The sequence below is a fragment of the Musicola paradisiaca NCPPB 2511 genome, assembly GCF_000400505.1.
In the GTDB taxonomy this organism is placed as follows: Bacteria; Pseudomonadota; Gammaproteobacteria; order Enterobacterales; family Enterobacteriaceae; genus Musicola; species Musicola paradisiaca.
Genome location: NZ_CM001857.1, coordinates 118,320 through 175,990, shown reverse-complemented (window position 1 = coordinate 175,990; position 57,671 = coordinate 118,320). Strand labels below are relative to the sequence as shown.

Here is a 57,671-nt window from a genome sequence, read left to right as displayed (position 1 = left end):
AAAAGAACCGCCGAGAGGAAATTTTGCAGGCGCTGGCGCAAATGCTGGAATCCAGCGACGGCAGCCAACGCATTACCACCGCAAAACTGGCCGCCAGCGTCGGCGTCTCCGAAGCCGCGCTTTACCGCCACTTTCCCAGCAAAACCCGCATGTTCGATAGCTTGATCGAGTTTATCGAAGACAGCCTGACGACACGTATCAATCTGATTTTGCAGGACGAAAAAGACACATTTAATCGACTACGGTTGATCCTGCTGCTGATTTTGGGGTTTGCGGAAAAAAACCCCGGTTTAACACGCATCCTCACCGGCCATGCATTGATGTTTGAACAAGACCGGCTGCAAGGACGCATCAATCAATTATTTGAGCGGATTGAATCCCAGCTTCGGCAAGTATTGCGCGAGCACAAGCTACGCAGCGGCCAAGCGTTCCAACACGATGAAACCCTGCTGGCAAGCCAGTTGCTGGCCTTCTGTGAAGGCATGCTCTCTCGCTTTACCCGTTCCGAGTTTCGCTACCTGCCGACGCAGGACTTCGATACCCGCTGGCCGCTGCTGGCCGCGCAAATCCAGTAAAGGCACGGGCCGCCACACCGACGTGGCGTGCCGTACTGCCCTCAGACTCCGTACTGCCGACGGTACGCCTGAACCGCCGCCAGATGACTAGCCATCTCCGGTTTTTCAGCCAGATAGCCAATCAACTCATTGAGAGTGATGATGGACGTCACCCGGCAATGATAATCACGCTCAACTTCCTGAATCGCGGACAATTCGCCACGGCCCCGTTCCTGACGATCAAGCGCAATCAACACGCCCGCCAGCGTTGCCCCTTGCGCGGCGATAATCTCCATCGATTCACGGATCGCGGTTCCCGCGGTAATCACATCATCCACCAGCATAATCCGCCCTGTTAGCGGGCTACCGACCAGGTTGCCGCCTTCACCATGATCTTTGGCTTCCTTGCGATTGAAACAGTAAGGCACATCCTGATCGTGGTGCTCCGCTAACGCCACGGCGGTGGTAGTGGCGATCGGAATCCCCTTGTAAGCCGGCCCGAACAACACGTCGAACTCAATACCGGCGTCCACCAGCGCAGCGGCATAGAAACGCCCCAGCAAGGCCAGATCACGCCCGGTATTGAACAATCCGGCGTTAAAGAAATAGGGGCTGGTGCGCCCGGATTTCAGGGTAAACTCACCGAATTTCAATACCTGCTTGCTGAGCGCGAACTCAATAAACTGGCGCTGATAGGCTTTCATTGACGACCTCTCTATTGTGGTGACAAGGCTGCCGAAAGCAGCCCGTGAAAATATCTGGCGCGTACCGTCTGACCGTCGCGCACCATAAAATATCCGGAGCAGGGGTTGGGTGGATGGCAAAACCGTGGCTAGACACGCCGCCTCCAGCCGATATAAAAAAGCGACCGCCTGGGTCGCTTAAAAAATCAGTTTGCCAGCGCAGCCTTCTGCGCTCTGATGATGTCCTCAATGCCTCCCCGAGCCAGCGCCAGCAGTTCCAGCAATTGCTCATGGCTGAAAGGCTCGCCCTCGGCGGTGCCCTGCACTTCGATCATGCGGCCGTCCTCGGTCATCACCACGTTCATATCGGTTTCGGCGGCGGAGTCTTCCACATACTCCAGATCACACACCGCTTCACCATTGACGATACCAACGGAAACCGCGGCCACCATGCCCTTCATCGGGTTTTTCGCCAATTTGCCGCTGGCTACCAAGCCGGCAATGGCATCTGCCAGCGCGACGCAGGCGCCGGTGATGGACGCAGTACGAGTGCCGCCGTCCGCCTGTAGCACATCACAATCGAGCGTAATGGTGTATTCGCCCAGCTTCGCCAAATCAACCGCCGCCCGCAACGAACGGGCAATCAGGCGCTGAATTTCCAGAGTACGACCACCCTGCTTGCCTCTGGCTGCTTCACGGGCATTGCGGCTGTGGGTCGCACGCGGCAGCATACCGTACTCTGCGGTTATCCAGCCTTGTCCCTGCCCTTTCAGAAAACGCGGCACGCCCTCTTCCACCGTGGCGGTACACAGCACTTTGGTATCGCCAAACTCCACCAGCACCGCCCCTTCGGCATGCTTGGTGTAATGACGGGTTAGGGTGATAGGGCGAGTTTGCTGTGCGCTACGGCCTGTTGGACGCATGGATCATCTCCGGCAGGTTCATTTGATTGGCGCGCATTATACGGCCTTCACCCTGCCCTGCCTACCGATAATCACGGCGTACCAGATACGGAAGCAGCGCGGATGCAAGAAATGAAACCGCTCGAATAGTAAAAGACACACCTCCGCCTTTGGTGCAGCGACCACCAATACTTTAATTCAGGTATTTTTCACAGAGTCCGTGACGACAAGAATTCAATATTGTTATATCCATCCTGTCTATACGGCACAGACTGATTTAACTCAGAAGTAGAGTCAGGAATTAAAAATGACAGCGCTTATTGATGCAAATTATAGCATCGTCATTGAAAATAAATTACCCGTTCGTTTTTTACTTAGAAATAAGTCTTCAAAGACAGATTAAATAGGTCAGAAAAATGCCTTTTGATACGTAATCCATGAATATCATATAGGATAGCGTTACTTATACCCCAAATAATTCGAGTTGCAGGACAACACGCTCGCGTGTTGAACAACGCCACGCGTTGGCCCTTTAGGACAAGGCTCGTAAGAGCCTTGTAACGCGGCAAGAGAGCGAATCCCGATGCGCTTACTCAGGTAAGTGATTCGGGTGAGCAAACGCCGCCAACACACCTGCAACGTGAAGTATGTCGGGTATATATTCTGGGAGACACTGACAGGCGCCTATTCCAGCATTCGTTTTACAGAAAAAGATCATTAATCTGGCAACAAATAAACTTACAAGACATTCCTATAAAACAGGTGTAACTCAGCAGCCAGTTTGATGGCATGCTTGGCGTTTGAAACACCAAGTTTGCTTACCACATTACGCATATGATACTTGACGGTACTGATACCAATATCAAGAATCATGGCGATTTCCTGATAGGTTTTTCCCATACTCGCCCAGTGAAGAATCTCATTTTCCCGCGGAGAGAGCAGTATCTTTCTACCATGAGGCGTTACGCCTTCCAATTCTTTATATAAAGAAAGCATTTTCTGATGCGTTAAGATCACAGTTTTTCTTTGCGCTCGTTGATGTATTCACGAAAATCAGCCTCGCAAAAATCACTCTGAAAAATGGAAAGCACCGCCAGATTATTTTTATTATCATGCAATACAAAGGTGTGCCCGGTACTGATATTATGATTACGTCCCACGTTGAAAATATTTGATGAATTCAAATCAGAAAAAAGCATTATTTTCTCATCCCAGGGAAAATCCTCCACCCCGTCCAATGCTCTAAAAATAATTGGATCAATCATCTGATAACTGCCTTCAAGATAAAGCGTAAACCAGGATGCATGATTATTAATAATCACCATATCATTCGGGTCTCGCTTATTCATGATGGCGTAAGCATACCTGACATCGCCATGCGGAAGTATTTCACTATCGAGATGGTTCTTTATCATTGTATTTATATGAGTATTATCAAAGTATCCACGCATTCATGATCGTCCATTTTCATAAGAATCATAATATTTATGCACCATCCAAACAGGTAAATAGAATAACCCGTCAGGCCAGGCTCATATTTATCGACACAACAACACCGATTATCGCCAGGGCAATAGAATAAATGGCGTTGAGAACCATTGGAATGAAAACGCATGACGACAATATAACCAATTGTTATTTTTGTATTTTTCCCTTATCACACCTTGCGATGGAACATTCTGCAAGGGCGGCCATAACCAGGGTGTGGTCTGAGACCGCATCGCGGTATTCATCCGCTGTCGGCATGGTATAAGATGGCGGTCTTCATATTTACAGCGGGCGAACAGGCCATGCTACCGGGTTGGCTTTCCGTGGAAACCCTATACCCTTAGGCGGCGCCGCATATTTCCGTTTGCCCAATGGATGCATTTATCAGCCGGGACCACCTCATGAACACAACGCCGCCCGCCGACAAAAAACGCCCCTGGTATCAGCAAGGTACGCCACCGGACTACCGCTTTTCTCTGGCTAATGAGCGCACGTTCCTCGCCTGGCTGCGCACTGCGTTGGCTTTTCTGGCGGGCGCCATCGCCATTGACCAGTTCGCTCCTACGTTAGCGCCGCCGGCTATTCGCGCCAGCATCGCCGTATTCCTGACGCTGACGTCAGCGCTGCTGGCGTGGATGGCTTACCGTCGCTGGGTTGCTAACGAACTGGCGATGCGTACCGGCCAGGCGCTCCCTTATACCCGGTTATTGCTGGTGGTGGCGTGCTGCGTCGGCGCTATCTCCATAGCACTGACGCTGATGATTCTCTGGCTGTAGGAATAAGGGAATGACACCGCCACCTTCGCCGCCACGCGACCCGGGTCTGCAACCGGAACGAACCCGGCTCGCTTGGTCGCGCACCGCTTTTATTATGTTAATCAACAGCGTACTGTTGCTCAGAGCGGGTTCGACACCGTCCCATCCGCCGCTCATGGCCATCGGCGTCTTTCTGCTGCTGGCGACGCTAATGATGTATCTCTGGTCGCGGCTAAGGCTACGCCATGCCTGCGCCAGTTCGCCTCTTTCGGCCCGCATGATGCTGCTGTTCACGATGGCGGTGGTGGGTGCCAACTTTGCGCTACTCATCACGCTATTACAGGCCTGATTTTCCTTTCCCAGAAGATTTTGCTATGCCTATCAGCCATAACATACAGGCATACCCATTTTGACCATCTTCACAAAAACTATTAATTAACATGAAGTTAAAAATAAAAACGCTATAACCTAAAGCTATGCCCCCCTAATAAACAAGCATTCGTCAGCCTAAAAGCATCGTGGAATAGTTTTTCCATCACCCTTTTTTCAATCACGGATAAGACATCATGCTGATTCCACAACCTTACCTGCTTTTTCTTGGCGATGTGACCGATCCCCTGGCGGTGAAAACGGCGCGCGGGATCCACACCTGGCGTCCCGAACAGTGCGTGGGTCAGCTACGCCTACCGGGCAGCGCCGTCTCACTGGGGCTGGACGATCTGGATATCGCCGACGCGGCGGCGCGCGGCGCCAAAACGCTGGTGCTGGGCACCGCCAATGCCGGGGGATTCCTGCCGGCGCACTGGCTGGATACCGTCCGCGCCGCGATCGAGGCCGGCATGAATGTCGCCAACGGCCTGCATCAACGCCTGACCGACGTCCCCGGTTTGCAGGAACTGGCCGACAAGCACCAGGTTCAGCTGTTCGATATCCGCCATATGCGCCCGGAACTGACCGTCGGCAGCGGAAAAACCCGCAGCGGCAAACGTGTCCTGACCGTCGGCACCGATTGCTCGGTGGGCAAAATGTACACCTCGCTGGCGTTGGAAGCGGCGATGCGCAAGCGGGGCATGAAAGCGGACTTCCGCGCCACCGGCCAGACCGGCGTACTGGTCGCGGGTGACGGCATCGCCATTGACGCCGTGATCGCCGATTTCATCGCCGGCGCGGCCGAAGCACTTTCTCCCGCCAATGACGACGACCACTGGGATATCGTCGAAGGCCAGGGATCGCTGTTCCATCCGTCCTATGCCGGCGTCACCACCGGCCTTATCCACGGTGCACAGCCGCACTGGCTGGTGATGTGCCATGAAATGGGCCGTCCGCACATGCGCCACCTGCCCCACCAGCCGATGGTGGAACTGGATGAATGCGTGGAAGCCTGTCTGCGCGCCGCCCGCGTCACCAATACCGCGGTGCAATTGGCCGGTTTCGCCATCAACACCTCCAACCACAGCGAGCAGGAAGCGCGGGACTATTGCCGTGAACTGAGCGAACGCTTCGGCGTCCCGGCAACCGACCCGATTCGTTTCGGTATCGACGATATCGCACAGCTGCTGAACACCCGGGGATAACCCTATGCGACAAATGCAAATCGAAACGCTGGAACTGCCGCTGGCGCGACCGTTCGCCATCTCCCGCGGCACCCGAACCGCCGTCACCGTGGTGCGGGTGACGCTGGAAGAGCGCGGGTTTATCGGACGCGGCGAGTGCACGCCCACCGCTCACTATCAGGAAACGGCGCAGAGCGTCGCTGCACAACTGGAATCGGTGCGTCACGCGGTGGAAAACGGCATGACGCTGGACGAACTGCAACGCCTGCTGCCGCCGGGCTCGGCCCGCAATGCGCTCGATTGCGCACTGTGGCGCCTGAACGCCGCCCTGAGCAAGCAGACGCTGTGGCAATACCTCGCCATTACGCCGCCGCAGTCGATCATCACCGCCGAGACCCTGAGTCTGGATAGCGTGGAAAAGATGACGCATGCCGCCAAAGACGCGGTATCTCGCGGCGCGCTGCTGCTGAAAATCAAACTCAACGGCGAACAGATTCTGGAAAAAGTGGCCGCGATTCGCCAGGCGGCGCCGAACGTCACCCTGATCGTCGACGCCAACGAAGCCTGGGGCGGGCAGGATCTGGAGCCATTATTACGCCAGCTGGCCGCCTACCGTATTGCCATGGTGGAACAGCCGCTGCCCGCCGGGCAGGACGCGGCGCTGGCCGACTTCACCCACGCCATTCCGGTGTGCGCGGACGAAAGCTGTCACCATTGCGGCGACATCGCCGCGTTGCGTGATCGTTACGAGATGATCAACATCAAGCTGGACAAATGCGGCGGTCTGACCGAAGCGCGAGCCATGGTAGCGCTGGCCCGCGAACAGGGCATGCGTATTATGGTGGGCTGTATGCTCGGCTCATCGCTGGCGATGGAAGCCGCACTGCCGGTCGCGCTGAGCGCCGAGCATGTCGATCTGGACGGCCCCATCTGGCTGGCGGCGGACAGTTCGCCCTACCTGACCTATAACCTTGGCCGCATCTGGCTATAAGCAACCACACCGGAGTGACGATGACGGACACCACCATAATTGAATCGACCGCCACAGCATCCGGTCAGGCACCGCGGCCGGTGCTGGAAATCAACGATCTGAGCGTCAGCTTCAGCGGACGATCCGGCACCAGCGAAGCGCTGAAAGGCGTGTCCTTCAGCCTGAACAAGGGTGAAGTGGTGGCGGTGGTGGGTGAAAGCGGCTCCGGCAAATCGGTCACGTCGCTGACCGTCATGGGGCTGCTGGCGGATTCCGCCACCATCAATCGCGGCAGCATCCGTTTCACTACCCGTTCCGGTCAGGCGCATTCGTTGCTGGAGATGAAAGACGACGCGCGTCGGGCGCTGCGTGGGCGCGAAATGTCGATGATTTTTCAGGAACCGATGACCTCGCTCAACCCGGTGCTGAAAGTCAGCGACCAGCTCACCGAAGCGCTGATAGACCACCAAATGTGCGACGCCGCCAGCGCCAGCGCCCAGGCGCGCGAGCTGCTGCGCAAAGTCCGCATCGCCGACGTCGATCGGGTGATGAACAGTTACCCCCACGCCCTGTCCGGCGGCATGCGCCAGCGCGTGATGATTGCCCAGGCGCTGGCCTGCAATCCGCAATTACTGATCGCCGACGAACCCACCACCGCCCTGGACGTCACCGTGCAGGCGCGCATTCTGCAAATCCTGCGCGATTTACAGCGCCAGAGCGACATGGCGGTACTGTTCATCACCCACGACATGGGCGTGGTGGCGGAAATCGCCGATCGCGTGGTGGTGATGTACCGCGGCGAAGTGGTGGAACAGGGGCGCGTGGACGATATTTTCAACCGCCCGCAGCACGACTACACCAAAGCGCTGCTGGCGGCGGTGCCGAAGCTCGGCGACATGCGCGACAGCGCCTGGCCCCGACGCTTCCCGCTGTTAGGGCAACAGAGTGAAGAAACCGCGCAAGACCACATGACCGCGCAGTATGACGCCTTGCCGCTGCTGGATGTTCGCGGCCTGAAAGTCTACTACCCGGTACGCAGCGGGCTGTTGTCCGCCGTCACCCACCGGGTGCACGCGGTGGAGCAGATCGATTTTGCCGTCTGGCCGGGTGAAACGCTGGCGATTGTCGGCGAATCCGGCTGCGGCAAGTCCACCACCGGTCGGGCGCTGCTGCGGCTGGTGGAAAGCGAGTCGGAAAGTCTGCTGTTTGAAGGGCACGAAATCGCCGTCATGCGGGATCGGGACTTTCTGCCGCTGCGCCGCAAAATGCAGATGGTGTTTCAGGATCCCTATGCCTCCCTCAATCCACGGCTGACGGTCGGTTTCACCATTGCCGAGCCGCTGCTGCTGCACGGTCTGGTGAAATCGCTGGAAGAAGCCACGCCGCAGGTGCAGACGCTGCTGAAAAGCGTCGGTCTGCCGCCGGAATATGCCCGCCGTTATCCGCACGAATTTTCCGGCGGTCAGCGCCAGCGCATCGCCATCGCCCGCGCCATGGCGCTCAAACCGCAGGTGATCATCGCCGACGAGGCGGTCTCCGCGCTGGACGTATCGATTCAGGCGCAGGTGGTCAACCTGATGATGGACTTGCAACAAAAAACCGGCGTGTCGTGGATCTTCATTTCCCACGATATGGCGGTGGTGGAACGCATCGCCAACCGCGTCGCGGTCATGTACCTCGGGCAGATTGTCGAGATCGGCCCGCGCCAGTCGGTGTTCAATAATCCGCAGCACCCCTATACCCGTCGGCTGCTGGCCTCCGTGCCGATTGCCGACCCCAACCGACGCTATGCGCGCCAGCTGGACGACAGCGAGATCCCGTCGCCGTTACGCAAGGCCAATGAGCAGGTCGCCAAGGCACAGTACCGTCAGGTCGGCCCGCACCACTGGGTCAGCGATGCCGAGATCGGGCGCTGACAGATAACACAACAACCACAACATCCCATACACCACCACACAGCATCACAGGAGAGCACCATGAAACCGTTACTACGTCGTTCCGCCCTCGCCCTCGGGCTGTCGCTCTGTCTGGCCGCTGCGGCTCAGGCTCAGGATCTGCGCATTTCCATGTATGCCGACATCACCGGGTTCGACCCGCACGATACCTCGGATACACTGAGCTACTCGATCCAGAGCGGGGTATTCGAGCGTCTGTTCCAGTTCGACAATCAGATGAAACTGGTGCCGCGCCTGGCCACCAGCTACACCGGCAATGCCGATGCCACCGAATACACCATCACGCTGCGCGAAGGCGTCACCTTCCAGGACGGTACGCCGTTCAACGCCGACGCGGTGAAAGCCAACCTTGACCGTCTGGCCGACCAAACCAAGGGCCTGAAACGCAACAGCCTGTTCAACATGATCAAGAGCGTCACCGTGCTGTCTCCGACGCAGGTGAAGATCGAACTGAACAAATCCTTCGGCGCCTTTATCAACACCCTGGCCCACCCGTCGGCGGTGATGCACAGCCCAGCAGCGCTGAAACAGTATCCCGATGAAACCCAACTGCGCGTACACCCGGTCGGCACCGGCCCGTTCAAGTTTGTCGAATGGCAACAGGGTAAAGACGTGAAGCTGGTAAAAAACGACAGCTACTGGCAGAAAGGCTGGCCGAAAGTCGACAGCGTGACCTTCTACCCGTCGCCGGAAGACGCCACCCGCGTCGCGGCGCTGAAAGCCAACCAGTCGGACGCTATCTATCCGCTGCCGTCCGATTTGGTGAAAACCGTTGAAGATGACGCAAAACTGGCTATCCAGCGCGATCCCAGCATCTATTTGTTCTATATGGCGATCAACACCCAACACGGGCCGCTGAGTGATGTGCGGGTGCGTCAGGCGCTGAACTACGCCATCAACCGTAACCTGTGGCTGAAAGTCGGCTTTGCCGGCATGGGTCTGCCGGCCTCTTCGGCGATGGCGCCGCGCGTGCAGTTCTTCGCCAGCCAGAGCGAACCGAACTACACCTACAGCCCGGCCAAAGCCAAAGAACTGCTGAAGGAAGCCGGTTACGAAAAAGGCCTGGAGCTGAAACTGTGGACGACCAACCGTACCGACTATGTACGTAGCGCCCAGTTCTTCAAACAGCAGTTGGAGCAGGTCGGTATCAAAGTCACCGTCACCCCGATGGACTCCGGTACCCGTAACGAAAAACTGTTCGGCGTGAAAGACCCGACACAGGCTGAATTCGACCTGTACTACGGCGGCTGGTCGCCCTCCACCGGCGATGCCGACTGGGCGCTGCGTCCGCTGTTCGCCACCGAATCCTGGGTACCGAAGGCCTACAACGTTTCCTACTACAGCAATGCTGACGTCGATAAAGCGATCGTGGCCGGCCTGGCAACCGCCGACAACACCAAGCGCGCCGCCGCCTACGCCGAAGCGCAGAAGCTGATCTGGAAAGACGCGCCGGTGGTGTTCCTGGGCGTACCGGACAACCTGGTGGGTAAAGTGAAGAATCTGTCCGGCGTTTACATGCTGGCGGACGGTTCGCTGATTTTCGATCAGGCTGAGTTCAAGTAATCACACGGGGGATCACCATGTTTGCCTATATCGTCCGACGTTTGCTGGAAATGATCCCGGTTCTGCTGGTGATCTCCCTGTTGGTGTTCGGTTTTATCAAGCTGTTGCCGGGCGACCCGGCACGGATCTACGCCGGCTCCGATGCCACGATTGAAGCGGTGGAAGCCGCCCGCGAGCATCTGGGCCTCAACAACCCGCTGCCGCAGCAGTACCTCGACTGGCTGAGCGGGATGATGCACGGTGACTTCGGCATCACCTACCGCACCCAGCAGCCGGTGTTAAAGGTTATCCAGAAAAGTTTTATGCCGACGCTGTGGCTGGCGTTGGCCGGTTTTATCTGGTCGGTAGTGCTCGGCCTGCTGATCGGCGTATTCGCCGCGCTCAAGCGCGGTAAATGGCAAGACTGGACGCTGATGAGCGCCGCCGTCGGCGGCATTTCGATGCCGACCTTCTGGCTCGGCCTGTTGCTGATCCAGTTCGTCGCCATGCCGTTCGGCATTTTTTCCGTCAGCGGTTTCAATAAACCGCTGGATATCGTGCTGCCGGCGCTGACGCTGGGCGCGTCGGTCGCGGCGGTAATGGCGCGCTTCACCCGCTCCGCCTTTCTGGAAGTGATGCAGGAAGACTACGTGCGCACCGCCCGCGCCAAAGGGCTGCGTCAGCGGTTGATCGTCTGGAAGCATGTGATGCGCAACGCGCTGATCCCGGTGATTACCATGCTCGGCCTGCAATTCGGTTTCCTGCTCGGCGGCTCGATCGTGGTGGAAAGCGTGTTCAACTGGCCGGGGCTCGGCTGGTTGCTGATCGAATCCATCAAAACACAAGACCAGCCGGTGATTCAGGCGCTGGTCATGCTGTTCGTCATTGAATTTATCCTGATTAACCTGCTGGTCGACCTGCTGTACGCGGTGGTGAATCCGGCCATTCGTTTACGTTAGGAGCGACGATGAATCCTGCACAAGATCCTGTTGCGGCCCCCACCGCCTTCGATGACACCATTCGCTCGCCCTGGCGCGACTTTCTGCACGCTTTCGTGCGTAACCCGATGGCGCTGTTTGCCGGCGGCTTCGTGCTACTGCTGGTGATGGTGGCGGTGTTCGCCCCCTGGCTGGCGCCGTGGAACCCGATGGAGCCGGACTGGATGGCGCTCAGCGCGCCGCCTTCCGCCGAGCACTGGATGGGCACCGACGATCTGGGCCGCGACGTGATGAGCCGCATCATTTACGGCGCACGTATCTCGCTGTACGTCGGCTTCTTCTCGGTCACGCTCGGCATGCTGGCGGGTATCGTGCTCGGCCTGTTGGCGGGCTACTATGGCCGCTGGATAGACATGCTGATCATGCGCGGATGCGACGTGCTGTTTGCCTTCCCCGGTATGCTGCTGGCGATCGCGGTGGTCGCCATCCTCGGCCCCGGCCTGAATAACGTGATTATCGCGGTAGCGGTATTCAGCGTGCCGGTGTTCGCCCGTATCGTGCGCGCCTCTACGCTGTCGCTGAAACAAGCCGCTTACGTGGAAGCCGTGCGCTGCGCCGGCGCGCCGGACCGCATCATCCTGATGCGCCATATTCTGCCAGGCACGCTATCGAACGTGATCGTCTATTTCACCATGCGTATCGGCACCAGCATTCTGACCGCCGCTGGGCTGAGTTTTATCGGACTCGGCCCAGAGCCGGATGTGCCGGAGTGGGGCAATATTCTGGCCATGAGCCGCAGCATGATGATGGCCGGCCAATGGCATGTCAGCGTGTTCCCCGGTCTGGCCATCTTCTGTACCGTGCTGGCGTTCAACCTGCTGGGCGACGCGCTGCGCGATACGCTGGATCCGAAACTGAAACGCTGACCCCGAACCGCTCATGCCGATGGGCGGAACGCCGGAGCGGGCCAACGACAAGCGCGTCGCTCCGGCGGCGCCCGCTCACACCGGCTTAACGGCGCAAGAGCGCCCCAACGCGGAATGAGGACATCATGACCCTTTATCAACAGGCGCGGCTGCAACCGCTGTTGCAGCGCTGGCGCGAAGAACGTCGGCTGGGAACCCCGCGTCTGCCAGCCGGCGAGCACAATCGTCTGAGCGACGTACCCGGCGTGCGCGTCGGTCACTCTACGCTGGCCGACGGCGACATCCAGACCGGCGTCACCGCCATCGTGCCGCCCGGCGCTAACCTGTTCGTCCAGCCGTTACCCTGTGGCGCGGCGGTACTCAACGGCTTCGCCAAACCGGTCGGGCTGGTGCAGATTGACGAGTTGGGACGGCTGCAAACCCCGATACTGCTCAGCAATACCCTGTCGGTCGGCACGCTATTCACGGCGCTGGTACGCGACGCCATCGGTAAAAATCCCGAACTGGGCCGATCGCTGCCCACCATCAACCCGCTGGCGCTGGAGTGCAACGACGGCTGGCTCAACGACATTCAGGCGCTGGCCGTCACCGAGCCGATGGCGCTGGCCGCGCTGGACGACGCCCGCGTCGATTTCGCCCGCGGCAGCGTGGGCGCCGGGCGCGGTATGAGCTGCTTCGGCCTGAAAGGCGGCATCGGCACCGCCTCCCGGCTGATCCCGGAACTGAACGCCACCCTCGGGGTGTTGGTGCTGGCGAATTTCGGCACGCTGTCGGCGCTCACGCTGGACGGCGTACAAGCCGGCGAGGCCATCGCCCCGCTGCTGCCGGAGTTGGCGCCGCAGCGCGACGCCGGCTCCATCATTATCATCATGGCGACGGACGCCCCGCTGGACGCCCGTCAACTGACGCGCATCGCCCGACGCGCCGGCGCCGGTCTGGGGCGGCTCGGCAGCTATTGGGGACACGGCTCCGGCGATATCGCCGTGGCGTTTTCCACCTGCCCGACGCCGCAGCCGCCGGAAGACGCCGCGCTGGAACCGATGCTCAACGCCGCCGCCGACGCCACCGAGCATGCGGTGCTGGACGCCCTGTTGCAGGCCGAGGCGGTGACGGGTTTTCGTGGTCATCATCGTCCGTCGTTGACACAGGTGCTGGATCGTTTATCCCAGGTTCGTCCCGAATAAGGAACCCGACATGAAAGTGTTTATTTCTGCAGATATTGAAGGTATTGCCGGCGTCATGCGGCCGGAGCAGTGCAGCCCCGGCGCGCCGGAGCATCAGATCGCCCGTGGTCTGATGGAACAGGAGGTCAACGCCGCGATTGAAGGCGCGTTCGCCGGCGGCGCCAGCGAAGTGGTGGTGGCCGACAGCCACGCCGCCATGACCAACCTGCGGGCGGAAAACATCGACCCGCGCGCCCGTCTGGTGCAGGGCAAACCCCGCGGTTTGTCGATGGTGGAAGGGTTGCAGCAGCAACAGTTCGACGGTCTGATGTTCATCGGCTACCACAGCGCGGCCGGAGAACACGGCGTGCTGGCGCATACCATCAATGGCCGCGCTTTCTATCGGGTCAAAATCAACGGCGAAGTGATGGGCGAAAGCGATATCTACGCCGCAGCAGGGGCCGAACTGAACACGCCGCTGTGGCTGGTGAGCGGTGATGATACGCTGCAAAGCTGGATCAACCGCTACTACCCGGCGACGGACTTTGCCTGCGTGAAACGCGCCATTTCCCAAACGGCGGCGGAGTCCCTCAGCCCGGAAGCGGCGCGCAACGTCATCCGCGCTGCCGCCACCCAGGCAGTACAGAAGGCGCATACAGAGACCACCACACGCCTGCAACCACCGTATGAATTAGAGCTGATGGTGGCTAAACCGGTGCTGGCCGACCTGTTTTGCCTGATCCCCGGCGTCAGGCGCAAAGACGCGATCACCGTGGGTTATCAATCCCCGACCATCGCGCCGATCGTCAGCCTGCTGGGGGCGTTTTCCTACCTGGCGACTACGCAAAATTAACGTTCGCATCCGAACGAGGGCAATTCGATGAAACCAGTAATTGTGATCCATGGCGGCGCGGGCGCGCTCAGCCGGTCGGCCATGAGCAGTGACAAAGAACAACGCTACCGTGCGGCGCTGCTGTCTATCGTCACCCGCGGTCAGGACATTCTGGCCGCCCACGGCAGTGCGCTGGACGCCGTTACCGAGGCGGTACGCCTGCTGGAAGAGTGTCCGCTGTTCAACGCGGGCAGAGGTTCGGTGTTTACCCATCAGGGCACCCACGAGCTGGACGCCTGCGTGATGGACGGCCACTCGTTACAGGCCGGGGCCGTGACCGGCGTCAGCCATATCCGTAACCCGGTACTGGCGGCACGCACGGTGCTGGAACGCAGCCCGCATGTGATGTTCACCGCCGCCGGCGCGGAGGCGTTCGCCCGCGATCACGGGCTGGAAATGGTGGAACCGACGTTCTTCTCCACCGATGAACGCTACCAGCAGTTGCTGAGAGCGCAGGCCGGCGCAGGCCAGATCCTGCTGGATCACGACGGCGAACGTCAGGCGCAGGGCGCCGATCCGATCGACCCGGATCGCAAGTTCGGCACCGTCGGCGCGGTCGCGCTGGATGCGGCAGGCAACCTGGCCGCCGCCACCTCCACCGGCGGCATGACCAACAAACAGGTCGGCCGCGTTGGCGACTCGCCGATTGTCGGCGCGGGCTGCTACGCCAATAACCAGACGGTGGCCGTTTCCTGCACCGGCACCGGCGAAGTCTTCATGCGTACCGTCGCCGCTTACGACGTGTCGGCGCTGATGGAGTACGCCAGCCTGCCGTTGCCGGACGCCGCCGATAAGGTGGTGATGGCGAAAATCAACGCGCTGGGCGGCAGCGGCGGGCTGATCGCCGTCGACCATTACGGCAATATCGCCCTGCCGTTCAATAGCGAAGGGATGTACCGCGGCTACGGCTACGTCGGCGGCACCCCGGTGGTAGGCATCTACCGCTAAACCGGCCTTCGTACCGCAGGCAGGCAAAACGGCACTCGCTGCACTCGGCCCAACGGCTGAGCGCAGCGAGTAAACCGGAGAGGATAAGACCGGAAGAGAAATGCGCGTCAGGTGCGTTCACCTCACCCGCGCTGATACCTCACCACCCGGCTGCGGTTAAGCAGCAGAATCAGCTCGTCGCCATCCGGCAGCAGCGAGAAGCGTTTTTCCCACAGGCCGTCCTGAACGGTGGCGAGCGATCGGCCATTGCCCAACGGCTGCAACGTGCCCGCAATCGCCGCCGGGCCGATGCCCATCACGATGTTCGCGCCGTCGATCACCAGTTCGCTGCGACACGCCGGCACCCGCCAACGCCCCTGCAACCGGGATACGCTGTCGTCCGCCTCTACCGGCAGGAAACGCTTCGGCGCATGGCCGATTTCCCCTTCGATCGCCACGCCGTTCTGGCGCAAGCGCATCGGCAGGTGGCTGGAAAGCGACACCGCCACGCCCGGTTCGTCATCAAGGTACAGCGTTTCCGACGCGCCCAGCCAGCAAGCGCCCGGTGCTGTCACCTCCAGCCAGTCCCCGCCGTGTTCCGCCACATACAAACCCGGCGTCAGGCGGTGGCCTTTCGGCGGCAGCGGTTGATCCAGCAACGCCGACATCACTTTCAGCGCGCAGTCGTAGGTGGCGACATCTTCCCGGTTGGCCACCAGCGCCAGCCCGATTTTCCGTTCAGGATCGAGCAGGAAATAACTCTTGTAACCGGCGTGAGAACCGCCATGCCCCACCAGCGGCACCGAGCCTAACTGGCTATGCGCCATCCCCAGCCCATAACCGGTCTGACGGCCGTCGCTCAGATAACGCGGCTGCGTCAGGCGCGCCAGCACGCCTTCGCCCGGCCCCTGATTCGTCAATACCGATTGCAGCCAGCGCGTCAGATCCTGCACGCTGCCCGCCACGCAACCGGAAGTGGACAGATGCAAACCGGCGCAAGACAACATCCAGCCCTGCGGCGACTGCCAATAACCCGGCACCAACCCCGGTACGATGTCGAACCAGGTTTCCGGCGCATGCAGCGCAATGCCCAACGGCTGGTTGATGTGGCGGTCGAGCAAATCGGCAAAGTAGACGCCTTTGGCTTTCAGCGCTTCTTCCACCAACCGATAGCCGGTATTGGTATAAGAAATTTCGCTGCCTGCCGGGTAGTTGAGATCGCCCCACTGCGCCAGATACGCCAGCAGGCTGGCGGCGGAGGTGGCGTTGTAAACCGACAGCCCCAGCAGCGACAGGTTTTCCCGCACGTCCGGCAGGCCGGACGTCATATCCAGCGCCTGCCCCACCGTCACCTTGCCGTTATCGCCGGTCAACTGCGGCAGATGCCGGTCGAGACGGTCGCTCAGCGCCAGGTGATTGCTGGCCGGGCCGGTGGCCAGGGATGCAAACAAATGCTTGGTCACAGAAGCAAAGCGCACCACGCTTTGGGCGGTAAACGGCGTCTGTTGCGCCAGATCCGCCAGCCCGCCGCAGCAGGCGGCGCGAATCTGCTCGCCATCAAACAACGTGATGGCGCCGCCGGGTTGCCCCGGCTGATTCCAGCGCTGGGTGATGTCGCGGGCGATGTCGATCGCCCGCTGCCAGTGTAATGTCATGCCGGTTCCTCCAGCGTCATGCTTAAATCGTACAGTTCTGCGGTGTGCGCATGGCTGACGCGGCGGGCGCGCAAATCATCGGTACTGACCTGTTCCACCATTTCGCCATGCTGCATCACGCCCACCCGCTGGCAGAGGTGCGACACCACCGCCAGGTTATGGCTGACCATGATGTAGGTGAGCTTACGCTCGTGGCGTAAGTCCGCCAGCAGGTTAAGGATTTCCGCCTGCACCGACACATCCAACGCCGAGGTCGGCTCATCCAGCAGCAGCACCTCCGGTTCGGCAATCAGCGCACGGGCGATCGCCACCCGCTGACGCTGGCCGCCGGAGAGCTGATGCGGAAACCGGAAGCGTACCGCCGCCGGCAGCCCGACTTCCTCCAGCGCCCTGGCGATACGCTGCTCCGCCCGATCGAAACGGTGCACCAGCAGCGGTTCGTGCAAAATGCGATCGATAGTCTGACGCGGATGCAGCGAACCATACGGATCCTGAAACACCATCTGCACCTGACGGTAGAAATGACGATCCTGCCGACCGGCCAGCGACATACCGCCAAAGGTAATCCCCCCTTGCCAGTATCGGTTTAACCCGGCCATCGCCCGCAGAATGGTGGATTTACCGGAGCCGCTCTCCCCCACCATGCCGAAACTGCCGCCGCTTTCCACGTCAAAGGACACGCCTTTGACCACCTCAAGACCGCCAAATGCAATCCGCAGGTTTTCTACATGAATCATGCGTTCCTCCAGGCCGGGTCGCGCTGCAAGACTTGCAGCCGCTCGCGCGGGTGCCGCAGCGAAGGCAGGCAGGCCAGCAGCCCCTGGGTATAAGGATGCTGCGCCTGCATCAGTTCGCTGGCTTTCAGCATTTCCACGATCCGGCCGGCGTACATCACCGCCACACGATCGCAGAAGTGCGACACCAACGGCAGATCGTGGCTGATCAGGATCAGCCCCATGCCGCGTTGGGAAACCAGATCGTCGATCAACGACAGGATCTCCGCCTGAACGGTGGCGTCCAGCGCGGAAGTGGGTTCGTCGGCGATCAACAGTTCCGGATCCGGCGCCAGCATCATGGCGATCATCACCCGTTGCCCCATCCCGCCGGAGACTTCATGGGGATAGCGCCCCGCCACCCGTTGAGGATCGCGAATACGCACCTGCTCCAGCAGCGCCACTGCCGCATCCATCGCGGCGCGGCGGCTGCCGCCTTTGTGCTCGCGCCAGGCTTCGGCGATCTGCTGGCCGATGGTCATCACCGGGTTCAGGGAATATTTCGGGTCTTGCAGGATAAAGCCGACGCGCTTGCCGCGAATCTGGCGCAAGGTTTTCTCGCTGGCGCCGCGCAAGTCGATGCCGTCGAAGCTAAGCTTGTCGGCCTCGATACGGGCGTTGCCGGGCAACAACTGCATCAGGCTGCGGGCAGTGAGGGACTTGCCGGAACCGCTCTCCCCGACAATGGCGAATTTTTCTTTCCCCACGCTCAGCGAGATGCCGCGCACGGCCTCGAACGTCTCCGTTCGGTTAACGAAGGAGATGCGAAGATTTTCAATTTCTACCAGCATTTAACGCTCCTTCGGATCCAGCACATCACGCAGGCCGTCGCCCAGGAAGTTGAACGCCAGCGAGGTCAGGAAAATCGCGATGCAGGGCACCAGCGGCACCCACCAGGCGTTGAACAGGAAACGGCGCGCCGTGGCGATCATGGTGCCCCACTCCGGCGACGGCGGCTGCGCCCCCATGCCGAGGAAGCCGAGGCTGGCGGCGGTAATGATGATGGAGCTCATATCCAGCGTGACGCGCACGATCAGGCTCGGCACGCACAACGGCATGATGTGCCGCAGGATGATGCGAAACGGCGAGGCGCCGGTCAGACGGCAGGCGGCGATGAAATCGCTGTTGCGAAACTGCAGCGTTTCCGCCCGCGCCAGACGGGCATAAGGCGGCCAGGCGGTCAGCGCAATCGCCAGAATGGCGCTTTCCACCCCCGGTTTGAGCGCCGCGACAAACGCCAGCGCCAGCACCAGGCGCGGGAACGCCAAAAAGATATCCGTCAACCGCATCAGGGTTTTATCCAGCCAACTGCCCGCGTAGCCGGCGATACAGCCGATCAACAGGCCGAGCGGCGCGGTCAGCGCCACCACCGCGATCACCATACCGAGCGTGGTGCGTCCGCCGAACAGGATGCGGGTGTACACATCGCGCCCCAGTTCGTCCGTACCCAGCCAGTGCGCCGATGACGGCGCCGCCAGTCGATTGGAGAGATCCTGAAAGCCGGGATAGTAAGGCGTCAGCAACGGCGCGGCCAGCGACAACAACAGCACCAGCGTGATGATGATCAACCCTATCATCGCCAGCGGGTTAGTGCGCAGCCCCAGCCACAGCCGGTAGCGTTGCCCCCAGACCGCCTGACGGCGCGTTGCGGGGGTTTCGTCGAGCAACCAGGCTCGTGAGACTAAGAAACTCATGTTACTCGGGGATCCAAAAGTCGATAGAGAATGTCAGCCAGCAGGTTAAGCAGTACATACACCGCACCGACCAGCAGCGTGGCGCCGACGACCGGGTTCATGTCCGCATTGAGCAGCGCATTGGTGAGATATTGCCCCAGGCCCGGCCAGGAGAAGACGTTTTCCGTCACCACCGCCCCCTCCAGCAGGCCGGCATAGGTCAGCGCGAGTACCGTCACCAGTTGCACCGCCACGGTGGGAAAGGCATGCCGCCAAATCACCCGGCGGGAGGACAACCCCTTGGCACGGGCGGTAATCACGAATTCGCCATTCAGCGCATTGAGCATGAAGGTACGGGTCATGCGCGTGATATAGGCCATGCTGAAATACGCCAGGATCAATACCGGCTGCACCATGTGCGCCAGCGCATCGCGCAGGGCGTCATAGTCACGGGCCAGCAGGGAATCCACCGTCAGCAAACCCGTAACGTGCGGCACCATATCCTGAAAGATAATGTCCTGACGCCCCGGCCCTGGCGCGATATCGAGCACCGCGTAGAAAATCAACAAGCTCATCAGCGCCAGCACAAACACCGGCAACGAGTGCCCAGCCAGGCAGATGACACGTATCGTCTGATCCACCCAGCGCCCCTGGCGCACCGCCGCCCACACGCCCAACGGAATGCCAAGCAACGCGGCGACGATAATCGCAGCGGTTGCCAGTTCCAGCGTGGCGGGGAAATAACGGGCGATATCGGAAACCACCGGATTGGAGGTCAGCACCGAGCGACCAAGGTCGCCGTGCAACAATTGGTTGAGGTAATGACCGTATTGGATCCACAGGGGCTGATCCAGCCCCATTTCCTGTCGAACCCGTTCCACGACGGCCTGTGGGGCATTATCCCCCACGGCCGCCAGTACCGGGTCGGTCGGCATAATGCGACCGATAAAGAAGGTCAATATGGAAAGCCCCAACAACGTCAGCGCCAGACTGCCAAGCGTACTGAAAAAGCGGGTCAACATTCGCATCAGGCTTTCTTCACCTGCTGGTAGGGAACCTTGCTCAGTACGGTCAGCGTGACGCCGCTAAGATTCTTGCGACAGGCCAGCGTTCTTTCATACTGCATCATCACGGTAAACGGGCTCAGTTCACGGTGTTTGCGCTGCAGGGTCTGGTACAGCTCGATACGCTTGGCGGCGTCCTTCTCATGCAGCGCCTGCTCGGTCATTTGATTGAATGCATCATCAGACCAGTTACAACGCCAGGCCAATGTGCGATTGCGGGCACTGTCGCTGTTGTCGGTGTTGATGCAGAACGCTTCGGCGTTGGAGTTCGGATCAAAATAGTCCGCGCCCCAGGCAGTCAACGCCAGTTGCTGCTGGCGAGCGCGCATTTTGGTCAATACCTGACGGTTTTCCGCCGCAATCAGCTTCACCTTGATGCCGATAGCGCCGAGCTGCGTCTGGATTGCCTGTGCGATATCCGGGAACGGCTGGGCGGAGTAATGATCCATGGTGATCTCAAAACCATCCGGGTATCCGGCGTCTTTCAACAGCGCTTTGGCCTTGGCGACATCCAGATGGAACGGGTTGTCGCCCAGCGCCGCCGGGAAACCGTCCGGCAGGAAACTCTGATGCACTTTATGGGTCAGCGGCAGAATGTTTTTCTGGATGCTGTCGTAATCCAGCGCCCATTTAATCGCCTGCCATACCTGCGGCTTTTTCAGGAATTCGTTGCCGGTATTGCAGGAAAGCAACATCAGGCTGGCAATGCTCTGACGCACCAGATGGTAGTTGCTGTCGTTCAGCAACGGGCGAATCTGTTCCGTCGTCAGATCACGGGCAATATCCACATCCCCTTTTTGCAGCATCAGCAACTGAGCGGACGGATCGACGATATGCTTGAGCAGCACACGTTTGAAGACATTATCCCCAGGGAAATTATCGTTTTTCTGCAGAATGATACTTTCGCTGGGTTTCCAGCTCACCAGCGTGAACGGGCCGGAACCGGCGCTATTCTGCTTGATCCACTGGTTGCCCAGGTCGTTGTTCTGCTGGTTAGCCAGCGCGATTTTCTTCTGGACTACGCTGCCCACCGGCGCCGACAGGCAATAAAGCAGGAAGGTTTCCGCCGCCGGTTTTTCCAGATTCAGCACCAGCGTGTGGGCATCCGGCGCGGTAATGCGCTGTTCCACGTTGTCTTTGGTGAAACCGAACTGGTTGATGATAAAGGCCGGACTTTTATCCAGCTTCACCGCACGCTGCAACGAAAATGCGGCGTCTTCTGCGGTGACAGGCGCACCATCAGCGAATTTGGCTTGCGGATTGAGATGAAAGGTAAAGGTTTGGCCTTCATTGCTGACGGCCCAACTGCTCGCCAGATCACCGATCACCTCCTGCGGGTTGGACGGGTTCGGCATCACTAAGCGCTGGTACAGGTTGCCGATAACTTCGGTGCCCACCGTCTCAAAGCACTCCTGCGGATCGAGACTGGTCATGTTATCGAGCTGCATCGCCATCACCAGCATGGAAGGCGGCGTATCGGCAAATGCGGTGTTCAGATTGAGCCAGGACAGGAAAGGTACGGTTGCGCAACCGGCAAGAAAACGTCTTCTGGTGACCATTAATCCCCCAAGTGTTTAACTATTTGATTTATAAATAAAATAAATATATTTTTTCTGTATTCGGCTTGACAGGGTTGGCAGGAGCTGGCTTAAATGAGCGTGCGTCGAATAAAAATTCAGCGCTGGAACAGACCGACCGCCGGAGGGTAATTCCCCGCCGCGTTCCGAACCATCGATTTCATTTCAATCCAGTACCGGTACTTCCGCTCATGTCAGATAAACCAGTGTTTCACGATCGCATTCCTGTGTTCGACGGCCACAATGACGTACTGTCCCGCCTATGGCGCCAGCATCGCGATACTCCGACGGAGGCATTTCTTTGCGGGCCGTCGCAAGGCCAAATCGACCTGCCTCGGCTACGTCAGGGTGGGTTCGCCGGCGGTTTGTTCGCCACCTACGTTCCTTCAGCCAAAAAGGAAGATGCAAACTCTGTACCAGGTGGTAACAGCGTATTCACAACCCCCACATTGGACGAAGCGCGGGAAACCAGTTTCTGGATGATTTCCACGCTATTACGCATTGAAGCCGAGTCCGCCGGACAGGTAAAAGTGTGTCGTAGCGTGGCGGAGATCCGGCGCTGTATGGCACAAGGCGTGCTGGCGACGGTGATGCACATTGAAGGTGCAGAGATGCTGGATCCCGACCTGACGCTGCTGGATATTCTGTATGCCGCCGGGTTGCGCAGCCTTGGCCCGTTATGGAGCCGGCCGAATATTTTCGGCCAGGGCGTGCCCTTCCGGTTTCCCTCCTCGCCTGACACCGGCGATGGCCTGACGGAAGCCGGTCTGCGGCTGATCCGCGCCTGTAATGCCCGGCGCATTTTGGTGGATTTATCCCATATGGACGAGAAAGGATTCTGGCAAACAGCGGAGATCTCCGATGCGCCGCTGGTCGCCAGCCACTCCAACGCCCATGCCTTGTGCGCGCAGTCGCGCAACCTGACCGACCGCCAACTGGCCGCCATCCGCGAAAGCAACGGCTTTGTCGGCGTCAATTTCGGTACCGCTTTCCTGCGGGCCGATGGCCGCAAAGATCCATCGGCAACTGTGTTGGAAATCGTCAGGCATATAGAGTATCTGCTTGAAAAAGTTGGGGAAGATAATGTGGGCTTCGGTTCTGATCTGGATGGCACCACCGTTCCTCCCGATCTGAAAGATGCGGCAGGATTCCCCATTTTGGTGCAAACCATGCTCGATCTTGGTTATTCACGCACCATTTTGGAGAAAATTTGTTACAGCAACTGGCTACGAGTGCTGGAAGCCACCTGGGGCGAATAGCTCGAACCGGGGCGCGCGCCGCGCCCCCGGCGCGTTGTCTGATACCTGCCCGGTTTTCTTTCCAGTTCCAATAAAGTGGCGTAAACCTTGCTTATATTTGCACCTTAATCGATCGCGCACGAGCCGGTCGTAAACCCACCACATTCCATCCATCAGGGCGCCAGATTATGCGTTTACGCCATATCGAAGTCTTCCAGGCCATCGTTCAGGCTGGCACCATCAGCGGCGCGGCGCGGTTATTGAACGTCTCCCAGCCCAATGTCAGCCGGGTGCTAAATCACGCCGAACAGCAGTTGGGGTTCGCTCTGTTCGAACGGCGCGTGCAGGGTATGGTGCCGACGGTGGAGGGACGACGGTTGATGCCAGAGATTGAGCGTCTTTACAGCCACTTGCAGGATATCGCCCACCTGACGGAACAGATTCGCCGCGGCAAGCGTCAGACAGTACGGCTTGGCGCCGCCCATGCCTTCGGCCAGATGATCGTGGCGCCGGCGATGGTGGCGTTTCAGCAGCAGGCGGCGATGGTGAACGTGGAACTGGTGACAGAGCATTTCGGTACGCTATGCCAAAATGTTCAGCAACAACAGCTTGATTTGGCACTGGTATTCGGTCAGCAAGTCCCGACCGATTTGCTGGCGGAGCCGTTATGCCAATCTCGCATGGTGGCGATTCTGCCCAAAAACAGTCCGCAGCAGGGGCCGGTTTCACTGGAATGGTTGTGCCATAACAACCTGCTGATGATGCAACAGCAGGATCCACTGGGCCAGGTGGTGCACCGCGCGCTGCGGGATCGCCACCTGAAGCCGGCGGCCTCGCTGTATATCAAAACCTATTCGGTGATCGCCGATATGGTGCTGGCCGGCGGCGGCACCGGTATTGTCGATCTGTTCACCGCCCATCGTTACGCCGATCAACTCAAGATTGTGCCCATCAGCCAGCCATTGCCGTTCGAAGTGATGCTGATAAGCCGCAGCGATATGCCGCAATCACGCGAAGTGTTGCAGCTCAAACAGGAGCTGAAAATCAAATGCCGCGAGCTGGCAACCCGATGCCTGCCGATGTTGCAGGCCGCCTGACGCTCTCCCCTCATATGATGCAGCATATTCCCTGATAGGGAATATGCCGGGGCGCCGATGTTTCACTCTCGACGCCCCCCAAACCCCTCAAGCCGCACCCCACAAAACCGGATTATTCAGATAGCACATACGCCAGCGACCACGTAGGGTTATCCTGAACAACCAAGTTCGTAAAAGGTGGTAACCATGAAAAAAGCAGCATTGGCATTGTTTATATGCACAGTAGTCATCTCTAATGCATTTGTTCCCGCATCCTATGCGGAAGGCCCAGGTGACAATCGCGCGCCACAGCAGCAGCCATGGAACCCCGGCAATCCTGGCAATCCCGGCAATCAGGGGCAAGGTCGGCAGGATCATACAGGCCACGACCAAGGCCGCCCGGAAGCGCGTAACGATCATGGCCCAGGCCGTCAGGATCACCGCGCAGGGCCGCCGCAGCGTGAACATTTTGCCTTTGGCGGCCATGATTTCCGGCGCGGCCACCCGGTGCCGAGAGACTTCCGCTGGGATCAGTATCGCATGGACGACTGGCGCGGGCGCGGCCTGTATGCGCCGCCGTCCGGCTACCGCTGGGCCTATATCGACGGCAACTATGTGCTGATTGCCGTTGCTACCGGCATCATCACCTCCATCATTCTCAATAGCGCACTGCACTGATCAACGCCCCGTCAGGGGCGTATACCTTCACCGTTGATTCTCGCGCTGCGCGCGCCGTTTCCCCCTCGGGCATCCTTCCCCATCCGTCGCACTCTACCGCAACAGAGACGCGGATGGCGGTGAGACATGCAACCGGATTTTCTGCGCATGTTAATGATGCCGTTACCCTGACGCCGGAGACAGGGTTATAATCATCCGCATCATTCCTTTACCGGTATCGACTTATGATTCGTAGCATGACTGCTTACGCCCGGCGAGAAATCAAGGGCGACTGGGGCAATGCGTCCTGGGAACTGCGTTCTGTAAACCAGCGTTATCTGGAAACCTATATCCGCATGCCGGAACAATTTCGCAGTTTGGAGCCGGTTATTCGCGAGCGTATCCGCCAGCGCCTGACCCGCGGCAAAATCGAGTGCAACCTGCGTTTCGACCTCGACCCACGTGCGCAGGGGCAATTGCTCCTGAATGAATCGCTGGCGAAACAGCTGGTTGATGCCGCCAACTGGGTCAAAATGCAGAGCGACGAAGGGGAAATCAATCCGCTGGACATCCTGCGCTGGCCTGGCGTGATGTCGGCGCAGGAGCAAGACCTGGACACCATCAGCGCCGAGCTGATGCAGGCGCTGGAAGCAACGCTGGACGACTTCATCACCGCCCGTGAAAGCGAAGGCAATGCGCTCAAACAACTTATCGAGCAACGGCTGGTGGGCGTCAGCGCCGAAGTGACGAAAGTGCGTGCCCACATGCCCAGTATCCTGCAATGGCAGCGGGAAAGATTACTCGGCAAGCTGGAAGAAGCGCAGGTTCAGCTCGAAAACAACCGGCTGGAACAGGAGCTGGTGCTGCTGGCGCAGCGCATTGACGTGGCAGAAGAGCTGGATCGGCTGGAAGCCCACGTGAAGGAAACCTACAACATCCTCACCAAGAAAGAAGCCGTCGGCCGTCGGTTGGATTTCATGATGCAGGAATTTAACCGCGAATCGAACACGCTGGCGTCCAAATCCATCAATGCCGACGTCACCGCCTCCGCCATCGAACTGAAAGTCTTGATCGAGCAAATGCGGGAGCAGATTCAGAATATCGAGTAGTGTGCCACGCGATCTCGCGTTGTCTCACTAAGTCTCGTCAGGATAAAAAGGCCATTGTAAATCATGGCCTTTTTTGTTTTATGATGGAGGAAGAAAAACATAGGCTAACCCATATCAAATGGATTTTTTGGGGTTCCGTCATTCAGCAGCTCAGACGCGATGGCATGTACCTCACCTTGGACATAAGCCCAATATTCAGGATTATCGAGGGTTCTCTCTTTAATTTGCTTAGGGATAAAACGGCTCATTTCCATATTGAAGTCGTCACGGACTTCATCTTCCGACATCAGCTTGGCTAACTGAATAGACAGCGCCTGTCGAAAGTCTTCTGTTTGCTTCTGTCTGGCGATTCATACCGTTATCTGAAAGTAGAGTGGTTTGGCTAACCGGAATGCTTACAATAGCGCCAATCCACCAACGCCCGACGTTGTCTAACGTCCACACTTACCACCGCAGGGAAACCCCGTATGCCCGTTCTTCATCCTGATGACGACACCGCCGCGCTGGCCGATATCCTGCGGCATCGCTACGGCGTAGCGCCGATAATGCAGATAGAACGCCTGCCGATTGGGCAAGGGACGCTGAATTACCGTGTGCTCGGCGCACAGCGGCAGTATTTCATGAAACGGTATACCGGCCAGGAAGATCTGCAAGCAGAAACGGCCGGGATCGCGCTGTCGGAAACGGCTCGCCACGCAGGCATTCCTACCGCCCGCGTCATACCGAATATCGACGGACAGTGGATTGACCATAGCACCGCCACCGCCCTTTCGCTTTGGCGATGGTCTGAGGGTGCGGTTATCACCCATGGTTTGCAGGCCGGGCACTATCAGGAAATCGGCGCGATGCTGGGTCGCATCCATCGTGTCTTCGCATCGCTGCCGACGGCAGGCCTGCCGCGCCACAAACCGGAACAATGGCGCAGTACCGATCTCGGCAAAGTGCAGTCGGAAGTTGCACAGCTGTTGGCAATCCTCAATGAAAAAATACGGAACGGAACGGCGGATGCATTTGATCAACGCGGTCTCGAAGCATTACATGCGCGGCAGCAGCAACTCACCACATTCACGCCATTACTCGCGGGCCTGCCCGCATTGGGTGTGCAGCCCCTGCATGGCGATTATACGCTGGTGAATATGCTGTTTACCGGCGACAAAATAAGCGCCGTGCTGGATTTCCGCCCGCCGGCGTTATTTTTCAGAAGTTATGAATTGGGAAGAATCGCGTTTTCTCCGCATATGGTCGTCAACGATCCGAACTGGCTGAACATGGCCAAGCGGCTTATTACCGCCTACCGGGAAGAACATCCCGAGGTGCCGCTTGACGATTTGATCTTTAGCGCCAGAGTCGCACTGCTCCAGCTATTGAAAAGCCTTTACGGCATCAAACAGCATTACCTGAAACCGGGTTTGATTCCGTCGGATTTAGATAATTTCTGGGCGCTGCGCCACCGTACCGTTGGCATAATGTTGCCCCGGCTGGAAGAAATCGAAGCGGTATTACGGCAGTCGTTATAATCATGTTCTATTACCGTCGACACGCCGGGAAATACGCTAGGGCGTAAGGTAAAAAGGCGTGGCGATATTCGCGAATGACTCCAGAAAATCCGAGCGTAATTCCGTTTCCTCGGCCTGTCCGGTGTCTACGTTATAGACCTGCGCATGCAGCCAGCATTTGATATTACCGAGTGAAAATTCAAACGTGTTGTCGTCGATACGGTCATCGCGCGCGGTATTTTCCCGCTGTTGGCGAAATAAGGTCAGCACGATCGACAGCGTCAGCGTGGTGTCCTCAATCGGCTCGCAGGATAGCGATCTTTCTTTGTCATCGTCGGAAAACTGATACAGCGTCTGCTTTCTGATCTGCTTCGCGGATCTGACTTCTTGAGCCGTATAAGGGTGGGTGTGAAAATCACCGAGGTAGATAAGTTCATCACGGAACACTTCGCCAATAGCGCGCTTTAATGCTTCGGTATCGTCGCGAGGCAGTGCCCAGTTTTGATGCATTTTGGCGGAGGTGTCGATGGTCATGCTGGTCACTTGGAATTTACTGCGCTTTTTCCCCGCCTGATATTGCCCCCAGATGCGGCCGAAACATTCCACGCCGATGTCCTGTTTATGCGGATGTTGGATGCAATAGGTTTCCAACCCGGCGACCACCATCTGAAACAGCGCTGCGCTGGTAATAACCACCTTATGTTTCACCACATTCCCCCACGCTTCTTTTAAGCCCATGGATACCGCGGTCGAAACGCTCGCCGAAAGATGAATATCATCACACACGCCGAATCAGATTCATTTCAATCCCCATTCGAATGGCGTGTTTGGCATTCGTCACCCCCAACTTTCTCACCACATTTCCGATATGGAATTTTACCGTACTGGTTTTAATACCCAGAATCAGCGCAATTTCCTGATAGGTTTTTCCCATGCTGGCCCAGTACAGAATGTCATTTTCCCGTTCGGAAAATAACATGTCATTACTACGATGTTGACGGCTTTCCGCCAACTCGCGATAGAGTGACAGGGTTTTCTCGTGAGTCGCAATCAACAGCATCTGCAGTTTTTCCTGATTGCCGTGAATCATATTCTCAATATTATCGGCCGCCAGAGACAACGTCGCCATATGGTTATTTTGATCATGCAGCACGAAAGTATACCCATTACAGATATCATATTGCCGGGCATGTTCAAATAATTGAGGTAATTTAAGGCGGGAATTACGCACCATATTATCATTCCATGAGAATGGTGAAACTTTATTGACAGCGGTGAGAATCACCGGGTCGATACTATTATAATTTCTCTTTTTATACGTATTCACCCATTCAGATGGATAATTCGAAATAATCACCATATCTGTCGGGAAGCGCTTATTCATAATCAAATAAGCATATTTCAACCCACTGTAACATTGCAGATTACGAGCGAGATGATTTTGTATTGCCGCACGGATGAAATCGACCTCAGGAAGCGATACGACCATATAATCCTCACCAACAAAAACATTACTTTTCATAATGATATCATAGTCAATACGTATTGCCGATAGTACCGGGCGACAAGTTCAATACCGGCGACAATGAAATGTCGCGTATATACCCTAAATAATTCGAGTTGCGGGAAGACGGCAATCGAATGACAAATTCGTTGGGAGCGAATTTGACCAGCCAACGGCGGGCCTCCGGTGAGAGACAGGATGTCACTCATTTCATCCCCAGGAACTTACTCAAGTCAATGACTGGGGGAGCGACAACGCTGCCAAGAGCAGAGTTGAACACAGCTTACTGCAGTCCTGAAAGGGCGAGGCCCAGGGAGGGGCCGAGTAATAAAGCCAACGCCCCTTTAACTTGAAGTATGACGGATATACAAGGCATATAGCCAACCGAGAATAGCGTATCGAAAGTATAGTGTCGGGCTTTACATCACTATGCCTGAAATAGTCCCCAATGCATCAATGCTACGCAGTGCGCGAGATTGATGAAAACAACACATTTTCCTACTCTCAGGCTAAGTCCGATCTCAGCAAACGAATACTTTCAACGACAGGCAAACCCCGTTATACTTCAGCCAACGTGTAAGTAATGCTTGGTATTTTTGATATTCAGCAATACTTATGAGTTCAAAAATGAGGTGATATATCTAGGAATATTCTGGTTGATATATCGCATTAACAATAGATTTTATTATATATATTTATTGATCATATGATTAAGCTTTTCACAAAATATTGTTCAGTTGGAATGATCAATACCGCAATACATTGGATCGTATTTGCGCTTTCGGTGTATGTTTTTTCCCAAACCCAAGCACTGAGTAATGTGATTGCATTTTGCGTTGCTGTTACATTCTCTTTTTTCATCAATGCTCGTTTTACATTCAATGCCTCAGCTACTGCACTGAAATACATAGGCTACATTAGCTTTATGGGAATGCTCAGCCTCGGTACCGGCAAGCTGGCCGATAGTTGTCGATTACCACCTTTGGTTACGCTGATTACATTTTCCGCTCTCAGCCTTATCTGTGGTTTTTTATTTTCACACCTACTGCTTTTCAAAAACAGATGAAATTTCACAGAAAACATGAAACTTCATAGAGGTTTTATTGTCTGAAGCAGAGATCCGCAATATCAATATGGAAAAAATTCATCTAAAATTTATGACCAGGCAATGATAAGTTAAAATTTGTGGTGATCATATCTTAAAAATACCCACTACCATCATCCATGTACGACAGTTTCATACTTTTCTGATTTTTATATTCAATGAATACTGACTTACTCATTTTTAATGATCACATAAACTGCAAGAATACAATCTCAACGGTAAGCCAAAAAATGAAAATTTCACTTGTAGTGCCTGTTTACAATGAAGAAGACACGATAGAAATATTTTATCACGCAGTCAGAGAAGCTGATTTTTTAGAAAAAATTGATGTAGAAATTATATTTATTAATGATGGAAGCATTGATAAAACTGAACGTATTGTTAACCGGATTGCTCAAAACGACCGCCTGGTAACAGCGATAAATTTCACGAGAAACTTTGGTAAGGAACCGGCCATTTTTGCCGGGCTTGAATATGCGACTGGTGACGCGGTTATTCCTATAGATGTTGATCTTCAGGATCCTTTAGAGGTTATTCCTCTATTGATTGAAAAATGGCGGGATGGCGCAGATGTGGTTTTAGCGAAACGCGCCGATCGGCAGACTGATAGCTTTTTCAAACGAAAAAGCGCCGAAGTGTTCTACAAAATTCACAATAAAATTAGTCATCCCAAAATCGAGGAAAATGTAGGTGACTTCAGATTAATGTCGCGCGATACCATTGAACATATCAAAATACTGCCGGAAAAAAATCTGTTCATGAAAGGAATTCTGTCATGGATCGGCGGCAATGTAGATATTGTTGAATATACACGACACGAGCGCTCGGCAGGAAAATCAAAATTCAATGCCTGGAAATTATGGAATCTCGCGCTTGAAGGCATCACCAGTTTTTCTACGGTTCCGCTGCGACTATGGACATATATAGGGCTAGGCATCGCGACAATGTCCATCGCTTATGCAATCTGGATGGTTATCGATAAATTGATCTGGGGAAACCCCGTTCCTGGTTATCCATCAATTATGACCGCAATTCTCTTCCTTGGCGGTGTTCAACTTATTGGCATCGGTACATTAGGTGAATATATCGGCCGGATTTACATCGAATCCAAACAGAGGCCAAGATATATTGTCAAAACCATAAATGGTATTTCTTATACTATCCCCAAAACAGAAAAAGAACAGGAATGATATATTCCTGTCATGAATACATTGATAGCCACGGTATCGTTACAGTATTATCAGAATGGAATGAGAAGCTTTCATGAAAAATGAAAAATATAGTATTGAATATTTGATCCCAATTGTTATGGGATTGATATTCTTTGGTTTTGTATTTAATTATCACATTGTCAATCCAAATTATATCGCCTGGCTTAATCATGGTGATGCATCTCAGCACTATATTGGCTGGGCTTTTTTCAGAAAAACCCCCTGGTCGTTTCCCATTTTGGGAAGAAGCGACTATGGTATGGAGTTAGCCTCCGCGATAGTTTATACAGACTCCAATCCTCTGTTAGCAATAATATTCAAGATTTTCTCACCATTATTAAATGAAAAATTTCAATACTTTGGAATATGGCTGCTAGCCTGTGTCATCCTGCAATCCATTGTCTTATGGAAAATAGTGAGACTGTACACAGAAAAAAAATACCTGTTAATCCTGAGTGTAGCTATTCTGATGTTCAATCCTGCCTGGATTAACAGAATAGAACACATCAATTTAATGTGTTTCTTTCTCTTTAGCTATGGCATTTTCCTGACATTAAAACAAGAAGCCAATAATAGATACCAACCTTACCATTGGTGTTTTTTACTTATCATTTCATTGACTATTCATTTTTATATTTTCTTGATGGTTTTTATCAACTGGGCACTATTGCTTGTTTTTTCATTTAAAAATGACATCAAAAAACGACTAACTTACACAACGATAAACATCGCCAGCATCATATTCATTGCATGGATAGTAGGATATTTTACCGTATTGCATGGCAGTTCATCTGTAGGATTCGGCTATTTCAGATCAAACCTTTTAGCGCCGATCGTTTCTGAAAAATGGTCTTATTTAATCAATGTTAATCACTTTTTTGATGGTGAGATTTACGAAGGATTCAATTTTTTCGGTAGCGGGATCATCGCTTTAATTGCGATATTATCCATAAAATTAATCCGTCAAAATATAGCTGTTTTAAATTTCATAAAACGCCATAAAACACTATTTTCTCTTTGTGTTATTATGTGGTTAATATCATTATCCAATGTTATTGGCATTGGCTCTACCGAATTCACCATTCCCTTACCCGACATCTTATTAAAAATCGGTGGAATACTCCGTTCTTCCGGTCGATTCTTCTGGCCTGTAACCATAATCATATCGTTGTTTTTTATCGTCCAGGCATTCCGTTTAGAAAAAGCGGCCGCTTTTGGCCTGCTCTCTTTTTGTCTCGTTCTACAAATTGCAGACACATCAAAAGGCTGGCTCGCCATTCACCATCAGCTGGCAAAAACGCCTATTGAAAACGACGCTGTATTAAATGAATATGCACCACTATGGTCGGCAGAGCTAGGCGAATATAAAAATATAAGATGGGTACCTTTCTCTAATTACAGCCCACAATGGAGCATGATCTCTTTCATGGCAGAACAGTATAATCAAAATACCGATGCCATTTATTTCTCCAGATTTGATGAAAAGAAAGCGGCTGTTCTTAACCAGAAAACGATATCCGAATTATCTTCAGGAACCTATGCAACCGACACTGCATATTTAATGAAAGACAATATGATTGATCTCATTAACCTGCGTCCGGGAGATAAATATTATAAATATAAAAATATCTATATTCTGGCTCCCGCCGGGAAAGCGTGTAGCATCTGCGAATCGGTTGAGAAAAATAAAATATCCGTGTTGTCATTTTCAGAACACAATCCATCGATCATGTTGTTATCAACAGGTTGGTCAACACCTGAAGGATGGGGCGTATGGACGCTAGGTCGTGAATCATCCATAAAACTCCCATTGGCCGATCGCATCGATTTATTGTTCTCCGCCTATATCAACGATAAACATCCCGAGCTTAGTATAGAGTGGCGTTGTGGGAATAAATTGCTGCTTACCCAAAAAATGGAACAGCGTCAGGGGAATAAGGCGACAATGTCATTAGCCGAATGTAAAAAAGACGCCAACAATATGATTACGCTGGATATTCAGCTATTGAATCCCGCATCGCCCAAAGACACCGCCGGCGGTGCAGACGACAGAATACTGGGCATCGGGCTGGAGAAAGTTTATTTATATCAATAGGGAAAACTGGTTGTAACCCCCCTCATGCACACAGTTACTCTGCGTGCATGAGGGCAATGCCACGTTCACAGGGATTCTTCAATCACGGCAAAACGGCACTGATGACGCCAACCAGGCTATTGTTTTACTCCCCGAAGGCGGTGTGGATTGGGAAAATTGGCCGGGCCGCCGTCGGCAGAAGAAGCCAAATTGAGCCCGGAAGCAAAGCGGTACAAACCATCCGTCAGGAAACGTTCTGCGGGTAGAAACATACCCTGCTGACGGCGCTGCCCGCCGACACGACGAGATAACTGATTGATATAGTCACAAAACTCCCAGACTTGCCGCTGCTTAAAGCGCTTCGGTCGCCGCTCTTCCAGATAAGTACGAAGCCACAGCTGAATATCCGATAAATGACCGCCGATGCTCATATCCCGATTGCGATAGCAAACCGTTTCTTCCAGCGCGGCCACCCCGGTAGCAACCTGCCGAGCCTGCCACTCCTCGTCAACCACGCCCGCCATATGCATCCATGACAACAGGTGTTGCAACCATTGCTCTTTGAAATCGGCCTCAACTTCATGCCAATCCGGCCGTAGCACGTAGGGTATCACCAAGGTATAACGACTGTACGCTTCAACCGCCACCACCAGCCATTCATCGTCCAACACGATTAAATCCAGCTGCCAGCTGATTTGCGTACTGTGGGTGACAGTCGGCTGAACGCCCGGCTGTTGTCCGTCCGGGCCGCTCAGGCGGGGCGCATCCAAACGGAGAAATTTTGCTAACTTGTTAGAAACGCTAAAGAATAACTTCATCTGCCGCCTCTCTCGCTGTGCTTGGGCTATCGTTATGTCCGGTTTTATTGAATACAGCATAAATACTACCGAAAAACGATCGCCCATCAACGAAAGCCGTCGCCTGCGCCCCATCATCAAGGTTGCTGGCCCCTACGGCTGGTTGCGGCTACACCAACCGCACATCGACGCCTTTATCCCGCAGCTGCTGCACCACCACCGGGTCAGCATCCTGGCCGGTGATCACCACATCGATGCGTTCCGCCGGGCAGAACAGCATACCGGCGCGTTGTCCCACCTTGCTGCTGTCGGTCAGCACCACCAGTTTACCGACGTGATCCAGCATTTTTTGTTCCGCCATCGCGGTCAGCATATCCATCTTGTACAACCCATCGGCGGTGAGCCCTTTACCGCTGGTGAACATCCAGTGCCCGGCATACAGGGATGAAATCTCGTCCTGCGGCGCCAGCGTGATGGACTGGGATTTATTGTATTGACCACCGATGATCACCACGCCGTCGTGCTCTGCTTCGATCAGGTAGTTAGCCAGCGGAAAATAGTTGGTGATGACCTGCACGTCCCGGCCGCACATTTCCTGGCCCAGCAGGAACGCGGTGGAACCGCAGTTGATGACGGCACTCTCGCCCGGCAGCACCAGCGCGGCGGCGGCTTGCACGATGCGCACCTTCTCGTCGTGGTTGGACGCCTGATGGATATTGAGCGGCGACCAGAAGGCCTTTTTCTGCGCCAGCGCTTCGGCGCCGTTGCGCACTTTACGCAGCTTACCGGATTCATTGAGTTTGTTGATATCGCGCCGCGCGGTAGCCGGCGAGATATCGAATGCCTGCATCAGCCCGGCGACCGTCATCTGACGTTTCTGCTGGAGGAGCTCAATAATGGCGTTATGGCGCTGTGCTTCTGTCATGGGATGCCCGGTTAATGATTATTATTGACGATTTATGATTGTATAACGCTCATGGCAGGAATAAAAGCCGTCATCAACCACATCTGTCCCGCGACACCATCAGGCCAGCGCCAGCCCCGCCTGCCGCCCCATCGTCACCAGTCGAGATTTCGCCAACCGCAGATTGCTGGCCCACTGTTCGTCCTGCGCCCACATTTCCACCACCATCGGCCCGTTGTACTGCATCTCCGCCAGCGTGCGGAAAATGGCCGGAAAATCCACCTGCCCTTCGCCGATCACCAGATCGCGAAATTGCCCTTTACTCTGCGCAGACACCTTCAGCGTGTCCTTAAGATGAATTTGCACAATATGCTCGCTGCTGAGTTTCAGCTCGGTACAGGTGTCGTAGTTCCAGCCGGTGATATTGCCCACATCGGGATAGGCCATGAAATAGGGCGATGGAATGGCTTTCTTCAAGACTTCGAACTTGCTGAGCGAATTGAGATACGGCGTATCCATGATCTCCACGCCCAGCATCACCCCGGCCCGTTCCGCCATTTTAGTGGCGGCCTTCATTCCCTCGATAAAACGCAGATGCGTCGCTTCGCTTTGCGGTTCGTAATAGACATCGTAGCCGGCAAGCTGGATGCAACGAATGCCCAGCTTGTAAGCCAGGTTGATGGCTTTTTCCATGATCAGATAGGCTTCGCGCCGCACCGCTTCGTCTTCGGAACCAAACGGAAACCGCCGGTGCGCGCTCAGGCACATCGACTGCAACGGCATACCGTAATGCTCGCACAGATGGCGTAACCGGTAGATGTCCTCGTCGGGCCAATCGAGCCGGCGCAGCCGCTCGTCGGATTCATCCACGGAGATCTCGATGAAATCGAACCCCAGCTCCCTGGCGACCTGAATTTTTTCTTCCCAGCTCAACGCGGCGGGCATGGCCTTCTCATACAGCCCCAGCCGAAAAGGTTTATCGAAATTGTGCATAGCGCCCCCTGTTGTTGAATGTCCCGATAGGCCCGGTCTTCACGCGCCGAAATAACGGTGCAGCACCTCCCGGATGCCCAACCCGTCGTTGGTCTCTTCGGTCACGACATCCGCCGCCTGTTTCACTGCGTCGTCGGCATTGGCCATCGCCACGCCGAGCCCGGCCAGTTGCAACATCGAGATATCGTTATGGTTGTCGCCGATCGCCACCACCTCGGCGGGGTCGATCGCGTGCTGGGCGAGAAACGCCGCCAGACGGCTGCCTTTGGTGTTGCCGCGCCGGGCAAAATCGATACGGTTGCGCCAGGATTTCTCGCCGTTGAAATGTTCCTGCACCCACGGCAGCCGGGCGAACGCCTCGACACCGTCGATATCGCCCTCCACCACGAACTTCCAGACGTGGCTTTGCGACGCCAGTTCGTCGTCAAACGACGCCACGCGGGCAATCGACGGGCGAATCGTCGCCGGAAACTGCTGCGCCCAACGCTCCAACACCTGCATATAGTCGATCGGTCGGCTGGCGGAATAGACCATACGGTCAGTCACGTACATCACCAGGTTCAGCCCGTGCCCGGCGGCCAGCGCCAGAAAATCGCGGGCGACGTCATGCCCGATGGCATCGGCCGCCAGTACGCTCTCCGTGCGGTAGTCATACACATAGGTGCCGTTGCAGCAGATTATGGGCGTCGAGAGCCCCAGTTCGTGGTGATACGGACGCGCCGCGGTGTGATGCCGCCCAGTCACCAACAACACCGTCGCCCGATCGCGGATGCTTGCGATAGCCTCCCTCACCGGCGGCAGGATCCGGTGGTCGCTGGTCAGCGTGGTGCCGTCCAGATCCAACGCCAATACGCGATAGTTCACAGTCGCCCCCTTTCAGAGCTGTTCTTCGCACGGCGGGGCGCCTAGGCCGGCACGCCCGCCGTATCGCTGCGTGCCCTTAGAGGAAGGACTTGTACGGCAGTTCCGGTTCGTCGATGAAGATATCGTCGAAACCGCGCGGATGCTGGTAATGCATCTTCGTCTGGTCGGTCGGGAAGGTGTATTTGCCGCCCACCTGCCAGAAGAACGGCCGGAAACCGTAGTTCAGACGGCCTTTTTTCATCTGCCACAGCACTTCAATCTCACGCGGGTCGCTCTGGAAGTTGGCCCAGATATCGTGATGGAAAGGAATCACCACTTGCGCATTGAGTGATTCTCCGGCGCGCAGAATGTCGGATGCGGTCATCTTGTCGGTCACGCCGCGCGGGTTTTCGCCATAGGAGAGCAATGCCACGTCAACGCGGTATTCATTGCCGTGACGGGCAAAGTAGTTGGAGTAGTGGGAATCGCCGGAGTGATAGAGATTGCCGCCGGTGGTTTTCACCAGATAGTTCACCGCCCGGTCGTCCATGCCGTCCAGTATGTTTTTATCACGCGACGACACCCCTTCCGGCAGCGTCACCAGCGCGGTGCGGTCAAAGGCGTCGAGCACCTTGATGGTGATATCCCCCACCGGAATTTCATCCCCCACGCGGGCGACGATGCAGCGTTCGGCGGGCACGCCCCAGCGGGTCCACAGATCCACACAGGCCTGCGGGCCGATGAATTTCACATGCTTGCTGCAGTTTTGCAGCACCGCCGCCGCGACGTTGACGTCGATATGGTCGGCGTGATCGTGCGTCGCCAGCACCGCATCGATTTTCTTGATGCCGAACGGGTCGAGCACAAACGGCGAGGTGCGCAGGTTTGGCTGCAACTTACGCACGCCCCCCATCCGCATCATCTGGTGCTGTTGCTTCATAAAGGGATTGGCGTGGGTCTTCTTGCCGGTGCCGCACCAGAAATCGATAGAGATGTTGGTATCGCCGGCGGACTTCAGCCAGATGCCGGTACACCCCAGCCACCACATAGCAAAGGTTCCCGGCGCCACCTGTTCCTGCTCGATTTCTTCATTCAGCCAGGTTCCCCACTCGGGAAACGTACTGAGGATCCAGGACTCACGGGTAATTTCATCTATCTTGCTCATCGGATAAACCCTTCTTGATTGGAAGACGGTGCGGCATCGGCCCATTATCAGACCGTGAGCGCTTTTGATTCGTCGTGAATATAACAATCACAAAAATGATTATCAATGATTTCCATGAGCGTTTTGTGATTACGGTAGAAATAATTCCCGTCGCCTTAGATGATGAGAAATTTAAATGATTAAATATCAACTAGATAAAATAAATTAATAATAAAGAAACTCACCCTGGCTCGCTAATCAGATCGGTGAACTTCGGTCATATACGGCGAAAAAAATCTTGATCACCATCACTCGTGTCGATTCACGAACGGGATCGCTCTCACATAAAATCAATTAATGACTTTTTATGATTACTTGTGATTGTTAATGTGACGGCGCGAAAAGGAATGCAGGCACAGCGCGGAGAAGCACATCAAGAACAAACGGCGAAACGTCACCACTGATCCATGAGCAATGAGGTGTCCTCATTTGACGGAGCATCATTATGGAAACCCTATATAGCATCTTTTACATCTTCTACAGCCAGGTCATGACCAAAGCGCCGCTGCTGCTCGGTTTGGTCACGTGTATCGGCTATCTGCTGCTGCGGCGCGATACCACGACAGTCATCAAAGGCACCACCAAAACCATCGTCGGTTTTATGCTGGTACAGGTGGGCTCCGGCACGCTGGTCGCCGGTTTCAAACCGGTCATCGACAAGATTTCCGAGTACCACCACCTCACCGGTTCGGTCATCGACCCCTACACCACCATGATGGCGACCATGGAAACCATGGGCGATAAATACGCCTGGGTCGGCTACGCGGTGCTGCTGGCGCTGGGCATCAATATTTTGCTGGTGGCATTCCGCCGTTACACCGGCATCCGCACCATCATGCTCACCGGCCATATCATGTTCCAGCAGGCCGGGCTGGTGGCGGTGTTCTATCTGGTGCTGGGCGCGTCGATGTGGGAAACCATCATCTACTCGGCGGTGATCATGGCGCTTTACTGGGGCATCTCGTCGAACATCATGTTCAAGGCCACCGAAGCCGTGACCGGCGGCGCCGGCTTCTCCATCGGCCACCAACAGCAGGTCGCCTCCTGGATCGCCACCAAAGTCGCGCCGAAACTGGGCAACAAGGAAGACAGCGTCGACCACCTGCAACTGCCGAAATGGCTGCACATCTTCCACGACAGTATTACCGCGACCGCCATCGTCATGACCGTTTTCTTCGGCATCATCCTGCTCTCTTTCGGGCTCGATAACCTGCAGAAAATGGCCGGGCAGACCCACTGGACTATCTACATTCTGGAAACCGGGCTGAAATTCGCCGTCGCTATTCAAGTGATAGTGGCGGGGGTACGCATGTTCGTCGCAGAACTGTCCGAAGCGTTTAAAGGGATCTCCGAACGGGTTATTCCCAACGCGGTGCTGGCTATCGACTGCGCCGCCATCTACGCCTACTCGCCGAACGCCATGGTATTCGGCTTCATGTGGGGCACCATCGGCCAGTTCATCGCGGTGGTCGGGCTGCTGGTGTTCAACGCGCCGATCATGATCATCCCCGGCTTTATCCCGATGTTCTTCTCCAACGCCACCATCGGCGTGTTCGCCAACCACTTCGGCGGCTGGAAAGCGGTGATGAAGATCTGCTTCGTGATGGGCATCATCGAAGTGCTGGGCTCCGCCTGGGCGATCCACCTGTTCGCGCTGCACGGCGCCAAATTCAACGCCTGGATGGGGATGGCCGACTGGGCATTACTGTTCCCGCCTATCATGCAGGGGTTGTCCACCTCCTCGCTGTTCTTCTTCGTGCTGCTGGCGGGCGTCGGGGTCTATATGTATTTCGCCTCCCGCCTCCTGCGCGCTGAAGAAGACGCCGCCGCGCACGCCGCTCCGACCGTCGCCGACATCCCGGAAACCGCAACGCACAACGACGATGCCGCAACGCAGCCGGGGCGCGCCATCCGCATTCTGGCGGTGTGTGGCAACGGTCAGGGCTCTTCCATGATGATGAAAATGAAAATCGGCAAATACCTGGAGCAAAAGGGTGTGCCGCACATCATGGATTCCTGCGCCGTCGCAGATTACAAATCCAAGTTGGCCACCACCGACATCATCGTCTCCTCCCGCCATCTGGCCGGTGAAATGCAGCCGGGCGAGGGTAAGTTCGTACTCGGCGTACAAAACATGCTGAACCCGAACTCTTTCGGCGATGAACTGCTCGGCTTGATCCAGAAAAAACTGACCGCCGGCGATTTCTGACGCCACCGACGGCAGCCCGATAGAACACGCCCTGTCCGCCGGATGGCGGGCAGACCAGAGGAGCACATCATGAAGTTCAAACAATCATTGATCGACAACCACTCCATTCTGTTGCAGGCCCATGCGACCGACTGGCGCGACGCCATCCGGCTCGGTACCGACATGCTGATCGCCTCCGGCGCCGTCGAACCCCGCTACCACGACGCCATCATCAGCAGCATCGAACAGATGGGGCCTTATATCGTGATCGCTCCGCAGTTCGCCATGCCGCACGCCCGCCCGGAAAACGGCGTCAACCGGACGGCGTTCGCGCTGGTCACACTGGACGCGCCGGTGACATTCGACGGCGAAGATGAACCGGTGGATGTGCTGGTCACGCTGGCCGGCAGCTCCTCCGACGAACACATGGAAGGGTTGATGGAAGTCACCAAGGTGCTGGAAGACGACGACAGCGACACCGGCGTCGATCTCGACAAACTGCGCGCCTGCCGCAGCCGGGAAGACGTCTACCGCGTGATTGAAGCGGCGCTGGGGCTCATCGCCTGACGCCGAACGGATAATTTTTGACAAGGCGCGCCGCCGCCGCGCGCCGGGAGAGTATGTATGTTTACCGCGCTGAAACAACGGGTGCTGGAAGCCAACCTGCTGCTACCGCATTACGGACTGGTGACGTTTACCTGGGGCAACGTCTCGGAGATCGACCGCCAGCAAGGGGTTATCGCCATCAAACCCTCCGGCGTCAGTTACGACGCCATGACGGTGGACGACATCGTGGTGGTGGATCTGGACGGACATACGGTGGAAGGGGTGCTCAACCCCTCCAGCGACACCGCGACCCATCTGGTGCTGTATCACGCCTTCCCGGCGCTGGGCGGTATCGTCCACACCCACTCCCGCAGCGGCACCGTCTGGGCGCAGGCGGGGATGGACATCCCGGCGCTCGGCACCACCCACGCCGACTACTTTTACGGCGACATTCCCTGCACCCGGCCGCTAACCCGCACGGAGATCGATACCGATTACGAAAAACATACCGGCGACGTGATTGTGGAAACCTTCCGCCAGCGCGATCTGGATCCGATGGCGGTGCCCAGCGCGGTGATCACCGGCCATGCGCCTTTTTCTTGGGGGAAAGATGCGTTCGATGCGGTGCACAACGCCGTGGTGCTGGAGGAGGTGGCGGCGATGGCGCTCTCCACCCGCACGCTAAACCGCGAGATCCGCATTCAGCAGGCGCTGTCGGACAAGCACTACTTCCGTAAACACGGCGCCAACGCCTACTACGGGCAACAGTGAAACAGAACCCGCGCCTCGCCGGCCGGTTAAACCTGATTGAAGCGGGGAAACGCCGGGGGAGGTTCCCGGAGGGACGCCCCACCCCGGCGGTCGACCCGCAGGCACCCACGGGCCACTGACACCCCGCGCCTCACCGGCCGGTTAAACCTGATTGAAGCGGGGAAAACGCCGGGGGAGGTTCCCGGAGGGACGCCCCACCCCGGCGGTCGACCCGCAGGCACCCACGGGCCACTGACGCCGGCGTCTCGACCGGCCGGTTGAACCTGATTGAAGCGGGAAACGCCGGGGGAGGTTCCCGGAGGGACGCCCCACCCCGGCGGTCGACCCGCAGGCACCCACGGGCCACTGACGCCCGGCGCTATAACATTATTGTATTGAATAAGGATCACACATGATGACCAAACCCCTGTTGCAGATAGCCCTCGACTCCACCGATCTCGCCTCCGCCGTTACCATCGCCAACAGCGTGGAAAGCTTTGTGGACGTCATCGAAGTCGGCACCATTCTGGCCTTCGCCGAAGGCATGTCCGCCGTGCGCACTCTGCGCAAACGGCACCCGAACCATATTCTGGTCTGCGACATGAAAACCACCGACGGCGGCGCGATTCTGGCGCGCATGGCGTTTGAAGCCGGCGCCAACTGGATTACCGTGTCCGCCGCCGCCCACGTCGCCACCATCGCCGCCTGCAAAAAGGTCGCCGACGAATTCAGCGGCGAAATTCAGATAGAACTGTACGGCCGCTGGACGCTGGACGACGCCAAAACCTGGGTGGACATGGGCATCAGGCAGGCTATCTACCACCGCTCGCGGGATGCCGAACTGGCGGGCGTCAACTGGACGCCGGACGACCTGAACCGGATGCGCGCCCTGTCTGAACTGGGCATCGACGTCTCCATCACCGGCGGTATCGTGCCGGAAGACATCCACCTGTTCGCCGGCATCAACGCCAAAACGCTGATCGCCGGGCGCGCGCTGGCGACTGCAACCGGCAAGGCCACCGCCGAAGCTCTGCGCCGCGAAATCGACACATACTGGTGATACGCGCCGAATGCCCGACCTTTACGGGCATCGCCACTGCCGGACGGCCGTTCGTTAACAGTCAGAAAAATCGAGATAACATCGTGATCGTTGAGGATTATCTCCGTTTTTAAACCTAACGGATGGCCATCTCCCGTCAGATGCCGGTTGCGCAATTTCAAACAAAATGCCGCTAAGTCAATCGCTATACTCCGAACAAATACACTGATAATGGAGTATCACATGGCACATCCGGCGTTGGTGAATCACGAAGCGGAGAACATTCACAACCTGTTGCGTGAGAAAATGGCGGTTATCGGCATCGATCACCACCGAATCAACGATATCTTTCAGGGTTCGCCGTTGTTCGGCGACGACGGGCTGTTTGATTCCATCAATCTCGTCAGTTTGATCGCCGTACTGAGCGATCACTTCGAGACGCAAGGCCTGTCCGGCGAACTGTTCAATCTGATGGACGACGGCGTGTTCGACACCTTTCGCGACCTATCCAGCCTGACCCGATACCTGCAAGAGCAAACCCGTCATGCATGAACCCGAACCGGGCGCTCCCTGCTTTGATGAAGGAAACATAGACGGCGTAGCAGTCAGCGATATCGCCAGCCGTATCGGAACGCCGTTCTACGTATACAGCGCACGCCAGCTACGCCGCCAGTTTGGGCAGTTGCGCCAGCGCTTACCGTCGAACATCGACATCTATTACTCCCTGAAGGCCAATCCCAACCTTTCCGTGGTCAACCTGCTGGTGACGGAAGGCGCGGGATGCGAAGTCTGCTCGCCCACCGAACTGGAAACCGCGCTGGCGGCGGGCGTCGCCCCGCAGCGCGTGCTGTATGTCGGCCCCGGCAAATCGCTCGCGGCGCTGGAACACGCCATCGACAAGCAGGTACGCGCCATCGTGGCGGAGTCGATCGCCGAACTGGATGCCATCAACCGGCAGGCTGCGGCGTCGGGCAGCGTACAAACGGTGGCGCTGCGCATCAACCCGGATTTCAACGTCGAGCACGCCCGGCTGGTGATGAGCGGCAAACCCACCCAATTCGGCCTGTCGCTGGAAAACGCACATGCGGCGCTCGCCAGCCTGTCGCGCTGGCCGTTCATCGCCCTGCGCGGCTTCCACATTTATCTCGGCACCCGCATCCTTAACGCTCAGGCGATTGCCGACAACACCCGCCACATCCTGCAACTGGCGCGTGCCCTGCGCGACCGCTACCGCTTATCGCTGGACTTTGTCGATGTCGGCGGCGGGTTCGGCGTGCCCTACTTTCCCAAGGAACAACCGCTGGATTTGCCGCAACTGGGCGACGCGCTGACCCGCATCGCCGACGACTTCGCCGCGCAGGCACCGGATACCCGCATCATCATCGAGCTGGGGCGTTATCTGGTGGCGGAAGCTGGCATGTTCGTCACCCGGGTCAACACGCTGAAAACCGCAGGCGACAAACAGTTTGCGGTGTGCGACGGCGGCGCCAACTGCCACAGCGCGGCGGCAGGCCTCAACAGCATGCTGCGGAAAAACTTTCCGTTGCGTCGGCTGGGGGACAATCGACAGCGGCCGACCCAGCGCTATCAGGTCAGCGGCCCGTTGTGCACCCCGACCGACCTGCTGGGCGACAACGTGTTGCTGCCGGAACTGACGGTCGGCGACCTGATCGGCATTACTCATTCCGGCGCCTACGGCCTGACCGCTTCGCCCGGCCATTTCCTCAGTTTTGGCTATCCGGCGGAAATTATGGTCGACGGCGATCGCGTGTTACTGATCCGCCAGCCGGAAACGTCCCGACAACTACTGGAGCGTCAGCGTCCGCAACCGTTGATGTCCGCTGCCACTGTCGCAGTTAAGGACGACGCATGACGCTATGCATCCAGCCGGCCAATATGGTGTGGCGCACCTTCTCCAGCCAGGACGACCTGTCGCCGCACCCCAGTCAGGACATGATGGCCGACTACCTGCGTGCGTTCTTTCTCTCTCACGGCGAAACACAGGAGCCGGACAACGAATGGCTCGACCGCTGGCTGAACAGCGGCCAGCTCTCGTTCGTTCATATGATGCAGGCGCTGCTGCCGGAGCTCCAGACCCGTCATCTGCTACAGGATATCGATCTGGCGCTGTTCGCCCACTGGACGCCGGATACCGACATCGGCTGCGCGGTGCCCAATGCGCTGATCAACGCCTGCGGCGCGCGTCAGGCTTTTGGGCTGTCCATTTCCGATCGCGGCCTGGCGGCGCCGTTGTTCGCACTGTACGCCATCGACGAATATCTCACCGGCGATCCCTCCCGGCAAAAAGCCCTGCTGATGATTGCCGATCAGGATCTGGCGCCTTATCCCAGCGAGCGGTTGCGTCAGTTGCAGCCACGCAAAAACTGCAGCCTGATCCTGATCGAAAAACACGCGCCCGCGCAGGCGTCCGGCCTGGTGTACGAGGGGTATTATCGCCAGCCTTATGCCTCCGACGGCGATCTGACGCTGACTGTCCGCCAGCTGCTGGCGCGGGTGCGCGAACAGCATGCCGACCCACTGCCGATTACGCTGCTGGTCGGCGCTACGCTGTTCGTCGCGTTGCAAAACGGCGTCGGCGACGCTCAGCTGGCGCAGGTGGCGGAATCACTGCTGTGCGCGGCGCCGTTCGTTTACCTGAAAACCGCCGCCCAACCCGATAATCGTTACCTGATGGTGGTGGCGGAAGCCCGTCATCTCACCGCCTGCGCATTTCGCTGCCAGCCCGACCGGAACCCGTTCCCGCATTCCCCTGTATTGACTCGTTGAGGACGCACCATGACGCCAACCGCCCACCTCACCGCCTGGCTCGACCGGGCCGCCCAAGAGGCCGCCAACCACGCAGCCATCATCGACGCCGACCGTGAAATCAGCTGGTTCATGTTGCGCCTGCAGGCGCGGCAGCTGGCTGAATATCTCCAACAACAAGGGGTAGAACGCGGCGACCGGGTGATCGTCTACATGCCTAACTCGCTGACATTTATCACCTGCTTCTGGGCATTGCAGTATCTGGGCGCCGTATTTATTCCGGTCAGCCCGGACACCCGAGCCAGTAAACTCAGTTGGCTGGTGGACAACGCCGGTTGTCGACTGGTGCTGGCGGATACGGCGCTGCGCAACGAAATCGGCATCGCCTACGGCAGCGAGCACTGGCAACAGTACAACCGCGCCGTGCAGGTACTGTTCAACGACGATGTAGCCGCTTCGCTGATTGAAACGCCCTACCGCATTTCGGTGCCGGATGACGCCGTGCCGGGCATCGACCTCGATCTGGCCTGCATCATCTACACCTCCGGTTCCACCGGATACCCCAAAGGCGTCATGCTCAGCCGCCGCAACATGACTGCCGCCGCGGACTCTGTTGCCGGCTACCTGCAATTGCGCAGCGACGACCGCATCATGTCGATGATCCCGATGAGCTTCGACTATGGCCTCTACCAGATGATCATGGCGACGCGGGTACAGTGCACCCTGATTGTGGAGCCGGACTTCCGCCGCCCGCTGCTGTCGCTGCAACGGATGGTGACATTACGGGCCACCGTGCTGCCGATTGTGCCCACCATGCTGCGCCTGATCGCGCCCTTCGCCTCGCGCTACGACTTCAGCGGCATTCGTACCCTGACCAACACCGCCGCCGCGCTGCACCCCGACGATATCAGCCGGTTACGCGAGCTATTTCCACAGGCGCGGATCTACTCCATGTACGGGCTGACGGAATGCCACCGCTGCACCTATCTGCCGCCGGAGTTACTGGCCAGCCACCCGCAAAGCGTCGGCGTCGCCATTCCCAATACCGAACTGTGGGTGGTGGACGAGCAAGGGCAACGCCACACCCGCAACGCCACCGGGGAATTGGTGATCCGCGGCGCGACCGTGATGTGCGGCTACTGGCGCAATGAGGAGAAAACCACAGAAAAACTGCGCCCCGGCCTGTTGCCGGGCGAAAAGGTGCTCTATACCGGCGATCTGTGCCGTCTGGACGAACAGGGCCTGCTCTACTTCGTCGGGCGGCAGGACGAAATGCTGAAAAGTTGCGGCGAAAAAGTCGCGCCGAAAGAAGTGGAAACCGTGCTGTGCCGGCATCCGCAGGTGGTACAGGCCGCCGTGTTCGGCGTGCCGCACCCGATCTACGGCGACGAAATCGTCGCTTGCGTGGTCACTGTCGGCGATATCACCGAAAAGGCGCTGTCGCGCTGGAGCAAAACCCAGATGGAATCGCATCTGGTGCCGCATCGTTTCCAACTGCTCGACCAGTTGCCGTTGACGCCGAACGGCAAAATCAACCGCTTGCAGTTGAAGGCGCAATGTACCGCCGCCGAACCGGCGGCATCCCGCTTACAACCTGGATTGACGGAGTAACACGCATGTCACTGGATCTCTATTACGATGACGTGGTCGCCGCCATTGGCCTGGTACTGGAAACCGATGATCTGTCGGAGCTCAGCCCGCACACCCATCTGGAGCGGGATTTGGGGTTCACCAGCGGCGTGTTCATCGAGCTGCTGATGTACCTGGAAGAGCGGGTGGACGATCTGTCGATCAACCCCGTCACGCTGGATACCGAGCAGATCGCCACCATTGAAGCCTTGTGCCGTTTTATCCATACCCAACGGGAGAACAACGCCTCTTGTGCCTGATCGCATCCTGGCAACCGCTGATCACCCTGTTCGCCCGCTTTGAAGGGACAAGCGCCATTGCCTGCCATCACATCGACGGCTGTCTGACCTATCGCCAACTTTATCTGGGCGCGCTGGCGCTGGCGGAACAGCTTGACATCGCGACCGCCGGCCGTACTCCCCGGCCGCCGGTGTTGTTGTTCGGCCACAAAAACCGGGTCTATCTGATCGCCTATTGGGCCTGTCTGTTGACGGGCCACCCCATCGTGCCGATGGAAACCGACAACGCCGATGCCCGGTTACGTACCATCGCCGATAGCATTCAGGCCGGGTTACTGTTGAACCTCACCGACGAAGCCGCACCGGACTGCGGCATTCCGGTTATCCCGGTCACAATGGCGTTGTGCGAACAGGCCGCGCCGTCGCTGAGCGAACGCTGCCGCCGCATGGGAATGGACTTCGGCCACGACAACATCATCAGCGGCACCGCTTACATCATGTTTTCTTCCGGCACCACCGGCGCCCCCAAAGGCATTCGCATCGGTTATCCCAATCTGGCGCATTTCGTGCGCTGGATTGAAGGGCGCTTCCCGTCTCCCGGCGCCGTCAGCGGCAATATTCGCTACTGTTTCGATGTTTCGCTCTACGAGCTGTGGCTGGCCTGGCTTCACCTTGCGCCGATTTCGACGCTCGACTACCGTGACATCATCAACACCCGAAAAATGATCGCCCGTCACGCCGAAACCGGCGTGCAAACCTGGGTCAGTACCCCTTCCCTGACGCGCAACTACCTGCAGGATCGCCAGTTTCGGCAGGAGAATCTGCCGCAACTCAACACCTTCATTTTTTGCGGCGAAGTGTTGCCTAAAGAGATGGTCGAGGCGCTGTGGCGGGCCTTCCCCGGTTGCCGCATCGTCAATACCTACGGCCCGACGGAGTGCACGGTGGCCGTCACCGCTTGCGATATCACGCCGGAGATGATGAGCGACCCGGCGCCGTTGCCTATCGGCCGTGCTCGCCCCGGCGTCGGCATCCATCTCGATACCACCGCGGCACAGGATGGACGCGGTGAAATTCTGCTGTGCGGCGCCGCTGTCGGCGAAGGGTACCTGAATGCCGCTGCGTCGCAACAGGCCCGTTTTTTCACTACGCACAACGGCGTTCGCGGCTACCGCACCGGCGACCTGGGTTCGCTGCGCGACGGCCTGCTCTATTTCCATGGCCGAAAAGACGACGAGCTGAAGATTCAGGGCTATCGCATCTCGCCGGGTGAGATTGAACATCTTCTGCGCCAACACCCTCAGGTTCAGGATGTCATCGTCAGCCCTTGGCTGCGACAGGGCATTCCGCAAGCCTTGCAGGCGTTTGTATTAAGCGATCAGGTTGATATTTGCCCGGCGCTGGCAACCTACCTGCAACGCCATGTCCCGGCTTACATGATCCCCCGATTCTGGTACCCGATTGACGACCCGACGCTGAATCTGAACAGCAAACTCGATCGCCGTCAGATTGCCGAACAGACCCCAAACAGAGGTAAACGCTATGTTTTCGTCGGTTCTTAACCCCCTGCGCGACGCGATGCTACGCCAGCCGGAGGACATCGCGCTGATCGCCAGCGAGGGCCAATACACCTTTGCGCAGTTGGGTGAGCGTATCCAGGCGTTGCGTAATGCCATCCGCCGCCATCAGCCTGGCTGCGTGATGATATACGGCCACAAGCAGTTGGACGCCGCCGCCGCGATGATCGCCTGCGCCTTTGAAGCCGTCGTCTTCACGTTTGTCGATACCGCCAACCCCGCGCCGCGTATCGCCAACATCGCGACGATGACGGGTGCACAACTGGCGCTATTGGCAGGCGAGCCGCCGTTACCGCTCCCCATCAACCCTATGCCGATCCTTCGCTGCCAGGACTGCCGCACCGATGAAGCATTACAGCCCGTCGTTCCCTCCCATCACGACGCCGTGTTTTATATTCTCTCCACATCTGGCAGTACCGGGGAGCCCAAGGGCGTTAAAATCAGTTACGGCAACTTCGGCGCGCTGGCCGACTGGGCGATCCCATTGGTTCACCGACATTATCCCGGCGCTCACGTCAACCATGCCTGTCTGTCATTTGATATGGGGGTCATGGATATTTTTCTGGCGCTGGCCGTCGGAAAAACCGTCATCATGCTGAATCATCGCGACAATATCCGCCCGCTCGCCAATCTGCACATCCTCACCCCACCGACGCGGCGGGTCAGCACCTGGTTTTCCACCCCCGGCTTTCTGGAAATCATGTGTATGGCGACGCAATTTCAGCAGGCGCAGCTGCCCGATCTGCGCTTCATCGGCATCGGGGGAGAAATGCTCTCGCCGTCGCTGGTGAAAACACTCCACGCACGTTTTCCACAGGCGCAGATCCTGAATGGCTACGGCCCGACAGAAGCCACATGTATGACACACGCCGCCATCCTGACGCCGGAGAGCCTGCCGGATACGCCGCCGTTAACGGTCGGGTTGCCGGGTGTCGGCAACGGTATGGCGATCGTGGATAAACAACGCTGTCCCCTACCGGCCCTGGCGGTCGGTGAAATCGTCCTGTTCGGCTCGCAGATCAGCCCTGGGTATCTGCCGGAAAACGATCCCCGTAACCAGTTGTTCGGGTTGTGGCGCGGACAGCGTTGCTATTACACCGGCGATATGGGGTACCTGAATGCTGATGGCGAACTGTTCATAAAAGGCCGGGACGATGGGCAATTCAAATGGCAAGGTAATCGTATCGAGACCGGCGAAGTCGAAACCACCGCACAGCGGATTGACGGTGTGCAACAGGCGGCGCTGGTGTCGAAAAAAACACACGGCAAAGTTACGGCGCTGGTGCTGTTCGTTCATCTCGCCATCGATGATGCCAGCCACCGCGAGGCGTTCCGTCGTGAGCTGGCGCGTCGGCTGCCTGCTTACATGGTGCCTCGCTCCGTGTATTTCACCCACGTTTTCCCTCTCAACCTGCATGGAAAGACCGATCGTCAGGCGTTAATGCAGCAATTTGCCAACGGCGATGAGAACTGCAATCAGGAATAAAAAAAACCGCCACAGTCGTTAGGCTGTAAAAACGGTATTTTTCAAAGGGAAAGCCATGAAATTCAGCCATCTTGGATACATCGTCAAAAATAGCGATGCCACCATTGCGGCCATGGCCCACTTCTTTCCGCAGATTCTCGTATACCGGAAAAAGATAGCGGCCCAGCAGATTTTCGTCAGCTTCATGAACACCGCCCATGGCGATATGCAGATCGAACTGGTGGAGCCGCTGCCGGAAAACCGGTTGCTGAACGGCATGCTGGAAAAAGCGCACAAAGAGTGCCTGCCCTACCATATTTGCTTCGAGGTGAACGACTTCGCCGAAAAGTATCAACAATTGATTCACGGCGGGTGGCTGGCGCTCACCAGACCATTCCATGCCTATCCCGACGGACCGTTGGCCAGCCATCTGTACAAACCCGAAGCTGGCATCATGGAGATCATGTCCGGCAGCACCACTCTGCTGGCGCAAGGAGAAACTGCGTGACCGACTATGCCCTCTTCCTGCAACCGCTGAAAACGCGGATTGAAAGCACGCTCGACGAAGGACGTCATCTTGGCGGCCAGATCGATATCGACCCGGAAAAAGCGCGCATCACCGCCGGTTATTCGCTGGCGCCGATGTTGAATACGCTCGGCGTTCCCGCCGACTACCGGCCGCAGTGCTGGCTGGAAGAGGCCGGCGTTGCGCTGAATAACCTGTCGCTGCCGCTACGTTGCGAAGCCTACGAATCCTTCGGCTATATCGATCCTAATCTGCTGTTCTCCTCCCCCGGCCCAGGCATGGCGGCGATGGTGGTGGACAGCATCGGCAGCCAAACACAGCGGGACGAGTTTTTCTCGCAATTTAGCCGCGAGCTCACCTGGAGCAGCTTCGCCATGTCGGAGCCGAACGTCGGCAGCGATGTCCAGCAACTACAAACTCGGGCCGTGAAAGTCGATGGTGGCTGGTTAATCAATGGCGAAAAATACCTGATCGGCAACGGCGTCATCGCCGATACCGGCGTGCTCTTTGCCCGTACCGCGCCGGGGCCGCTGGGTATTAACGTCTTCATCTTCTCGCCACGCCATCAACCGGGAATCGCGGCGGAACGTATTCCCATCGTCGCCTTGCCCGGTTGCAATGTCTCGCACCTGCGTTTTCACGATCTGTTCCTGCCGGATAGCGCGTTGCTGGGACAGCACCTGAAACCCACCGAGCGTTTTGCGCGTTCTGCCCTGATCACCTTCGATGCGCTGCGCCCCTGTGTCGGTGCCATCGCGTTGGGGATTGCCCGTTCCGCGCTTGATATGGTGTTGCAACACCGCTGGACGACGCCGAAGAGCGTCTGGCTGCAAAAAGCGCAGCGCCAATTGCAGGCCGCCATGGCGCAGGCGCGTGCCATTTGCGAGCGACTTGAACAGGGAGAGGCCTGCGGACGCGAAGCTGGGCTTATCAAAGTGGTCTCCACCCGCATCGCCGAGCAAGTGATCATGAATGCGGTTCACCACGCGCCGCCTGCGGCGTTGGGGGAATGTCCCCGGCTGGCGAAAGCCTGGCGCGATGTGAAAGCGCTCGAATATACCGAAGGCACCACCTTTATCCACCTGCTTAATCACGGTTATCGGAGATAACCAACGTGGTCGATATCGCACTCACGCCGGCACAGGAAACCATCGGGCGGTTAACGGTGGAAACGGTGGCGACGCCGCTGTCGCCGTCCGAGGTGCGATCATTGCACCCCTGGCTCGCGCTCAACCCGGCGGAAGCCGGGGCGCCCTGGTATCTGCACGCCCCCAGGCACACCGACGCCACCGGCCGCCATGCTACTGAGGTGGTTGAGTTGTGCCGTCGGTTTAACGAACGACATAAGCAGGGAACGCTGCTGTATGAATATTGCGGCGTGCCGTTGCAATTTCGCACGCCGTTGTTGCAAAGCCTGCTGTTCGCCGCCCCCGGATTTCGCCACAGCGTCGGCATTCGCGTACAGGAACGCCCCCTGGAGGCACAGTCGCTGGCGCAGACCTTACGGGAAACCGGCAGCGCGTTACTCTATCTTTCCGATCCGTTGCTCCGTCTCAGCCAGCGCGCCGATGCCGGGCCAGTGACCTACGCCTACCGCTGTTTTACCGATCCGGGTCGCCATCATGATGCATAACCCCGGTTCGCGCCTTTTCCAACGCCAGCCTGACCCTAGGGTTCGCCGCCATGCTCGGACATATTGACGCGATCGAAATGGCGTTTCCGCCCGACGTGCACACGCTGGAAACGGTAGCGCAAGAGGTGGGGATTAAGCCGGCTGGATACCCGCATGTTCGATCGGTTTTACGGCCTGCGCCGCTTTCACGGCGGGAACGGTACGCTGGACGAGCTGCTGACGCCGGTGATCACGCAGTTACAAGCTTCACGTCCTCAAGCGTTCGCCGCCATCAGCCATGTGGCGCACTGCCATACCGTGCCCGATGTTCGGGCCTTCGACCAACGTGCGCTGACCCCCAACTGGCTGCAACGTTTTGCGCCGCAGGTGGAATTCGCCAGCCTGACCATGGGGCATTGCGCCACGCCGCTGACGGCTGCCGAGTGGCTGCTGAAACAGTTGTCGCCGGAGGGTTATGGCCTGCTGCTGATCGGCGAAAAGGCTTTCCATCCACGGGTCAAGTTGATCCGCGACACCACACTCATGGGCGAAGCCGCCTGCGCGGTGCTGCTCAGCCGACAGGGCGACGGCCCCGCGATTCTGAGCCGCCATACCGGCCAGGATGGTCGGTTTAGCATCCAGAAGGGCTACGACGAACGGGAAACCACCGAATTTGGTGAACATTACATCGATTTCACCCGCCGCCACCTGCTGGCGGCATTGGACAAGGCGAACCTGACGCTCGGGCAGATTGACTGGATCGCGCCGCACAACGTCAACCTGTCGTCGTGGCACCGTCTTGCGCAATTGCTGGATTTTCCCAGAGAAAAAATCTTTCTCGACAATATCCCCCACTACGGCCACTGCTTCGGCGCCGACCCGTTCATCAATCTGCACTTTTTGATGCGGCAACAACGGGTTCGCCCAGGCGATAAAGTCATGCTGGTCAGCGTGGGGTTAGGCGCGACCTATGCGTCGTTGATCGTCGAAATACCAACCGCCCGCCACACGCAGTCTCGCCCTGCAACGTCGGGCAATCCCTCAACCTGATTACCGCTAAGGTAATGATTCACCCCTATCGACAGGCAGGACATAGCATGAAAGCACTGACGTTCAGTAATCTTAAAAAGGATCTTGATGCGCTGGGCGAAAAACTGCGGCTCGCCGCCGGCCAGATGGAAACCGATCGCGCGCTGGCGTTGTCCAGTCTGGAAGACGAACTGCTCTACGTCATTTCCTATATCGGCATTCCGCCGCAGTTCATTCCATTTCGCGGTTGGGATTATGAGGCCTGCAGCTATCAGGATAATATCGATATGCTGGAATATCTCAGCCGATTCGACGCCAGCGCACTGATGTCGCTGCCGGGCGCCTCGCTGTCGGCGCGCGCCGTCATCGCACTCGGCACACCGCAGCAACAGGCGTTCTTTTTCTCCCGTTTCACGACACCGCCGTGCTGGGCTTTCTTCGCCGTAACCGAGCCGGAAGTCGGTTCAGATACGCAGTCCGTCGCCTCTTCGCTGACCCGCTGCGACGACGGGTATTTGCTCACGGCACACAAAAAATTCATCGGCGGCGCGCAGCTCGCTTCCGTCGGGCTGGTCTTCGCCCGGGATGGCGATACACAGCGGCTGGTGATGGTCGATCCGAAACGTTACGCGCAGCACATTTCCATCACGCCGCTGGAACAATTCGGCCTGCAGGGCTCCAACCTGACGGAAATCAGCATTAGCGACATGCCGGTACAACCGGCCGATATTTTGGGTTACGAGCGTAAAGGGTTGAATCAGGGACTGCATGCGTTGGGGCAGGTATTCGAACGTCATCGGCCGATGGTCAGCGCCATGGCGTTGGGGACGACATACGGCTTACTCAGCGCGCTGGACGGCCACCCCCTGGACGACGAGCAGCAACGCTGGGTGACTCAGCAATGGCGCACCTATCACCTGCTGCGCCGACAGCTTGCGGAGATCGCCGAACACTACCAGAACGGCGCATCGCAGTATTACACCACCAGCCAGCTCAAACGCCGCTGCACCTTGTTTGCGGAAAGCGTAGCACACCGCATGCCGCACCTGTTGAACGGCCAGGCATGGCTGGAAAACCCGCAGCTGCGTCGCCGTTGTCGGGATGCTTTCGCGTTCGAGTACATGGAAGGCACCGCCAATATTCACCTGATGAACAGTTTCCGTTGCCACACCGCCCGGGGAGGCGTTTGTGCCCACGTATCTTGACCCTCGGTCGATACTGCACCGCAGTTCGACGCTGACGGAGGAAATACTGCCGACCGGCCATCAACAGCGGGCCTACTGGCACGACTACGCCGCCCGCTTTTTGGCCGCCAACGGCTTGTCATGGCGCGATACGCTGGCCAACCCGCCGCCTGACGGCGGGCTGTCTTCGTTTATCAGTCTGCTTGACCCGTTACTGCCCACGTACCGTGCACGCCACGATCTCAGCCGTATCGACAGTGTTCTGATGGCCCACTGGACGCCGGACTTGCACTTGGGAAGTTCGGTAATCAATTACGTTATCCATGAACTGGGATTGCCGGATTGTCTGGCGTTAACTATCAGCGATCGCGGGCCGGACGCGGCGTTATTTGCCCTCGCCAGCATCGCCAACTGCCAGCAGGAAAACGCCGGCGACGCGTTGCTGTTGATGGCCGACCAAGGCTACCTGCACTACCGCTCCGACTTGATGTCAACGCTTACTCCGGAAAACAACGCCGGCCTGCTCACGCTAAGCCGCCGCCCCCAGGCATTGCGCTATCAGGGATATCATCGTCAACCGCTGACGACGCAAAGGACAGTGATAGCGGAAGTGCAACACCTGATAGCCCGCTTTGAGCTGCGCCCGCAGCATACCGTTATTATCGCAGACGCGACGCTACTGGCCTTGCTGCCGGCCGCACCACTCGTCATCGCCACGCATCCACAGTGGTTATGCGCCGCGCCGTTCGCTGCGCTGGCCGCCCACTATCAGCCCGGCCATGATTATCTGCTGCTGGTGGAGCACCAGCGGCGTCTCAGCGCAGTCGCACTGCGGGGATAGCATTATGCGGCTCACCCATTTCGTAAACTGGATCCCGGAAAACAGGATCAGTGCGGCGGAGATTATCACCCAGTCCGGCGCATCCCCCTCCGAAGCCAGGGTATTCTCACAACTGTTCGGTTTCCGGCAGGTGGCCGCACTGGATGGCAAAACCTCCGTGGAACAGGTGCTTTTTCATCTGCTTGACCGGTTACAGCAGGAAGCCCCCCAACCGGCGCTACCCGCAGATACGCTGATTTATGTTCACGGCATGCCCGTTCAACACCCCGATGCGCCTGGCTGGAGCGCGCGTTTGCGGGCCCATCCGTTTATTACTCCGGATGCCGCCTGTTACGAGTTGGATCAACAGAATTGCGCCACGCTGTTTTGGGCGTTCGATTTGGCCCGGCGTCTGCTCGCCGCCCGACAAGCCCGACGCATCGCGATCGTCGCCGGGGATACGCTGTCCACCTTTCCCCCAGAGGAACGGTACGTCGCAGGCTGCACGCTGGTCGGCGATGCCTTTTCGGCATTACTGTTGGAAGAGGCCGACGAGGGTTTGCAGATTGGGCCGATTTTTCTGGCGCAACGCCCGGAGTTTCATGCCGGCATCCACGATGGCGAGCAAGCCAAAAAGGATTTCTATCAGGCGCACGATGAACTGGTCAGCGCCGCGCTGCTCGGTGCCGGCGTCACACCGCACGAACAGCCGATGCTGCTGCCCCATAACGTCAATCGCATCAGTTGGCTTAACTATTCCCGCCGACATCACTACCCGATGGAATCCATTGCGCTCGGTCTGATGCCGGATATCGGCCACTGCTATACCACCGATTCACTGCTGCTGTTGCAGATGGCGCTGCCCGCCGTTCTCGCCGGAACGCCGCATGTCATGCTGTCGGTCGGGTTGGGCGCCTGGATAGGCAGTTGCCGGCTGTTCTATGTATGACGCCAGTCTGGTTTGTCGCGCTGCCAAACACGAGCGACAACCCATGCGGCATGATCGATCGCTCGATAAACGGTAATGTTCAATTTCAGACAACTACCTTGCTGGCGACACGGCATAATGGCTATCAAGGACGCACTTCGCAGGCATCCGTTCTGCGAAGAAACAGGGATGTACGAACCACCTGATTGAGTCAATGGACGGGGCTTATCAATCAGGTATCAGCCGGACAGGGAATGTCGCAGGCTGATGGTTCGCCCGCCAGTCCCCACCATCGGGAACCCCAGCTGAAAGCAGCCATGAGACACGGAATGAAAACACTGTTTTTTTCGGTACTGGCGTTATTGCCGCTCACCGTAGCCTGCTCGCCAACCCAACAGAAAAGCGTTGAACTGACACATTTTTCAGCACTGAATCTCAGCCGAGGGCTGGAAGTCACCGTCCAGTGCGGCAACGAGAATCGCGTCAGCGCCACCGCCAGACCGGCCGTATTGGAAAAACTGGTTATCCAGCGTCAGGACGATACGTTGACCATCGATAATCCATACAATGACAGCAATAAACTGCGCGACCATAGTGTGGTTGTCACCATTACGCTCAACGCGCCGTTATCCCGCGTCAACGCTCAGTCCGGGGTTCAGTTTGCCTTGCCCGCCTGCGCGGTATCGCCCGACCAGTTGACGATCGACGCCAGTATGGGCGCGGACGTCAACGTCGAAGGCGCAACCCGCACGCTCAACCTGACGTTGGCGATGGGCGCCGCGTTCAATCGCAACGCCTCCGATTTTTCCGCCGATAATGCCGTAGTGCGTTTCGCTATGGGCGCCGACGCACGCCTGTGCCGCGTGAAGCGCCTGAGCGGCAGTATGACGACCGGCGCCAGGGCCAGTGTGTCACCAACGACCGACGTGCATATCGATGGCGGGCTGGCCAGCCTGGTTGAACACAGCTGCCCGGCGGAAACCGCCGCTAGGTAAAATGTGATACATCTGCGGACGGAACACTGAGCTGCGGGCGGAACACTGAGCCGGTTCCCATTACCCGGCATCCGGCGTCAGTATCCGTACTCGCCACGCATCGATGTCTACCGCAGCGGGCGCCGTGGGCAAGGCACAGCAGCAGAATGCCGTCGCCGGCGCACCATCCAGCCACCC

Annotated in this window: 57 protein-coding genes (1 of these 57 only partly in view); 39 read left to right on the top strand and 18 right to left on the bottom strand. The window is 57.3% G+C overall.

Annotated elements, in window-relative coordinates; genetic code table 11:
- Positions 1–575, top strand: the 3' portion of a protein-coding gene (slmA, locus tag DPA2511_RS00800) for a nucleoid occlusion factor SlmA (RefSeq protein ID WP_012763796.1). Its footprint begins 22 nt before the window's first position; only the last 575 of its 597 coding nucleotides appear in the window; its start codon lies beyond the left edge, outside the window; the stop codon is at positions 573–575.
- Positions 576–616: 41 nt separating this feature from the next.
- Here slmA and pyrE read toward each other — a convergent pair whose 3' ends face one another.
- From pyrE to DPA2511_RS23780, 4 genes are all read right to left on the bottom strand, one after another.
- Positions 617–1,258 (bottom strand): orotate phosphoribosyltransferase, encoded by a 642-nt coding sequence (pyrE, locus tag DPA2511_RS00795; protein WP_012763795.1) that lies wholly within the window; start codon positions 1,256–1,258, stop codon positions 617–619.
- Between the two features lie 185 nt (positions 1,259–1,443).
- Positions 1,444–2,160, bottom strand: coding sequence for a ribonuclease PH (rph, locus tag DPA2511_RS00790; protein ID WP_012763794.1), 717 nt, complete (start codon positions 2,158–2,160; stop codon positions 1,444–1,446).
- A gap of 717 nt (positions 2,161–2,877) precedes the next feature.
- Positions 2,878–3,156 (bottom strand): response regulator transcription factor, encoded by a 279-nt coding sequence (locus DPA2511_RS23785; protein ID WP_051122227.1) that lies wholly within the window; start codon positions 3,154–3,156, stop codon positions 2,878–2,880.
- Entirely contained in the window at positions 3,153–3,590 is a 438-nt protein-coding gene (locus DPA2511_RS23780; protein ID WP_226376618.1) for an autoinducer binding domain-containing protein, read from the bottom strand. Before DPA2511_RS23780 ends, DPA2511_RS23785 begins: the two co-directional genes overlap by 4 nt.
- Positions 3,591–4,028: 438 nt before the next feature.
- On the opposite strand from DPA2511_RS23780, the gene DPA2511_RS00780 reads away from it, so the two are divergent.
- The 11 genes from DPA2511_RS00780 to DPA2511_RS00730 all read left to right on the top strand — a co-directional run bounded on the left by DPA2511_RS00780 (position 4,029) and on the right by DPA2511_RS00730 (position 15,269).
- On the top strand, positions 4,029–4,403 hold the full coding sequence (locus DPA2511_RS00780) for a YidH family protein (RefSeq protein WP_012763793.1): 375 nt from the start codon (positions 4,029–4,031) through the stop codon (positions 4,401–4,403).
- Positions 4,404–4,413: 10 nt separating this feature from the next.
- On the top strand, positions 4,414–4,731 hold the full coding sequence (locus DPA2511_RS00775; protein WP_012763792.1) for a DUF202 domain-containing protein: 318 nt from the start codon (positions 4,414–4,416) through the stop codon (positions 4,729–4,731).
- 217 nt (positions 4,732–4,948) lie between these two features.
- Positions 4,949–5,956: an N-acetyltransferase DgcN gene (gene dgcN / locus DPA2511_RS00770; protein WP_012763791.1), complete on the top strand. Its 1,008-nt coding sequence runs from the start codon at positions 4,949–4,951 to the stop codon at positions 5,954–5,956.
- A 4-nt stretch (positions 5,957–5,960) separates the two neighbouring features.
- Positions 5,961–6,926, top strand: coding sequence for an N-acetyl-D-Glu racemase DgcA (gene dgcA, locus DPA2511_RS00765; RefSeq protein WP_012763790.1), 966 nt, complete (start codon positions 5,961–5,963; stop codon positions 6,924–6,926).
- A 20-nt stretch (positions 6,927–6,946) separates the two neighbouring features.
- Positions 6,947–8,821, top strand: coding sequence for an ABC transporter ATP-binding protein (locus tag DPA2511_RS00760; protein ID WP_012763789.1), 1,875 nt, complete (start codon positions 6,947–6,949; stop codon positions 8,819–8,821).
- A 60-nt stretch (positions 8,822–8,881) separates the two neighbouring features.
- The gene (locus DPA2511_RS00755; protein ID WP_012763788.1) at positions 8,882–10,423 is read left to right on the top strand and encodes a glutathione ABC transporter substrate-binding protein; all 1,542 of its coding nucleotides are present in this window, start codon (positions 8,882–8,884) and stop codon (positions 10,421–10,423) included.
- Between the two features lie 17 nt (positions 10,424–10,440).
- Positions 10,441–11,361, top strand: a complete 921-nt coding sequence (locus DPA2511_RS00750; RefSeq protein WP_012763787.1) for an ABC transporter permease — start codon at positions 10,441–10,443, stop codon at positions 11,359–11,361.
- Positions 11,362–11,369: 8 nt separating this feature from the next.
- Positions 11,370–12,266, top strand: a complete 897-nt coding sequence (locus DPA2511_RS00745) for an ABC transporter permease subunit (protein ID WP_012763786.1) — start codon at positions 11,370–11,372, stop codon at positions 12,264–12,266.
- Positions 12,267–12,391: 125 nt separating this feature from the next.
- Complete coding sequence (locus tag DPA2511_RS00740; RefSeq protein ID WP_012763785.1) at positions 12,392–13,450, top strand: DmpA family aminopeptidase; 1,059 nt, start codon at positions 12,392–12,394, stop codon at positions 13,448–13,450.
- A 10-nt stretch (positions 13,451–13,460) separates the two neighbouring features.
- Positions 13,461–14,282: a M55 family metallopeptidase gene (locus DPA2511_RS00735; RefSeq protein ID WP_012763784.1), complete on the top strand. Its 822-nt coding sequence runs from the start codon at positions 13,461–13,463 to the stop codon at positions 14,280–14,282.
- A gap of 27 nt (positions 14,283–14,309) precedes the next feature.
- Positions 14,310–15,269 carry an isoaspartyl peptidase/L-asparaginase family protein gene (locus DPA2511_RS00730; protein WP_012763783.1) on the top strand — a complete coding sequence of 320 codons (960 nt, stop codon included), beginning with the start codon at positions 14,310–14,312 and terminating at the stop codon, positions 15,267–15,269.
- 122 nt (positions 15,270–15,391) lie between these two features.
- Here the strand turns inward: DPA2511_RS00730 and DPA2511_RS00725 are convergent, their stop codons facing one another.
- The 6 genes from DPA2511_RS00725 to DPA2511_RS00700 are packed head-to-tail and all read right to left on the bottom strand — an operon-like array spanning position 15,392 to position 21,972.
- Entirely contained in the window at positions 15,392–16,903 is a 1,512-nt protein-coding gene (locus DPA2511_RS00725; protein ID WP_012763782.1) for a serine hydrolase domain-containing protein, read from the bottom strand.
- Positions 16,900–17,640 carry an ABC transporter ATP-binding protein gene (locus DPA2511_RS00720; protein ID WP_012763781.1) on the bottom strand — a complete coding sequence of 247 codons (741 nt, stop codon included), beginning with the start codon at positions 17,638–17,640 and terminating at the stop codon, positions 16,900–16,902. Before DPA2511_RS00720 ends, DPA2511_RS00725 begins: the two co-directional genes overlap by 4 nt.
- Complete coding sequence (locus DPA2511_RS00715; RefSeq protein WP_012763780.1) at positions 17,637–18,467, bottom strand: ABC transporter ATP-binding protein; 831 nt, start codon at positions 18,465–18,467, stop codon at positions 17,637–17,639. Before DPA2511_RS00715 ends, DPA2511_RS00720 begins: the two co-directional genes overlap by 4 nt.
- On the bottom strand, positions 18,468–19,370 hold the full coding sequence (locus DPA2511_RS00710; protein WP_012763779.1) for an ABC transporter permease: 903 nt from the start codon (positions 19,368–19,370) through the stop codon (positions 18,468–18,470).
- On the bottom strand, positions 19,367–20,377 hold the full coding sequence (locus DPA2511_RS00705) for an ABC transporter permease (RefSeq protein ID WP_012763778.1): 1,011 nt from the start codon (positions 20,375–20,377) through the stop codon (positions 19,367–19,369). Before DPA2511_RS00705 ends, DPA2511_RS00710 begins: the two co-directional genes overlap by 4 nt.
- Positions 20,377–21,972 carry an ABC transporter substrate-binding protein gene (locus DPA2511_RS00700; protein WP_012763777.1) on the bottom strand — a complete coding sequence of 532 codons (1,596 nt, stop codon included), beginning with the start codon at positions 21,970–21,972 and terminating at the stop codon, positions 20,377–20,379. The genes DPA2511_RS00705 and DPA2511_RS00700 overlap by 1 nt, the downstream gene beginning before the upstream one ends.
- Before the next feature lie 209 nt (positions 21,973–22,181).
- On the opposite strand from DPA2511_RS00700, the gene DPA2511_RS00695 reads away from it, so the two are divergent.
- The 4 genes from DPA2511_RS00695 to DPA2511_RS00680 all read left to right on the top strand — a co-directional run bounded on the left by DPA2511_RS00695 (position 22,182) and on the right by DPA2511_RS00680 (position 26,070).
- Positions 22,182–23,249, top strand: coding sequence for a dipeptidase (locus DPA2511_RS00695; RefSeq protein WP_012763776.1), 1,068 nt, complete (start codon positions 22,182–22,184; stop codon positions 23,247–23,249).
- A gap of 167 nt (positions 23,250–23,416) precedes the next feature.
- A complete protein-coding gene (locus DPA2511_RS00690) occupies positions 23,417–24,325 on the top strand; it encodes a LysR family transcriptional regulator (protein WP_012763775.1) in 909 nt (302 codons plus the stop codon).
- 186 nt (positions 24,326–24,511) lie between these two features.
- A complete protein-coding gene (locus DPA2511_RS00685; RefSeq protein ID WP_012763774.1) occupies positions 24,512–24,982 on the top strand; it encodes an RcnB family protein in 471 nt (156 codons plus the stop codon).
- Between the two features lie 224 nt (positions 24,983–25,206).
- Positions 25,207–26,070 carry a YicC/YloC family endoribonuclease gene (locus tag DPA2511_RS00680; RefSeq protein ID WP_012763773.1) on the top strand — a complete coding sequence of 288 codons (864 nt, stop codon included), beginning with the start codon at positions 25,207–25,209 and terminating at the stop codon, positions 26,068–26,070.
- A gap of 104 nt (positions 26,071–26,174) precedes the next feature.
- Here DPA2511_RS00680 and DPA2511_RS22500 read toward each other — a convergent pair whose 3' ends face one another.
- On the bottom strand, positions 26,175–26,357 hold the full coding sequence (locus DPA2511_RS22500) for a hypothetical protein (protein ID WP_196805848.1): 183 nt from the start codon (positions 26,355–26,357) through the stop codon (positions 26,175–26,177).
- 180 nt (positions 26,358–26,537) lie between these two features.
- On the opposite strand from DPA2511_RS22500, the gene DPA2511_RS20805 reads away from it, so the two are divergent.
- Positions 26,538–27,587, top strand: a complete 1,050-nt coding sequence (locus tag DPA2511_RS20805) for a phosphotransferase enzyme family protein (protein ID WP_012763771.1) — start codon at positions 26,538–26,540, stop codon at positions 27,585–27,587.
- A 36-nt stretch (positions 27,588–27,623) separates the two neighbouring features.
- On the opposite strand, the gene DPA2511_RS00665 is transcribed toward DPA2511_RS20805, so the two are convergent.
- Both DPA2511_RS00665 and DPA2511_RS00660 read right to left on the bottom strand, forming a co-directional pair.
- Positions 27,624–28,277 (bottom strand): hypothetical protein, encoded by a 654-nt coding sequence (locus tag DPA2511_RS00665; RefSeq protein WP_155961681.1) that lies wholly within the window; start codon positions 28,275–28,277, stop codon positions 27,624–27,626.
- 67 nt (positions 28,278–28,344) lie between these two features.
- Positions 28,345–29,055 carry a LuxR family transcriptional regulator gene (locus DPA2511_RS00660; protein ID WP_012763769.1) on the bottom strand — a complete coding sequence of 237 codons (711 nt, stop codon included), beginning with the start codon at positions 29,053–29,055 and terminating at the stop codon, positions 28,345–28,347.
- A 721-nt stretch (positions 29,056–29,776) separates the two neighbouring features.
- Here DPA2511_RS00660 and DPA2511_RS22495 point away from each other — a divergent pair.
- From DPA2511_RS22495 to DPA2511_RS00645, 3 genes are all read left to right on the top strand, one after another.
- Complete coding sequence (locus DPA2511_RS22495) at positions 29,777–30,136, top strand: GtrA family protein (RefSeq protein WP_012763768.1); 360 nt, start codon at positions 29,777–29,779, stop codon at positions 30,134–30,136.
- Between the two features lie 269 nt (positions 30,137–30,405).
- A complete protein-coding gene (locus tag DPA2511_RS00650) occupies positions 30,406–31,365 on the top strand; it encodes a glycosyltransferase family 2 protein (protein ID WP_012763767.1) in 960 nt (319 codons plus the stop codon).
- 73 nt (positions 31,366–31,438) lie between these two features.
- Positions 31,439–33,481, top strand: coding sequence for a DUF6311 domain-containing protein (locus DPA2511_RS00645; RefSeq protein ID WP_012763766.1), 2,043 nt, complete (start codon positions 31,439–31,441; stop codon positions 33,479–33,481).
- 116 nt (positions 33,482–33,597) lie between these two features.
- On the opposite strand, the gene DPA2511_RS00640 is transcribed toward DPA2511_RS00645, so the two are convergent.
- The 5 genes from DPA2511_RS00640 to ulaG form a co-directional block, all read right to left on the bottom strand.
- Positions 33,598–34,278, bottom strand: a complete 681-nt coding sequence (locus tag DPA2511_RS00640; RefSeq protein WP_012763765.1) for a DUF6933 domain-containing protein — start codon at positions 34,276–34,278, stop codon at positions 33,598–33,600.
- Between the two features lie 148 nt (positions 34,279–34,426).
- Positions 34,427–35,182, bottom strand: a complete 756-nt coding sequence (gene ulaR, locus DPA2511_RS00635; RefSeq protein WP_012763764.1) for an HTH-type transcriptional regulator UlaR — start codon at positions 35,180–35,182, stop codon at positions 34,427–34,429.
- Positions 35,183–35,281: 99 nt separating this feature from the next.
- Entirely contained in the window at positions 35,282–36,154 is an 873-nt protein-coding gene (locus tag DPA2511_RS00630) for an L-ribulose-5-phosphate 3-epimerase (protein WP_012763763.1), read from the bottom strand.
- Between the two features lie 39 nt (positions 36,155–36,193).
- Positions 36,194–37,018 carry a Cof-type HAD-IIB family hydrolase gene (locus DPA2511_RS00625; RefSeq protein WP_012763762.1) on the bottom strand — a complete coding sequence of 275 codons (825 nt, stop codon included), beginning with the start codon at positions 37,016–37,018 and terminating at the stop codon, positions 36,194–36,196.
- A 76-nt stretch (positions 37,019–37,094) separates the two neighbouring features.
- Positions 37,095–38,162: an L-ascorbate 6-phosphate lactonase gene (ulaG, locus tag DPA2511_RS00620; protein ID WP_012763761.1), complete on the bottom strand. Its 1,068-nt coding sequence runs from the start codon at positions 38,160–38,162 to the stop codon at positions 37,095–37,097.
- Between the two features lie 484 nt (positions 38,163–38,646).
- Between ulaG and DPA2511_RS00615 the strand changes: the two genes are divergently transcribed.
- The 19 genes from DPA2511_RS00615 (at position 38,647) to DPA2511_RS00525 (ending at position 57,494) form a co-directional block, all read left to right on the top strand.
- Positions 38,647–40,410, top strand: coding sequence for a PTS ascorbate-specific subunit IIBC (locus DPA2511_RS00615; protein ID WP_012763760.1), 1,764 nt, complete (start codon positions 38,647–38,649; stop codon positions 40,408–40,410).
- A 69-nt stretch (positions 40,411–40,479) separates the two neighbouring features.
- On the top strand, positions 40,480–40,956 hold the full coding sequence (locus DPA2511_RS00610) for a PTS sugar transporter subunit IIA (RefSeq protein ID WP_012763759.1): 477 nt from the start codon (positions 40,480–40,482) through the stop codon (positions 40,954–40,956).
- A 57-nt stretch (positions 40,957–41,013) separates the two neighbouring features.
- Positions 41,014–41,706 (top strand): L-ribulose-5-phosphate 4-epimerase, encoded by a 693-nt coding sequence (locus tag DPA2511_RS00605; protein WP_012763758.1) that lies wholly within the window; start codon positions 41,014–41,016, stop codon positions 41,704–41,706.
- Between the two features lie 394 nt (positions 41,707–42,100).
- Positions 42,101–42,745 carry a 3-keto-L-gulonate-6-phosphate decarboxylase UlaD gene (locus DPA2511_RS00600; RefSeq protein WP_023638088.1) on the top strand — a complete coding sequence of 215 codons (645 nt, stop codon included), beginning with the start codon at positions 42,101–42,103 and terminating at the stop codon, positions 42,743–42,745.
- Between the two features lie 222 nt (positions 42,746–42,967).
- Positions 42,968–43,276 carry a hypothetical protein gene (locus tag DPA2511_RS00595; RefSeq protein ID WP_012763756.1) on the top strand — a complete coding sequence of 103 codons (309 nt, stop codon included), beginning with the start codon at positions 42,968–42,970 and terminating at the stop codon, positions 43,274–43,276.
- Positions 43,269–44,597, top strand: coding sequence for a diaminopimelate decarboxylase (lysA, locus tag DPA2511_RS00590; protein WP_012763755.1), 1,329 nt, complete (start codon positions 43,269–43,271; stop codon positions 44,595–44,597). Before DPA2511_RS00595 ends, lysA begins: the two co-directional genes overlap by 8 nt.
- The gene (locus tag DPA2511_RS00585) at positions 44,594–45,511 is read left to right on the top strand and encodes a hypothetical protein (protein WP_012763754.1); all 918 of its coding nucleotides are present in this window, start codon (positions 44,594–44,596) and stop codon (positions 45,509–45,511) included. The genes lysA and DPA2511_RS00585 overlap by 4 nt, the downstream gene beginning before the upstream one ends.
- Positions 45,512–45,520: 9 nt before the next feature.
- A complete protein-coding gene (locus DPA2511_RS00580; RefSeq protein WP_012763753.1) occupies positions 45,521–47,101 on the top strand; it encodes a class I adenylate-forming enzyme family protein in 1,581 nt (526 codons plus the stop codon).
- A gap of 5 nt (positions 47,102–47,106) precedes the next feature.
- On the top strand, positions 47,107–47,379 hold the full coding sequence (locus DPA2511_RS00575) for an acyl carrier protein (RefSeq protein WP_012763752.1): 273 nt from the start codon (positions 47,107–47,109) through the stop codon (positions 47,377–47,379).
- On the top strand, positions 47,370–48,920 hold the full coding sequence (locus DPA2511_RS00570) for an AMP-binding protein (protein ID WP_012763751.1): 1,551 nt from the start codon (positions 47,370–47,372) through the stop codon (positions 48,918–48,920). Before DPA2511_RS00575 ends, DPA2511_RS00570 begins: the two co-directional genes overlap by 10 nt.
- A complete protein-coding gene (locus DPA2511_RS00565) occupies positions 48,901–50,421 on the top strand; it encodes an AMP-binding protein (protein WP_012763750.1) in 1,521 nt (506 codons plus the stop codon). Before DPA2511_RS00570 ends, DPA2511_RS00565 begins: the two co-directional genes overlap by 20 nt.
- 55 nt (positions 50,422–50,476) lie before the next feature.
- Positions 50,477–50,908, top strand: coding sequence for a VOC family protein (locus DPA2511_RS00560; RefSeq protein ID WP_012763749.1), 432 nt, complete (start codon positions 50,477–50,479; stop codon positions 50,906–50,908).
- Positions 50,905–52,035, top strand: coding sequence for an acyl-CoA dehydrogenase family protein (locus tag DPA2511_RS00555; RefSeq protein WP_012763748.1), 1,131 nt, complete (start codon positions 50,905–50,907; stop codon positions 52,033–52,035). Before DPA2511_RS00560 ends, DPA2511_RS00555 begins: the two co-directional genes overlap by 4 nt.
- A gap of 5 nt (positions 52,036–52,040) precedes the next feature.
- Entirely contained in the window at positions 52,041–52,559 is a 519-nt protein-coding gene (locus DPA2511_RS00550) for a hypothetical protein (protein WP_012763747.1), read from the top strand.
- A 153-nt stretch (positions 52,560–52,712) separates the two neighbouring features.
- The gene (locus DPA2511_RS20800; RefSeq protein WP_226376617.1) at positions 52,713–53,588 is read left to right on the top strand and encodes a 3-oxoacyl-[acyl-carrier-protein] synthase III C-terminal domain-containing protein; all 876 of its coding nucleotides are present in this window, start codon (positions 52,713–52,715) and stop codon (positions 53,586–53,588) included.
- A 47-nt stretch (positions 53,589–53,635) separates the two neighbouring features.
- Positions 53,636–54,772, top strand: a complete 1,137-nt coding sequence (locus DPA2511_RS00540) for an acyl-CoA dehydrogenase family protein (protein ID WP_012763745.1) — start codon at positions 53,636–53,638, stop codon at positions 54,770–54,772.
- A complete protein-coding gene (locus DPA2511_RS00535) occupies positions 54,756–55,592 on the top strand; it encodes a hypothetical protein (protein WP_012763744.1) in 837 nt (278 codons plus the stop codon). Before DPA2511_RS00540 ends, DPA2511_RS00535 begins: the two co-directional genes overlap by 17 nt.
- Positions 55,593–55,596: 4 nt before the next feature.
- Positions 55,597–56,520: a 3-oxoacyl-ACP synthase gene (locus DPA2511_RS00530; RefSeq protein ID WP_012763743.1), complete on the top strand. Its 924-nt coding sequence runs from the start codon at positions 55,597–55,599 to the stop codon at positions 56,518–56,520.
- Between the two features lie 308 nt (positions 56,521–56,828).
- A complete protein-coding gene (locus tag DPA2511_RS00525) occupies positions 56,829–57,494 on the top strand; it encodes a GIN domain-containing protein (RefSeq protein WP_023638087.1) in 666 nt (221 codons plus the stop codon).
- Positions 57,495–57,671 lie beyond the last annotated feature (177 nt).

Excerpts from the sequence above, each read along its gene's own strand:
- DPA2511_RS00585 (WP_012763754.1), top strand. The coding sequence starts at position 44,594 with ATGACGCTATGCATCCAGCCGGCCAATATGGTGTGGCGCACCTTCTCC.
- DPA2511_RS00640 (WP_012763765.1), bottom strand. The coding sequence starts at position 34,278 with ATGAAGTTATTCTTTAGCGTTTCTAACAAGTTAGCAAAATTTCTCCGT.
- DPA2511_RS00780 (WP_012763793.1), top strand. The coding sequence starts at position 4,029 with ATGAACACAACGCCGCCCGCCGACAAAAAACGCCCCTGGTATCAGCAA.
- ulaG (WP_012763761.1), bottom strand. The coding sequence starts at position 38,162 with ATGAGCAAGATAGATGAAATTACCCGTGAGTCCTGGATCCTCAGTACG.
- dgcA (WP_012763790.1), top strand. The coding sequence starts at position 5,961 with ATGCGACAAATGCAAATCGAAACGCTGGAACTGCCGCTGGCGCGACCG.
- DPA2511_RS00775 (WP_012763792.1), top strand. The coding sequence starts at position 4,414 with ATGACACCGCCACCTTCGCCGCCACGCGACCCGGGTCTGCAACCGGAA.
- pyrE (WP_012763795.1), bottom strand. The coding sequence starts at position 1,258 with ATGAAAGCCTATCAGCGCCAGTTTATTGAGTTCGCGCTCAGCAAGCAG.
- DPA2511_RS00700 (WP_012763777.1), bottom strand. The coding sequence starts at position 21,972 with ATGGTCACCAGAAGACGTTTTCTTGCCGGTTGCGCAACCGTACCTTTC.
- DPA2511_RS00680 (WP_012763773.1), top strand. The coding sequence starts at position 25,207 with ATGATTCGTAGCATGACTGCTTACGCCCGGCGAGAAATCAAGGGCGAC.
- DPA2511_RS00650 (WP_012763767.1), top strand. The coding sequence starts at position 30,406 with ATGAAAATTTCACTTGTAGTGCCTGTTTACAATGAAGAAGACACGATA.
- DPA2511_RS00525 (WP_023638087.1), top strand. The coding sequence starts at position 56,829 with ATGAAAACACTGTTTTTTTCGGTACTGGCGTTATTGCCGCTCACCGTA.
- DPA2511_RS00685 (WP_012763774.1), top strand. The coding sequence starts at position 24,512 with ATGAAAAAAGCAGCATTGGCATTGTTTATATGCACAGTAGTCATCTCT.
- DPA2511_RS00560 (WP_012763749.1), top strand. The coding sequence starts at position 50,477 with ATGAAATTCAGCCATCTTGGATACATCGTCAAAAATAGCGATGCCACC.
- DPA2511_RS00595 (WP_012763756.1), top strand. The coding sequence starts at position 42,968 with ATGGCACATCCGGCGTTGGTGAATCACGAAGCGGAGAACATTCACAAC.
- lysA (WP_012763755.1), top strand. The coding sequence starts at position 43,269 with ATGCATGAACCCGAACCGGGCGCTCCCTGCTTTGATGAAGGAAACATA.
- DPA2511_RS00720 (WP_012763781.1), bottom strand. The coding sequence starts at position 17,640 with ATGATTCATGTAGAAAACCTGCGGATTGCATTTGGCGGTCTTGAGGTG.
- DPA2511_RS00745 (WP_012763786.1), top strand. The coding sequence starts at position 11,370 with ATGAATCCTGCACAAGATCCTGTTGCGGCCCCCACCGCCTTCGATGAC.
- DPA2511_RS00760 (WP_012763789.1), top strand. The coding sequence starts at position 6,947 with ATGACGGACACCACCATAATTGAATCGACCGCCACAGCATCCGGTCAG.
- DPA2511_RS00580 (WP_012763753.1), top strand. The coding sequence starts at position 45,521 with ATGACGCCAACCGCCCACCTCACCGCCTGGCTCGACCGGGCCGCCCAA.
- DPA2511_RS00725 (WP_012763782.1), bottom strand. The coding sequence starts at position 16,903 with ATGACATTACACTGGCAGCGGGCGATCGACATCGCCCGCGACATCACC.
- DPA2511_RS00660 (WP_012763769.1), bottom strand. The coding sequence starts at position 29,055 with ATGGTCGTATCGCTTCCTGAGGTCGATTTCATCCGTGCGGCAATACAA.
- DPA2511_RS00600 (WP_023638088.1), top strand. The coding sequence starts at position 42,101 with ATGACCAAACCCCTGTTGCAGATAGCCCTCGACTCCACCGATCTCGCC.
- DPA2511_RS23780 (WP_226376618.1), bottom strand. The coding sequence starts at position 3,590 with ATGCGTGGATACTTTGATAATACTCATATAAATACAATGATAAAGAAC.
- DPA2511_RS00530 (WP_012763743.1), top strand. The coding sequence starts at position 55,597 with ATGCGGCTCACCCATTTCGTAAACTGGATCCCGGAAAACAGGATCAGT.
- DPA2511_RS20800 (WP_226376617.1), top strand. The coding sequence starts at position 52,713 with ATGTTCGATCGGTTTTACGGCCTGCGCCGCTTTCACGGCGGGAACGGT.
- ulaR (WP_012763764.1), bottom strand. The coding sequence starts at position 35,182 with ATGACAGAAGCACAGCGCCATAACGCCATTATTGAGCTCCTCCAGCAG.
- DPA2511_RS00565 (WP_012763750.1), top strand. The coding sequence starts at position 48,901 with ATGTTTTCGTCGGTTCTTAACCCCCTGCGCGACGCGATGCTACGCCAG.
- DPA2511_RS00645 (WP_012763766.1), top strand. The coding sequence starts at position 31,439 with ATGAAAAATGAAAAATATAGTATTGAATATTTGATCCCAATTGTTATG.
- DPA2511_RS00610 (WP_012763759.1), top strand. The coding sequence starts at position 40,480 with ATGAAGTTCAAACAATCATTGATCGACAACCACTCCATTCTGTTGCAG.
- DPA2511_RS00575 (WP_012763752.1), top strand. The coding sequence starts at position 47,107 with ATGTCACTGGATCTCTATTACGATGACGTGGTCGCCGCCATTGGCCTG.
- DPA2511_RS00735 (WP_012763784.1), top strand. The coding sequence starts at position 13,461 with ATGAAAGTGTTTATTTCTGCAGATATTGAAGGTATTGCCGGCGTCATG.
- DPA2511_RS20805 (WP_012763771.1), top strand. The coding sequence starts at position 26,538 with ATGCCCGTTCTTCATCCTGATGACGACACCGCCGCGCTGGCCGATATC.
- DPA2511_RS00730 (WP_012763783.1), top strand. The coding sequence starts at position 14,310 with ATGAAACCAGTAATTGTGATCCATGGCGGCGCGGGCGCGCTCAGCCGG.
- DPA2511_RS00755 (WP_012763788.1), top strand. The coding sequence starts at position 8,882 with ATGAAACCGTTACTACGTCGTTCCGCCCTCGCCCTCGGGCTGTCGCTC.
- DPA2511_RS00630 (WP_012763763.1), bottom strand. The coding sequence starts at position 36,154 with ATGCACAATTTCGATAAACCTTTTCGGCTGGGGCTGTATGAGAAGGCC.
- DPA2511_RS00605 (WP_012763758.1), top strand. The coding sequence starts at position 41,014 with ATGTTTACCGCGCTGAAACAACGGGTGCTGGAAGCCAACCTGCTGCTA.
- DPA2511_RS00710 (WP_012763779.1), bottom strand. The coding sequence starts at position 19,370 with ATGAGTTTCTTAGTCTCACGAGCCTGGTTGCTCGACGAAACCCCCGCA.
- DPA2511_RS22500 (WP_196805848.1), bottom strand. The coding sequence starts at position 26,357 with ATGTCGGAAGATGAAGTCCGTGACGACTTCAATATGGAAATGAGCCGT.
- DPA2511_RS00690 (WP_012763775.1), top strand. The coding sequence starts at position 23,417 with ATGCGTTTACGCCATATCGAAGTCTTCCAGGCCATCGTTCAGGCTGGC.
- DPA2511_RS00740 (WP_012763785.1), top strand. The coding sequence starts at position 12,392 with ATGACCCTTTATCAACAGGCGCGGCTGCAACCGCTGTTGCAGCGCTGG.
- DPA2511_RS00540 (WP_012763745.1), top strand. The coding sequence starts at position 53,636 with ATGAAAGCACTGACGTTCAGTAATCTTAAAAAGGATCTTGATGCGCTG.
- rph (WP_012763794.1), bottom strand. The coding sequence starts at position 2,160 with ATGCGTCCAACAGGCCGTAGCGCACAGCAAACTCGCCCTATCACCCTA.
- dgcN (WP_012763791.1), top strand. The coding sequence starts at position 4,949 with ATGCTGATTCCACAACCTTACCTGCTTTTTCTTGGCGATGTGACCGAT.
- DPA2511_RS00750 (WP_012763787.1), top strand. The coding sequence starts at position 10,441 with ATGTTTGCCTATATCGTCCGACGTTTGCTGGAAATGATCCCGGTTCTG.
- DPA2511_RS00695 (WP_012763776.1), top strand. The coding sequence starts at position 22,182 with ATGTCAGATAAACCAGTGTTTCACGATCGCATTCCTGTGTTCGACGGC.
- DPA2511_RS00705 (WP_012763778.1), bottom strand. The coding sequence starts at position 20,377 with ATGCGAATGTTGACCCGCTTTTTCAGTACGCTTGGCAGTCTGGCGCTG.
- DPA2511_RS00615 (WP_012763760.1), top strand. The coding sequence starts at position 38,647 with ATGGAAACCCTATATAGCATCTTTTACATCTTCTACAGCCAGGTCATG.
- DPA2511_RS00715 (WP_012763780.1), bottom strand. The coding sequence starts at position 18,467 with ATGCTGGTAGAAATTGAAAATCTTCGCATCTCCTTCGTTAACCGAACG.
- DPA2511_RS22495 (WP_012763768.1), top strand. The coding sequence starts at position 29,777 with ATGATTAAGCTTTTCACAAAATATTGTTCAGTTGGAATGATCAATACC.